The following is a 44,887-nucleotide window of genomic DNA, read 5'->3' as shown; positions in this document are numbered from 1 at the left end:
TCGGGAATGATCTTGGTCGGATCGAGCACGTCATAGGGCAGGGCGTCGGCGAAGGCTTGATCGAAGGCCTGCACGCCAAGTTCCCACTCGGGGAAGTCGCCGCGATCGATGGCTTCGAAGAGGTCGCGGCGCTGGAAGTCGGGATCGGCGCCGGCCAGCTTCACCGCCTCGTCCCACAGGGTCGAGGCCACGCCCTGTCTGGGCTTCCAGTGGAACTTGACGAAGGTCGCCTTGCCCTTGTTGTCGACCAGTCGGAAGGTATGGATCCCAAACCCTTCCATCGTGCGCAGCGAGCGCGGGATCGTCCGGTCGCTCATCGCCCACATGATCATGTGGGTGGCCTCGGGCATCAGGCTGATGAAGTCCCAGAAAGTGTCGTGGGCGCTGGCGGACTGCGGGTATCCGCGATCAGCCTCCATCTTCACCGAGTGGATCAGGTCCGGAAACTTGATTGCGTCCTGGATGAAGAACACCGGGATGTTGTTGCCGACGAGGTCCCAGTTGCCCTCCTGGGTATAGAACTTCACCGCAAAGCCGCGCACGTCGCGCGGCGTGTCGACGCTGCCGGCGCCGCCCGCGACGGTCGAGAAGCGCACGAACACCGGCGTCTTCTCGCCTGGGCGCTGGAAAAGGTCGGCCTTGCTGAGCCTGGCGGCCGCCTCGTAGGCCTCGAAATAGCCGTGGGCGGCCGAGCCGCGAGCGTGGACGATGCGCTCTGGAATGCGCTCGTGATCGAAGTGAAAGATCTTCTCGCGCAGCACGAAGTCTTCCAGCAGCACCGGACCGCGCGGACCCGCTTTCAGCTGGTTCTGGTTGTCGGAAATCCGCACGCCCTGGTTGGTGGTCAGGTGGCCGTCCGGCGTATGCGGGCCGCCGTCCGGAACGCGCTGATGGGTCTCGTCGCCGACGCCGCGCTCGGTGGTCATGCCCTTGGCCATGTCAGTCTCCTGGGATGGGATCGTGGGGCAATCCGAAAGCCCCAAGGCCGGTTCCGAGCGTGGCCGGACCTGGCTGATGATCGTGTGGGTGATGAAGCTGCGCAGAGCGGCCGGGCGTTGAGGACAGGCCATCCCAGAGGAGATCGCCGATGCCCGCCAAGTCCGCCGCCCAGCAGAAAGCCGCCGGAGCCGCCCTGTCCGCCAAGCGCGGCGACACGCCCAAGAGCAAGCTTAAGGGCGCGTCCAAGTCGATGCTGTCGATGAGCGAGAAGCAGCTGGAAGAGTTCGCGCATACCAAGCGCAAAGGCATGCCCGAGCATAAGCACTGACCAACGGCCCAACCGAGTGACGACTTGCTCCTGAAAGAGAGCAATCGCCGCCCGGTCGGCTTTCCTGGATCTAGTGGGAAGGCTGTTTGGAGAACTCCGCCATCAGCTCTTCCTTGCGCGCCGCCATGCGCTCGCCCATGGCTTCGAGGTCCTCGTCGCCCTTCTTGGCCTGGGCGAAGAAGCCGCCGGGCTGTTCCTCTTCCTTGACGTGGTGCTTGATGTACTCGCCCAGCACCTTGACCTTGGCGTCGTAGAACTCTTCGCCGGGCTTCATCGCCTCGATCTCGGCGATCAGCTTCTTGGCGCCGTCGTGCTCGACATAAGCCTCGTCGATCAGGTCGTCCTCCACCTCGCCGCGGCTTTCGGGATAGAGGATCTCCTCCTCGATCTGGGTGTGAACCTTCAGGGCCAGGGCGATCTTGTCGAACAGGGCCTGCTTGTCGCGATCACTCTCCAGCTGTTCGTACTCGTCGAACATGGCCTCCACCTCGCGGTGATCGGCCTTGAGCAGGCGAATGGCCAGAGGATCGCGCCGACCCGTGCGGCGGGTGCGGCGAGCCTTGGCGGATTTTCCCGATTTCGAGGCGGTTTTGGTGGCGGCTTTGGCAGTGGCCATGGCGACTCTCCCTGTGAGTTGATCGCCGCTTGAAGCCCGCGCCCTGGCTGCTGGTTCCTATGGCCATGCTAGTTGAGAGACGATTTCAGTCTCGCAGTGGCATAGAGCCATTATTCGCTAAAAATCAGTCAGTTATGGCATGTTGTTGGTCGGGTTTTCGACATAGGAACGGGTTCGATGCGCCCGCATTTGTGCTGAGCCGGAGCAACCGGCGAGCAGCCATTCAAGGGAGACGGCCATGGGCGAGAACGCCAACAACGATCAAAACCAGCAGGGCGACATCCGCCAGCCGCAACAACAACAGGACAACCCCCAGCAGGCCCAGCCGGATCAGCAGAACCAGCAGGGCGAGCGTCGTCCGGGCGAGCGCCAGAAAGGGCGCGACATCGAAGGCGAGGGCGATGGCCTCGCCAGCGGCGTCGACACCGGCGCGATCCAGCCGGGCAAGACCGGGCAAGGCGACGTGGAGCGCTAATCCAGGCGGAGGCCGGCCGCAATCTGTGGCAGATCGTGGCTGGCCGCCGATGTTCGAGATGTTCGGGTGTCAGATGGCATGCGTGTTCGAAGTGCGGCCTGGCTGAGTTCGAGCGTGAGCTGATCCGGTCGCGCACCAGCGAAGGGCGTGAACGGGCTAAGGCGCGCGGGGTCAAGCTTGGGCGGCACCACAGTCTGACCATCGCCCAGCGGACTTTCGTCGCCCAGCGGACTTTCGTCGCCCAGCGGACTTTCGTCGCCCAGCAGCGCGCCAACGGAGAAAGCGTGCGCCACCTAGCTCGCGTTCTGGGCGTCAGCAAGGCGACGATCGGCCGGATACCGCCAGCCGAAATTGATGCCGCGAAGCTCTAGAAGCTATTTGCTCAGCTTGCGGCTAACGCGAGCATGGTGAGCCTCAACCCGCTCGACCAGAGCATCCAGGAAGGCCTCGGCATCGGCGCCGACAAGTGCATTGCCGCTGCGACACTCGCGCTGCTGCTGCTCCAGGAGCAGGCCGAACGCCTGTTGCGCAGCAGAGAGCGGTTTGGTCGTGGAAGGATCGCGTTGCTGCGACATAGCTCCTCCTGCCGCCGGTTATCCCGACATACTAGTTCCAAACTTCGAATAACGCGCCGGTTGCACATGTGGACAGTGTGTTCAGCGATGCAGGCCGATAGCCGACGGATTTGTAGAGTGCGCCAGCCCGCTGGGCACCGACGTCAATGGCTGGGTAGTCAACGCCACTCGGCATGATCGTACAGCGCGGCCGCCGCTCTACGATATGTAGCGCGTGTTTGTGGAGCCAGATCGCCATGAAGGAAGTCGATCCAGATCGTGGCGGCGTAGCGCGGAATACCGAGGGCATCAGTCACGACCGGCCCAGTCAGGATTGCCGGTAGTTGTTGCGCGCCGAGCCGCTGAGAACGAATGAACTGCACTGACTCTTATCTCGTTGGTCGGAGCGAGATCAGTCAGTTCGAGCTTGGCCGTCAATGTCCGAATCTAGGAATGCTGAAAGCTTAGCGCGACGCGAGCCCCCGAACCGCTGCGCGTTGTGGGACCTCCGCGGCTCGGGGGATCGCTACTGGAGTACGGCGATGTGCAACACTTCCGAACATGCGCCTTCTTCCGATAATATTCCTTAGGCGATAAGGATTGATGCGAAACCGGAGATCGCCCGGTGTCCCTTGTCACTGACTCCAAATTCTGCGAGTCGCAGGTCGCTTGCCGCCGGTTGCTATAACGTTCCGGGTTTGCACGTTTTCTGACTCCAAATTCAGCGACCGAGCGGCCGCGAAAGCGGCGATGGAAGCCAGGATCAGCAAAGCCGCGGCGGACCTGGCGGTCGCCGCGCCTAGCCTCGCCTCAACGAAGGGCAAGACTTACGAGACCTGGGTCATGTTCGAGCTGGCCGCACGGCTCGCGGTCGATCACAAGGTCGAGGCCCGCAACAGCGCAGGGAAGCCGGCCACGAACCAGAAGCCCGTAGAGGCTTGTCGCGCGAAGTTTCGTAGATTCCAGGCTTAGCCAGCTTCTCGCCTAGCCATCGCGCCACCGGCGTCGAGACGGCGTTGCCGATCAGCGACCAGCGCAAAGAGGCCCGGCCCACCTCGGCAGCCGGCATTGTCCAATTTTCGTCGAAACCTTGAAGCCTTTCGGCGTCGCGGATGTCAGGCGTCACCACCTGTCCGTCGGGCAGCAGTATGGCCGGCGGTGAGGGAATGCCAATCGTCGAACCGTTCTTAAGCGTAGGAATGGCGTCCGGAGCCCATCCGAGTCCACGAATACCTTCGGTCCAGTAGAACCCATGGGCACGCATATCCAGTTCGGTGCCTGCCAGCACCGGCTCGGCTTCGTCGACCAGTACCACGTCGGCCGGATCGGCATCGGCACAGGTGGCCACGAACAGCACCCGGTTCCGCCGCTGCGGCAGGAAGGCGTGTGTGTTGACGACGCGATACGCCCAGCGATAGCCGCGAGCCTCGAACGCCTCAACCAAGGTTGTCATTGCCCGGCCTTGGTCGAGCTGGAGCATAAAGGAGACGTTCTCCAGCACGACCCATGGGACCTTGCGCGCGTCCAGAAGGCGGTAGATCTGATCGACTAGGCCCGAGCGCTTGCCACCGATTCCCGCCGTTCGTCCCGCCTGACTTAGGTCCTGACAAGGGAAGCCGCCGACTAGAAGATCGACCTCGTCTGGCAAGGCTTCGATCGACCGTACGTCTGTCTCGCATGGTACGCCGGGAAAGCGCGCGGCCAGCACGGCGCGAGCCGGCTCCCAGATCTCGCAGAACATCGCAGCCTCGTGACCCGCAGCCGAGAGCCCGACTTCGAGTCCGCCGATTCCGGCAAACAAACCCGCAACCTTCAAGCGTCTGGCTCCTCACACGGGGTCATCACGAATCTCCGGCCAGCATCGCTGAGATCGGCTTCATCGAGAAGCCTACCTGAGACCGTAGTTCTTATAACGTTCCCCGGAGCAAGCAAGTGCAGTTTCACTGCCGAACCCGGTGGCAACCCCGCGCCTCCGACGAAAATTCGGTGGATAGCCGGATCCGGACTTTACGCGCTTCTACGCGATCTTCGAGTAGCTTGAGGGCTTCGAACAGCAAAAAGTTAGTCGCGGATTTTGGATTCAGTTTCGGCGAGTTTGGAGTCAGTCGCGGGGTTTGGGGCCAGAGCCCGTGCTGTAGAAAGGATGCGGCTAATGGTCGGTTCGCTGACGCGGTAGAGCCTGGCCATTTCAGCCGCCGACTTACGTCCAGAGGTCACGTTCTCGACGACGTCCGCACGCTGCGCCGGGGTCAGTTTTGGGCGACGCCCACCGATACGGCCGGCGGCTCTCGCTTCGGCCAGGCCGGCGTTGGTGCGCTCGCGGATCATGGCGCGTTCGAACTCGGCGAAGCTGCCGACCATGTGCATCATCATGCGGCCCGCGGGGGTCGTGGTATCGATGCTTTCGGTCAGGGAGCGGAAGCCGGCGCTGGCGGCGTCGACCTTCTCCAGAATGTGCAAAAGGTCTTTCAGAGAACGGGATAGACGGTCGAGCTTCCACACCACGACGACGTCGCTGGTCCTTAGTTGATCGAGCATTCTATGCAGTTGGGGACGGTCCCATCGGCCGCCGCTGGCGGCCTCTTCGAACAGGCGCTCGCACCCTGCATCGGTCAGCGCGCGCTTCTGCGCGGCCGTTGATTGGTCGTCTCCCTTTGACACTCGCGCATAGCCGATGAGCATGGCGGTCCTTTCAAAAACCGGTTGCCTTTCAACTAAGTTATGAAAGAGGTTTTCGAAAGATGCTAGTTCCTGCCCTGGCTACTTGTGCGCCGCCCTTTCACAAACGGCCAATTGCGTTTTGATATTGTATATGGGAATATATTCCTAGGATCAAATCGGTGAAGCCGACATGAGCGGCCGCAACATATAGGAAAATATTCCCGCATATCCATCGCGACAATTGGAGAAGGCGACAGCCCGGTCAGGAAAATATTCCCATCCCTCGGCGTCTCACTGCTCGCGGAAGCTCCTGAACAGCCGCTGCTGCAGCGGCTCCAGCAGGTATTGCAGCGCCGTGCGCTTGCGTAGCGGCGCGACGACCTCGACCGGCAGCCCGGCTTTCAACGCAGGCGCTTCCCGGCCCGGCTGCCTCAGCGCGGCCAGTTCCTCCGGCGGCACCGCGACCTCGGCGCGGAAATAGCGCGCACCGGTCTTCTCGTCGGTGAAGCCGTCGGCCGACAGCTTGGTGACCGTGCCCTGCAGCAGCGGCAACTGGCGGTCGTGGAAAGCGGTGAACTTCACGTCGGCCCTCTGGCCCACATGGACGTCGTCGGCGTCGTTCGGCGCCACCCGGGCCTCGATGACCAGCGGCGCGCGCTGAGGCACGATCTCCATCAGGACGTCGCCGGGCGCCGCGACGCCGCCGACCGTGAACACCTTCAGGCCCACGACCTGGCCCGAGGCCGGCGCCCGGACCATGCCGCGCGACAGCTGATCGCGCGCGGCGGTCAACCTGGGCTTGAGGTCGTTGAGCTCGATCTCGGACTGGCGCAGGTCGGCGATCACCTCGTCCATGTGCTCGCGGTCGCCCTGCAAGGCCTGCATGCGGGTCTCGCCGATACCCTCGCGGGCGCTGGCGGCCTGGGCGCGATAGGCGCCGTCCGTGCCCACCAGATCGGCCGCGGCCCGTTCGAGCGCCCTCACCCGCGTCATCGGCGCATAGCCCTGGGCGGCCAGCTTGCGCATGCCTTCCAGCTCCTCGCCGATCAGCCGCTGCTGCTCGCGATTGGCGGCGAGCTGGCGGTTGTAGCCGTTGATCTGCTCGGAAAGCTGGCTGGCGCGCTCGCCCAGCACGCCGCGCCGCGAGGCAAGGGCCGCGCGCTGGGCGGCCAGCTGACGGCGCTCCAGGCCCATGGCCTCGTCGGCCAGCACCTGATCCTCGGTCGGCAGGCCCGCGAAGGCGACCGGCGTGATCGGCGCGGCCAGGCCGTCGCGCTCGGCGATCAACCTCGCCCGGCGCGCCTCGACCGCGAAGACGCGGGCGGCCAGAGCCCGCTCCTGGGCCCGGACCTCCTGGACGTTCAGTTCGAGCAGAACCTGCCCCTGCCTGACCTTGTCGCCTTCCTGCACGCGCAGGGCCGAGATCACCCCGCCCTCACGGTGCTGCACGGCCTGGCGGCTGCCGGAAACCACGACCACCCCCTGCGCGTAGGCGCCGGCGTCGAGCGGCGCGAAGGCCGCCCAGCCGAGGAAACCGACGAAGAACACGCCGGCGGCGGCCAGGCCGGCCCGAAGCTCCCAATTGGCGCCGTCGGCCGGCCCCTGCTCCTTGTAGGCCTCGACCGTCACCAGGGCGCCGGGCTTATGGATGGCGAGCGAAGCGGTCATGACGTCACCCCGAAACCCGAAGATCGGACGAGGCATTGGCCGGGCGCGGCAATCCCGCCACCCTCGCCTCCAGCGCCTGAAGCACCTCGCGACGCGGGCCGTAGAGATCCATCGCGCCGTCGCGCAGCACCAGGAGCTTGTCGGCCACGCCCAGTATGTTGAGGCGATGGGCGATCACCACCAGGGCCGCCCCCCTCGCCTTCTGGGCCGCGATCGCATGTTCCAGCGCCGTCTCGCCCTCGAAGTCGAGGTTGGAATTGGGCTCGTCGAAGACGAACACCTGCGGGCCGCCGTACAGCGCCCTGGCCAGGGCCAGGCGCTGGGCCTGGCCGGCCGACACCCCTGCCCCGCCTGGTCCCAACTGAGTGTCGTAGGCCTGCGGCAGGCGCAGGATCATCTCGTGCGCGCCGGCCGCCGTCGCCGCCGCCACCGCGCGCTCGTCGATCTCGCGCGGGTCGCTTTCGGTGATGCTGGCGAAGCGGGCGATGTTCTCCTTCACCGTGCCGGCGAACAGGCCGCAGTTCTGCGGCAGATAGCCCACGTGGGCGGCCAGGCGCTCGGACTGCCAGTCGGCCAGGTCCGCACCGTCGATGCGCACGCAGCCGAGATCTGGCGTGAGGGCCCCGACCAGCACCCTGGCCAGGGTGGTCTTGCCCGCGCCGCTGGGGCCGACGACGCCGATGATCTCGCCCGGATTGAGGTCGAAGGATATGCCGCGCAGGATCATGCCCGTGCCGTCGGGCGCGCGGACGCTGGCCTGCTCGGCGCGCAGCCGGCCCTTGGGCTCGGGCAGCAGCGTGCGGGTCGGCGTGGCCGGGGCGCGTTCGAAGAGATCGACCAGGGTGCGCAGGCCGTCGCGGGCCTGGATCACGCTCTTCCAGGCGCCGACGATCTGCTCGACGGGCGCCAGGCTGCGGCTGAGCAGGATGGAGGCGGCGATGACGCCGCCGGCCGAGATCTCGTGACGCACGGCCAGCCAGGCGCCGGTTCCCAGCGCCAGCGATTGCAGGGTCAGCCGCAGGAAGCGGATGAGGCCGGTATAGACCCCGCCGGTGAACTGGGCGTCGGCCTGCAGGCCAACGGCTTCGCGCCGGTCGAGCAGCTGGCGCACGATCAGCGGCTCGCGCATGCCCAGCGCCTTGACGAGCCCCCCTTGGCTGGCGATCGCCTCCTGCGTCGCATAGGCCTGGGCCGAGGCCTCGTTGAGGGCCTCCAGCTTGCCGCGGGTGGCCTGCTCGTTGAGGATGGCCAGGATCAGCAGCGCCCCCGCCCCGATCACCGAGATCACGCCCAGCAAGGGGTGCAGCACGAAGCAGAGCGCCAGGTAGATCGGGGTCCAGGGCGCATCGAGCATCGCCGTGGCGGCGGAGCCGGAGACGACGTTGCGGAAGGCGTCGAACTCGCGCATGGCCTGGCGCAACCGCGGTCCGGCGTCGGCGCCAAGGCCCCCTGTCAGCCGGGTCAGCACCTCGGGCGCCAGCAGGCGGTCGAGGCGCAGGCCGAGCCGCACCAGGATGCGCTGGCGAAGACTGTCGAGCACGGACAGGGTGGCCAGGGCGAAGACGACCGCCACCGTCAGAAACGCAAGCGACAGGAGCCCGCTGGTCGGCAGGACCCTGTCGTAGATCTGGAGCATGTAGAGGGTCGGCGCGAGGTAGAGGATGTTGACCAGGGCGCTGAAGCCGGCGGCGATCAGCAGATGCCGCCGGCAGGTCCTGAAGGCGTTGGCCAGCGGCTCGGGAAGGACGCGCCGTCCCGAGCCTCCCGCCCTATCCGCGCCGCCCCGGCCGCTCATGCGAGGACATCCTCGTGGTAGCGGGTCAGCATGGTCACGAACAGCTTGTCGTCTCCGTCGCCGGCGAAGGTGAAGCCGCTGATCGTGCCGTTGTTGTTGTAGTCGTCTAGGGCGGTGTGCAGTCCCGCGCCGGAGTTTTGCCAAGCCGCGCTGCTTTGCTTGATCGCCGCGCCGTTGAAGTCGGCGATCCCGTCATGATTGGCGTCGGCGTACTGCTGCAGCCAGTCGATCGCCTGGTTCATCTTGGCGGCGGGACTGTTCGGGTCGAGCGGATCGCCCGAGGCGTTGCCGGCCTCGAAGTTCAGCCAGGCGGCGATGACGTCGCGGCCCAGGACGTAGCGGGCGTCCTGCGAAGGCTTCTGCGAAGCGTCCAGCACCTTCAGCGCCAGGGCCAGCGACATCTGCAGAGTGTCCTCGCCGGCGTCGGTGATCCCGTTGCCGTTGTCGTCGCCCAGTAGGATGTAGCGCTCCTCCTTGTTGCTGTTGCCAGGGTCGGGACCGTCGACGATGCCGTTGTTGTAGGCCAGCAGCTCGCCGTCGGGGAAATCGGGACCGGACTTGGTCTCGTTGCCGACGGTGCCGTCCCAGAAGGTCAGGCCGTTTGGCGACAGCCAGAAGCCGGGAGTGCGGACGCCCACGCTGTCGATCAGGCCGTAGTAGTAGGCCAGGTCATGGTCGCTGGCCGTGCCGCCCGAATAGGTCCCCGACGCGGTGGCGTCGTTGACGTGCTGGCCGGCGGTCCAGGGCGCGGTGATCTGGAACTCGGTGCTGGCGCCGACCGCCAGATTCCCGAGCGCCCGGGCCGTGCCCGCCGCCGCGCCGTTCAGGTCGAACACCGAGTCCGTGACCGAGGCGTTGGTCAGGGTCACGTTGCCGGTGTTGGTGACCACGAACTTGAAGGCGATGCTGGCGCTGGAGGTGGCGATCGGCCCCAGCGGGCTGTCCGCGTCGTCCCAGGTCGCGCCGCCGTCGATCGAGACGTACTTCTCGATGTCGATGGTCGCCCTCTGCAGCACGGGCACGCTGGCGTCGTCGGTGTCCGGCCCGGTCTGGTTGGAGTCGGCCGTGGCCGTGTTCTCCAGCTGTCCGTCCCCGCCGCCGTTGGAGTCTAGCTCGCCTTGCGTGACGGTGTGCTGGGCCGTGTAGCCCCACACCTCGCCCACTTCGAGAAGGCCGTCGTTGTCGCCGCTGATGTCGGCGCCGCGGACCAGGGATCCGGCGTCGGCATAGGGGTCGGTGACGGTGACGCCGTCGAGCGTGGTGTTGCCGGTGTTGGTGACGCTGATCGTATAGCTGATCTGTTCACCGGCCGCGTCGGCCGTGCCTCCGGGGACGGTGGCGTCCTTGACGATGTTCAGGCTGGGCCGGCGATCGACAGGCACGCTGGCGTCGTCGGTGTCCGGTCCGGTCTGGTTGGAGTCGGCCGTGGCGGTGTTCTCCAGCTGTCCGTCGCCGCCGCCGTTGGAGTCGATCTCGCCTTGGGTCACGGTGTGCTTGGCGGTGTAGCCCCACACCTCGCCCACTTCGAGAAGGCCGTCGTTGTCGCCGCTGATGTCGGCGCCGCGGACCAGGGATCCAGCGTCGGCATAGGGATCGGTGACGGTGACGCCGTCCAGCGTGGTGTTGCCGGTGTTGGTGACGCTGATCGTGTAGCTGATCAGTTCGCCGGCCGCATCGGCCGTGCCTCCGGGGACCGTCGCATCCTTGACGATGTTCAGGCTGGGCCGGCGATCGACGGGCACGCTGGCGTCGTCGGTGTCGGGGCCGGTCTGATTGGAGTCGGCGGTGGCCGTGTTTTCCAGCGCGCCGTCGCCGCCGCCATTGGAGTCGATCTCTCCTTGCGTGACCGTGTGCTTGGCGGTGTAGCCCCAGGTTTCCCCGACTTCGAGCAGGCCGTCGTTGTCGCCCACGACGTCAGCGCCGCGCACGATGGATCCGGCGTCGGCGTAGGGGTCGGTCACCGTCACGCCGTCCAGGGTGGTGTTGCCGGTATTGGCGACAGTGATGACGTAGCTGATCTGTTCGCCGGCCGCGTCGGCCGTTCCTCCCGGCACCGTCGCATCCTTGGTGATGTTCAGGCTGGGCCGGGGGGCGACCGGGACGCTGGCGTCGTCGGTGTCGGGGCCGGTCTGGTTGGAGTCGGCCGTGGCCGTGTTCTCCAGCTGTCCGTCGCCGCCGCCGTTTGAGTCGAGTTCTGCCTGGGTGACGGTGTGCGTGGCCGTGTAGCCCCAGGTTTCACCGACCTCCAGCAGGCCGTCGTTGTCGCCCACCACGTCGGCGCCGCGAACGATAGAGCCCGCGTCGGCATAGGGGTCGGTCACCGTCACGCCGTCCAGCGTGGTGTTGCCGGTGTTGGCGACGGTGATGACGTAGCTGATCTGTTCACCAGCGGCGTCTGCCGTACCACCGGGGACGGTGGCGTCCTTGGTGATGTTCAGGCTGGGCCGGCGATCGACCGGGACGCTGGCGTCGTCGGTGTCCGGTCCGGTCTGGTTGGAGTCGGCGGTGGCCGTGTTTTCCAGCGCGCCGTCTCCGCCGCCGTTGGAGTCGATCTCGCCTTGGGTCACGGTGTGCTTGGCCGTGTAGCCCCAGGTTTCCCCGACCTCCAGCAGGCCGTCGTTGTCGCCCACGACGTCAGCGCCGCGCACGATAGAGCCGGCGTCGGCGTAGGGGTCGGTCACCGTCACGCCGTCGAGCGTGGTGTTGCCGGTGTTGGCCACGGTGATGGCGTAGCTGATCTGTTCACCAGCGGCGTCTGCCGTACCACCGGGGACGGTGGCGTCCTTGGTGATGTTGAGGCTGGGCCGGCGATCGACGGGCACGCTGGCGTCGTCGGTGTCGGGGCCGGTCTGGTTGGAGTCGGCCGTGGCGGTGTTCTCCAGGGCGCCGTCGCCGCCGCCATTGGAGTCGATCTCTCCTTGCGTCACCGTGTGCTTGGCGGTGTAGCTCCAGGTTTCGCCGACCTCCAGGAGGCCGTCATTGTCGCCCACCACGTCCGCGCCGCGCATGATCGAGCCGACGTCGGCATAGGGGTCGGTGACGGTGACGCCGTCGAGCATCACATTGCCGGTGTTGGCCACCGTGATCGTGTAGCTGATCTGTTCACCGGCCGCATCGGCCGTGCCGCCCGGGACGGTGGCGTCCTTGGTGATGTTCAGCGCTGGATTGCGGGTCAGGGTCACGCTTTCGGGGTCGGTGTCCGACGCCGTCAGGCCGCTGGCTGACACGCCCGTGGCCGTGCCGGTGTTGGTGTAGCCGCCGGCCTCGATCTCGGCCTGACTGAACACGTGCAACAGGCTGCCGGTGGCCGAGGCGCCGACAGCAAGATCGTCGGCCTGGCCGTCGCCGTCCTGGTCGGTCAGGCCGGCCAGAGCGATCGGGATGTCGTCGGCGGCGTTTCCGGGCGTGCCGTTGTCATCCACCAGGGTGACGTTCAGCAGCTTGATCGTGCCGGTGTTGGTGACCGTGAAATTGAAGAGCTGGGTGTCGCCGGCGTCATCGCCGTTGCCGTCACCATCGGTGCGCGTGCCGGCCGTCTTGACCACGTCGACCTGCGGCGGGATCGGCTGGTTGCCGATCTCGACGTTGTAGGTGGTGGCCTCGCTCAGGGTGACGGTCTCGAAGGCGCCCGTGGTCTGGGTCCAGCCTTCCTGCAGCACCTCGTCGACCTGCACCGTGCCCAGCGACAGCGGCAGGCCGCCGATCTGGAACGAGCCGTCGGCCTTGGTGACCGTCGAGCGTTCGCCGGAGTCGAGCACGCCGTTCTTGTTCTCGTCGACGAAGATCGTCCAGCCGCCGAGGCCGGCCTCGCCGGCGTCCTTGACCCCGTCGCCATCGGTGTCGAGGAACTTGACGCCGCTGATGATGGCGGCCTTTTCGGTGTTGAACTCCTCGAAGCCGTCGTCGGCGCCGTAGGTCGTGCCGGGCCGCCCGAACTCGGCGTACATGGTAATGTAGGCGGAGCTCAGGTCGGCGGCGCCGAACAGCGAGACCGGCACGTAGAAGACGTAGTCGTCATTGCCGCTGCCCGACGAGTGGGCGTCCATCAGCAGCGTCCTGTCGCCGCCGGCGTCGAGATCGAAGATCTTGGTGAAGTCGGCGTCCAGTTCCTGGGTGCCGGCGACATAGTCCGCGCCCGTAGCAGGGATCGAGGAGTAGTAGATCTTCATCGCGTTGAGCGCGGTGAGCGGGTTCTCGTTGGTCTCGTTGAGATCCAGCCGGAACTCCAGGTACTGCACGCCGTCGATCACCCGGATGGGGATCTGGTTGAAGGTCAGGCTGCTGGTCTTGGCCGCGTTGGTGTTCAGTACGCCGTTGGCGTCGGTGTTGAAGCCGTTTTCGTTGCCGTCATTGTCGCCTATGGCGAGGAACGGGTCGTAGTTGCCGGTGCCCGAACCGATCGCGTCGCCGCGCGTGATGATCACGCCGTTTACGGTCGTCGAACTGCCTGGTGCGGTGATGTCTATGTCGGCCATGACTTGCTCCCGAGCGCTCCGCGCGCGTGCCGTGAGGGCTCGTCCGCGCGATCCAAAACGAAAGCCTCGATCACAACGTCGACGGGGGAGACGGATACCGGGTCCGGGGTCGGCGTCGGAGGCGTGCGCGCGGATCCGTGAAGTTCGTGGCCGGCTGTCGGGATGCGGTCATCCGCCCTTCCCGCCGCCGATCAAAGATTTTCATGGAGCGCGAGGCGCCTACGCGAAGCGAAACAGCGGCTAGCGATCTGCCTAGTTCAGCTTTGCGTCAATCACCCAGCCTTAGCAATGACAAGTCGTCATGCAGAATGCATTATGGTGAATGCTCCAATCGCGGCCTTAATTGATCGCGAAGAAACTAGTCATCAGTATGCACTATACTTTCGCAAGGGTGGCAAGTTCTGAAAACTCGCCGCGATCAGAAGCGGCCGCGCAAGGTGACCCTGACGATCCGGCCGATGGCGTCCTGGTCGTCGCGGCCGTAACCCGGCGCGGGGCGACCATCGCCGAGCCTGGCCTGGAGGCGGGCGTCCAGCAGGTTCTCGATTTCCAGCCCCAGCCGCAGTCCGGAGATACGTGACGCGGGCGCGCCTGGCTCGGCGGCCGCGGCGGGTTTGCCCGCCGGCGCGGCGAACGTGTAGCCCAGCTTGAGGTCGATCCTGGCGAGGTCGGAGACCAGAAGGTCGCTCGGACCATCGGCGCCGGTGTCACGACGGGTGCGATAGCCCTGCCGCCACCGCGCGCTGGCGTTCAGCGTCCATTTGTCGCGGCGGGCGTCGAGGATGGCGGAGAACTCGTTGCGCGGTGAACCGCCGCCGTCGCCCGCAAGGTGATCCATGACGGGATAGCCCGCGCGAATGACGGTGACCTTCTTCAGTTGCAGCGTGTGGTTCAGCGACGCCCTGAGACTGGTGGCGGTCGGCGACGGCGCCTTGCCGCCGAACGGAAGATTGAAGGTCAGGCCCGACGCCAGGGTGTCCGATCGCGATGAGAGCAGGTTTATCGAGCGCTGGTCGATGCCGATCAGTCGCCCGTCGGCGTCCCGCTGGAACCGTTCGGGAAAGGCCGCCTCTAGCGCTGGGGTCACGGCCGGCAGGCCGCCGATGCCATCGCGGCTGTCGGAGGTGCGGTAGTTGATGTTCCCCGCCAGGCGCCAGGGCGTGACCGGACCGGCTGTGAGGCTAACGGCGATCCGCTCGGTGGTCTGCCCCTCCAGGGCGGGATTGCCGCCATAGAGCGGCAGGACCTCGACGGATTGGCCGGTGGCGAAATCGAACACCACGATCGGCTCGCCGTAGAAAGGCGCGTCGAACAGCTGCTGGTCGGACGGCGCGTCGTAGAACCGCGCCCAGGAGCCGTTCAGCCTCACGAGCTTGGTCGGCGACCACGACAGGGCGCTGGTCACGCCTCCTCCCCCGCCTGACCCGGTCTGGCGGCGCAGGTTGCCGCTGAGGTTCAGGGAGGCGCTGCCCAGATTGACGGGGCCAGCCTCCTCGCCCGCCTGCGGGGCGCGCAGCAGCGGGATCGACAATCCGCCGCGCATGTCGGCGCTGTCGACCGTCCGCTCGGTGGTCGTTCCCGCGAAGGTGGAGGCGGAGCTGATGCGCGAGACGCGGCCGCTGAGGTCCATCGTCAACCGGCCGGCGGGCAGGGTCAGAAGGGGGCGGTCGGCTGAGAGATTGAGGGAGATCGCGCGGTTGTCCGACTTGAGATCGGTCAGTCCCTCCTGGCTGCCCCGGGAGAGCTGTCCGTCCAGGCCGGCCCGCACCGACCAGCCCTTGACCTCGCCATTGGCCCCGGCGCTCATGTTGAGCCCGCGCTGCTGGCTCCGCAGGCGGGCCAACGCGTCATCGCGGCGCGAGACCGAGTCGTCGCGCTGGGCCCGGGCGCTGGCGCTGAAGGCGCCCTGCCACTCTCCCAGCCGGCGGTTGACCGACATGTTGGCCGTCACCGATGTGCTCTCGGGCTTGAGCGTGGCGCCCCGGGCCTCGGGATGGTCGCGCAGATAGTCGGGGCGCTCGTCGGCGCGCAGCGAGGTGTTTCGGGTAAGGCGGCCGCCCAACTGGCTGGTGTTCTCGTTGGCGATCGCGGACCGGCGGGCGTCGAGCATCAGCGTCGAGCGGTCCCCGGCCGTCGGACGGGCCAGCGCCGCCTGGCCGTCGCGGCTCTGGAAGTTGCGCTTGAGGACGATGTTGACCACCCGGCGGCCCGGATCGGCGCCATAGAGCCCCGCGGCCTGCTCCGGCAACAGCTCCACCCGCGACAGGGCGTCGGGCGGAAAGGTCATGTAGTCGCCGGCGTTCTGCACCCGGCGACCGTTGACGATCACCACGGGCGGGTCGGTCATGCCGTAGGCTGAGCTAATGCGGTCCAGCGCTTCGCCGATGTCGTAGGCGCCCAGCGCCTCGATCTCGTCGGGAGTCAGTTCTGTTTCGGGAGGCGTCCTGGCCGCCCCGCGGCGGGCCAGCACCTCGACCCCGGACAGCCGCACCGCCGCGTCTTCGCCCTCCTCGACCGCAGGGCTTGCCGCGGCGGCGGCCTGCGGAACGTCGGCAGGCAGGGCGGACATGAGAAGCAGCCAGTACATCGAGCACATCCAGCCGCATCACAGCCGCGAGTTGCAAGGCCTCTTATGCACTTTGTTGTAAATAAAAGCGGGGCCGTATTGTGGCCTCACGTGATCCGGCGCTTCTCCAGCTTCCGCGCCAGGGTCCGGCGATGCATGCCCAGCCGCCGGGCGGTCTCGGAGATGTTGAAGTCGGTCTCGACCAGGGTCTGGTGGATCCGCTCCCATTCCAGGTTCTTGATCGAGGTGGCGCGCTCGCCGATCACCGCGCCGGCGTCGCCCTCGCGCTTGTCGAAGGCCGCCTCGATGTCGTCGGTGTTCGAGGGCTTGGCCAGGTAGTGGCAGGCGCCCAGCTTGATGGCTTCGACCGCCGTGGCGATGCTGGCGAAGCCGGTCAGCACCACGATTAGCATCTCCGGGTCGCGCGCGATCAGCGCCTGGACGCAGGCCAGGCCCGACTCGCCGGCCAGCTTCAGGTCGACCACGGCGTAGCGGGGCGTGAACGTCTCCAGCGCCACCAGCGCCTCCTCCAGCCCATGCACGTGCACGACCTGGTAGCCCCGGCGCTCGAACGACTTCTTCAGCGTGGCGGCGAACTTCTCGTCGTCCTCGACGATGATCAGCTTGCGTTCAGCGGGCATGACGCCTCCCGATCTGCAGCGACGCCAGGGGCAGGCTGAGGACCACGCGCGCGCCGCCCTCGGGACGGTTGGCCGCGACCACCTCCCCGCCCAGCTTGCGCAGCACGTTGACCACCAGGAAGAGCCCCAGGCCGCCCCCTGCCCTGCCCTTGGTCGAATTGTAGGGCGTGCCGAGGTTCTCCAGGGTCTCGACCGTGAAGCCCGGCCCCTGGTCCTCGACCGTGATGACGATCCAGCCGTCGGCGACGTGCGCGCTCATCCGCACCGCGTGGGGCGAGGCGTCGCGCGCGTTGTCGAGCACGTTGTGTATCACCTGCTTGAGCGTGGACTCCGCGACGATCGGCGTGACGCCGGAAAGATCGGGCGCATAGGTCAGCACCTCGCCGTCGCGGGTGGCGCGCCAATCGTCGACCACCTCGTCGAGGAAAGCCCGCAGGGTGCTGGCGCGGACCTCGCCGCTACGGGCCTCGCCGGCCGACAGCAGGACGCCGGTGACGATGTCCTTGCAGCGCTTGACCTCGCCGCGCATGTCCTCGAGTTCCTGGGCCAGCTCGGGGTGCTTGGCGAACACCTTCATGCGCCGCCAGTCGCCCAGGATCACGTCCAGCGTCGCCAGCGGCGTGCCCAGTTCGTGCGCGGCGCCTGAGGCCAGCAGGCCCATTCGCACGATATGGGTCTCCTCGGCCGCGCGCTGGCGCAGTTCGGCCAGATGCGCGTCGTGGCGGCGCAGGTTGCTGTTGATACGCGAGACGAAGGTCACCAGCAGCACCGCGTCCAGGACGACGCCCATCATCATGCCCATGATGAACAGGCCGAAGAACGCCTGGTCGCTGAGGCCGGTGGCGATCACCGGGCGGTTGGCGGCCACCAGCAGCAGGAAGCAGAAGCTGGTCAGGAACACGATCGCCCAGGTCGCCCAGACCTCGAGCAGCACCACGCCGAGGATGACGTGCAGCAGGTACAGGGTCGTGAACGGATTGGTCGCGCCGCCGCTGAAATAGAGCTGGGCCGTCAGGGCCAGGGAGTCGAGCGCCAGGGCCAGGAAGAGGTCATAGGGGCCGATCGGCTTGGCGCTCTTCAGGCGCAGCAGGCTGAAGAGGTTCAGCACCACCAGCGCCGCCAGCACCAGCATCATCGCCGCCAGCGGCAGGCGGAAGCCCAGGCTGAAATGCACCGCCAGGATCGTGACCACCTGGCCGACGACGGCGATCCAGCGCAGGTGGATCAGCTGCAGCATGTTCTGGCGGGCGATGGCGTCGGCCGGGCCCGCCGCGTTGTCTGCGGCCCGCGCTCCCGAAAGCCAGCCCGACATGCCGGCGATCAGGATCCGGGCGGTCGGCGTCATGGGGTCTCTTTAACCCGGTTCCTGCGCGCGTCGAGCAGAACATAGACGGCCGCCCCGCCCGTCAGCAGCGCCAGGCCGAACCAGGTGAGCATGTAGACGAGGTGGCTGTTGGGGAACTTCACCACCGTCAGGCCGCCGATCGGCCAGCCGCCGGAATTGGGCGCGGCGTCGGCGTCGACGAAATAGGGCGCGAGGTGCGAAAGCCCCCTCGCCTGCCCGATCGCCGCGACGTCGCGAGAGTACCAGCGGTTCTCGGCCGGCGCGTTGCTGCGCAGGAAGCCGCCGCGTGGTTCGGTCAGGCGCAGCAGGCCGACGACGCTCACCGGCCCCTGGACCTGGGCGGCGAGACGCGAGCCCGGCGCGCGGCGCGCGGCCGAGACGAAGCCGCGATTGATCAGGACGTCGAAGCCCTGGTCGGTGTGGAGGGGGGTCATGACCCAGAAGCCGGGGCCTTCGGTCGTCACGGCCTGGACCAGGGTCTCGCGGTCGTGGGCGAAGCGCCCGGTCAGGCGCAGGCGGCGATAGCCGTCGCTGGCCTGGGAGATCCCCGCCCAGCGGCCTGGACCAGGCGGCGGGGCGGGCTCTGCATGAATGCGCTGCTCGACCCGAGCGATCAGGTCGAGCTTCCAGGCCCTGCGCTGGACCTGCCAGCCGCCGAGCGCCAGGAAGATCGCCGTGAAGGCCAGGCAGAGCCCGACCAGGGCGATCGTCCGGGCGGCTCGGCCGCCGGACTTCGTCACGGAACTTCCCGCATGTCGTGCGGCATCGGCGCCATCATGTGGGTGTCGAGATTGTGCATCACCCACAGTGAACCGGCCAGCGTGATGACCACCACGATCAGGGTGAACACCAGGGCCAGCATGGTCCAGCCGCCTTCCGAACGCGAGTTCATGTGCAGGAAGTAGATCATGTGGACGATGACCTGGATGGCGGCCAGGCCCATGACCGCCACGGCGGTCATCTGGTGGCTCGGCAGCACGTCGGCCATGACCAGCCAGAACGGGATGGCGGTGAGGATCACCGCCAGCACGAAGCCGATCACGTAGTCCTTCAGCGTACCGTGGGCGCCGCCTTCGTCGTGGCCGTGCCCATGGTCGTCATGCGCGTGGTGCGCGTCGTGGCTGGCCGCGCTCATTTCAGGACTCCGAGCAGGTAGACGAACGAGAAGACGCCGATCCAGATGACGTCGAGGAAGTGCCAGAACATCGACAGGCACATCAGGCGGCGCTTCATCTCGACGCCGAGGCCGCGCTTGGCGACCTGGACCATCAGAGTGACGAGCCAGATGGTGCCGAAGGTCACGTGCAGGCCGTGGGTGCCGACAAGCACGAAGAACGACGACAGGAACGCGCTGCGCTGCGGGCCGGTGCCCTCATGGATGAGGTGGTTGAACTCGTACAGTTCCAGCGACAGGAAGCCGAGACCGAGCAGACCGGTCACGGCCAGCCAGGCCAGGGTCGGTTTCACCTTCTTGGCCTGGGCCGAGATCATGGCGAAGCCGTAGGTGATCGACGAGAACAGCAGCAGCGCGGTGTTGACCGCCACGATGGGCAGATCGAACAGATCCGCCCCCGAGGGGCCGGCCGCATAGTTGCGGCCGAGCACGGCGTAGCAGGCGAAGAGGACCGCGAAGATCAGGCAGTCGCTCATCAGGTAGATCCAGAACCCCAGCAGGGTCCCGTTCTCCGGATGGTGGTCCTCGGTGAGGTAGAAGCGGTCCTTGTCCGCTTCGGTCAGGGCTTGGGCGTGGGCCATGGGTTACGCGAGGCTCCGCAGGGCTTCGGTGCGGGCGTCCTCGACACGGACGACCTCCTCGGCCGGAATGTAGTAGTCACGCTTGAAGTTGAAGGTGTGGATGATCGCCGAGGCCACGAGGGCCACGAACGAGATCACCGCCAGCCACCAGATCTGCCAGATCATCGCGAAGCCGACGACCACCGAGATTCCGGCCAGGACGACGCCCGCGCCGGTGTTCTTCGGCATGTGGATCGGGATGAACCCGGTCGTCGGACGCACGTAGCCGCGCTGCTTCATGTCGTGCCAGGCGTCGATCTCGTGAACGACGGGCGTGAACGCGAAGTTGTAGGCCGGCGGCGGCGACGAGGTCGACCATTCCAGCGTACGGCCGCCCCAGGGGTCGCCCGTCTTGTCGGCGTACTGCTCGCGCTTCATGAAGCCGACGACCATCTGCATGATGAACGAGATGATGCCGAACAGGATCAGCACGGCGCCGAAGGCCGAGATCACGAACCAGATCTGCAGGCTGTGATCCTCGAAGTGGCTGACGCGGCGGGTCACGCCCATCAGGCCCAGCACGTAGAGCGGCATGAAGGCGAAGAAGAAGCCGATCTGCCAGAACCAGAACGACATCTTGCCCCAGAACGGATCCAGCTTGAAGCCGAAGGCTTTCGGGAACCAGTACACGATGCCGGCGAACATGCCGAACACCACGCCGCCGATGATGACGTTGTGGAAGTGGGCGATCAGGAACAGCGAGTTGTGCAGGACGAAGTCGGCGGGCGGGACGGCCAGCAGCACGCCGGTCATGCCGCCGATGACGAAGGTGACCATGAAGCCGACGGTCCACAGCATCGGCACTTCGAAGCGGATGCGGCCGCGGTACATCGTGAACAGCCAGTTGAAGATCTTCGCCCCGGTCGGGATCGAGATGATCATCGTCGTGATCCCGAAGAACGAGTTCACGCTGGCGCCCGAGCCCATGGTGAAGAAGTGGTGCAGCCACACGAGGTACGACAGGATCGTGATGACGACCGTGGCGTAGACCATCGAACTGTAACCGAACAGGCGCTTGCTGGCGAAGGTCGAAACAACTTCCGAGAACACGCCGAAGGCCGGCAGCACCAGGATGTAGACCTCAGGGTGACCCCAGATCCAGATGAGGTTCACGTACATCATCGGGTTGCCGCCGAAGTCGTTCGTGAAGAAGTTGGTGCCGAGGTAGCGGTCCGAGGACAGCAGGGCCAGGACGGCGGTCAGGATCGGGAAGCTGGCGACGATCAGGACGTTGCTGCACAGCGAGGTCCAGGTGAACACCGGCATCTTCATCAGGCTCATGCCCGGAGCGCGCATCTTCACGATCGTGACGATCAGGTTGATGCCCGACAGGGTGGTGCCGACGCCCGCGATCTGCAGTGACCAGATGTAGTAGTCTACCCCTACGTCTGGACTGTACGCCAATCCCGAAAGCGGCGGATAGGCCAGCCAGCCGGTGCGGGCGAACTCGCCGACGAACAGCGACAGCATCACCGTGATCGCGCCGCCGACCGTCATCCAGAAGCTGAAGTTGTTCAGGAACGGGAAGGCCACGTCGCGGGCGCCGATCTGCAGCGGCACGACGAGGTTCATCAGGCCGGTGATCAGCGGCATCGCCACGAAGAAGATCATGATCACGCCGTGGGCGGTGAAGACCTGGTCGTAGTGGTGCGGCGGCAGGTAGCCGGCCGCGTCGCCGAAGGCGATGGCCTGCTGGGCGCGCATCATCAGGGCGTCGGCGAAGCCGCGCAGCAGCATGATGATGGCCAGGATGATGTACATCACCCCGATCTTCTTGTGGTCGACGCTGGTCAGCCACTCACGCCACAGGTAGCCCCAGACCTTGAAATAGGTCAGGGCGGCCAGGACGGTGATCCCCCCCAGGGCGACCATGGCGAATGTGCCGATCAGGATCGGTTCGTGAAGGGGGATGGCGTCCCATGTGAGACGGCCGAAGATCGTTTTTACGAGGTCCGGGGACATGAATGATCTCTAGGCTTGATCAGCGCGCTTCGGCGGGCGCGGACTTGGGGGCGCAGAGCGCGGCGATGAACGAGCGGATGCCGCCCTCCCCGCGCCGGGTCCGCTTGTCGTATTCGAGCGTGGTGACGTTGTAGACGCCTTCCATGCCCAGGCCGCCCGACTTGTCGATGGCCATCATGTCGTGCTGGCACATCTTGCCCGGCTCGACGCAGCGGTTGACCGCCTTGTCGAACAGGCCGGCCTCGACCGAGGCGAAGCGCTGGGGCGGAACCTTCTCGCTGGGCTTCTCGAGCACCAGGTAGCGGGTTCCGTCGAGGCGGTCGTTGCTCTTGCGGACCTCTTCGGCCCACTTCTGGAATTCCGCGTTGCTCATGCCGTGGAACTTGAAGCGCATGTGCGAGAAGCCCTCGCCGCTGTAGTTGGCCGAGAAGCCGTCATAGACGCCGGGCTTGTTGATCACGGCGTGCAGCTTGGTGCGCATGCCGGGCATGGCGTAGATCTGGCCGGCCAGGGCGGGCACGTAGAACGAGTTCATCACCGACGAGGCGGTCAGGTCGAAGTCGATCGGGGTGTCGATCGGCGCGGCCAGTTCGTTGACCGTGGCGATGCCCAGTTCCGGGTAGATGAACATCCACTTCCAGTCGAGGGCGACGACCTGAACCTTCAGCGGCTTGACGCCTTCGGCCGAACGGCCCGGCGCGAGGCGGTCTAGCGGACGGTACGGATCCAGCAGGTGGGTGCTGGTCCAGGTCACCGCGCCCAGGATCATGATGATCACCAGCGGGGCGGCCCAGATCACGATCTCGAGCTTGGTCGAGTGGTGCCAGTCGGGATCGTACTTGGCCGTCTTGTTCGACTGCCGGTACTTCCAGGCGAAGAACAGGGTGAGGAAGATCACCGGCACGATGATGATCAGCATCAGCACGGTGGACAGGATGATCAGGTCGCGCTGCTGCGCGGCGATATCACCCGACGGATTCATCACCACCCAGTCGCAGCCGCTCAGCAGGAGCAGCACGGGCAACAGGGCGAGCTTCTTGAAGGAACTCGGTGTCATGAGGGACCTGGACTACGGACGTTGGCGGCGCCGTTAAGCCAGTCCGCCAGTGCGTGACATTGGACCATTTGTCCTAGGGGAGCCCTTAGCACACGAAGCCGTGTTCTCCGAGCGGAGCCGAAGAGGCCTCAAGACGTTTGCCAGAAAGGGTCAGTTGGTCCCATGCTCGGACTCAAGACCGTCGGAAAGGCGGCTTGAAAAGAGTTTGGGACGAAAACAACAGGAACAAGGCGCGTAGCTGCATGAACCAGGATTTCGCAATTCCGACGTCATCGGGCCTAGAGCGCGACGCACGGCGATTGCATACCGATCACAAGGGTGTCCGCCCCGGCGAGATCGCCATCGGTGTGATCATCGGGCGGACCTCGGAATTCTTCGACTTTTTCGTCTACGCCATCGCCTCTGTGCTGGTGTTCCCGCAGCTCTTCTTCCCCTTCGTCGACCGATTGACCGGGGTGCTCTGTTCCTTCGCCATCTTCTCGCTGGCCTTCGTGGCGCGGCCGATCGGCTCGGCGATCTTCGGGGCCATCGACCGCAACTACGGTCGCGGCGTGAAGCTGACCATCGCCCTCTTCCTGCTCGGCGGCTCGACCGCGGCCATCAGTTTCCTGCCCGGCTACGCCGTGGCCGGTCCGCTGGCCATCTGGGCGCTGGCCGCCTTCCGCATCGGCCAGGGCCTGGCGCTGGCCGGCGCCTGGGACGGCATGGCCTCGCTTCTGGCGCTGAACGCGCCTGAAAAGAAGCGCGGCTGGTACGCCATGATCCCGCAGCTGGGCGCGCCCTTCGGTTTCATGCTGGCCAGCGGCCTCTTCGCCTACTTCGTCGCCAGCCTGGGCTCGGCCGACTTCCTCGACTGGGGCTGGCGCTATCCGTTCTTCGCGGCCTTCGCCATCAACGTCGTGGCCCTGTTCGCCCGCCTGCGCATCGTCGCCACCGAGGAGTTCGGCAAGCTGTTCGAGAAGGGCCAGCTCAGCCCCGTTCCGATCACCAGCCTGCTGAAGGCCCAGGGCGGCAACGTGCTGATCGGCGCCTTCGCGCCGCTGGCCACCTTCGCCATGTTCCACCTCGTCACCGTCTTCCCGCTGTCGTGGGTCAGCCTGCATGACGATGGCGGCGAGGCGCTGAACTTCCTGCGCATCGAACTGGCCGGCGCCCTGGTGGGCGTGGTGGGCATCATGGTCTCGGGCTGGATCGCCGACCGCATCAGCCGCCAGAACCAGCTGGCCCTGTCGGCGGTGCTGATCGGGATCTTCAGCCTGGCCGCGCCGTGGCTGCTCGACGCCGGCAGCCTGGGCCAGACGGTCTACGTCGTGGCCGGCTTCGCGATCCTGGGCCTGTCGTTCGGCCAAGCTTCCGGCGCCGTCAGCTCGGGCTTCCTGCGCCACTACCGCTACACCGGCTCGGCCGTGGTTTCCGACCTGTCCTGGCTGGTCGGCGCCGGCTTCGCGCCCCTGGCCGCCCTGGCCCTGGCCAGCTTCTGGGGCCTGCCCGCCATCGGCCTCTATCTGGCGTCGGGCGCGGTGGCGACCCTGATCGCCCTCAGCCTCGACCGCCGTCGCCGCCTGCGCGCCAAGACGAGCGCCTGACCGACAAGGTCACCCGCGTCGCCTCAGGCGACGCGGGTCCAGACCTGGGTCTTGCAGAGGAAGTTGCCCAGCACGCAGCCCTTGGCCCGCAGCTTGCCGGCGTCCAGCACCAGCACCCGGCCCGAGAACGTCATGTTGACGTCCGGCGCGAAGACCTTGCCGCGCCACTCGCCCTTGTCGCCGGGCGTGAAGTCCCTCAACAGTTGCCGCCCCAGCAGCTCGCCGCCGGAGCCCTTGCGCGCGTCGGTGCGCGCCTCGTCGTTGGCCCAGACCACGTAGCCGCAGACCTCCGGCCCGCACGGCTTGATCTCCACGTGGACGCTGTCCTTGGGATTGCGCCAGACACCGTAGATGCCGTCCGTCGCGGGCGGCGCCTGGGCGCCGGCCGGGGCGGACATGACCGCCAGCACCAGCCCCGCCAGGCCGAGCCGCGCGGTCGCGGTCCAGGTTCGGTGCTTCGTCGACGCCATGACCAATCCCCATCCGAAGGGCTCCCTGCCCGCTTCGTCCGCGGACGGTCTGTCGGACGCGCCTCGACGTCAAGCGCCAAGCCTGCGGCGGACCTGATCCATCATCAGGGAGGGGTGATCGTCAGCGAGGGGCTGGTCGCGAGCGCGCCGTGCACCAGGCAGCCGCCATAGGCGCCCGAGATCATCACGGGCGTGATGGTCGCCGCGCCCACGCCAGGCGGGCCGTTCGTCCACGACGCGCCGAAGATCGAGCCCGAGCAGTGGCCCAGGAAATAGCCCATGCCGATGCCCAGCAGGTTCACCGTCGAGGCAGACCCGGGCTGCAGCGTCCATGGAAAGTCATTGGGGTGGAAGATCACGCCGCATTTGCCGCTGGTGGGGCCGCTGCCCGGCGCGAAAGAGCCGCCGGTGATCGTGGCCGAGGTTCCGTCCGCCGACACCACGCCGTAGAGCGTGGTCGCGCAGTTGACGGTCTCGACGTCGCTGGCCGACAGATAGCCGCTCATCGTGAAGCTGGAACCCGCCGGCGAGAAGGTCTGGGCGAAGGCGGGCGTGGCCATGGCCAGGGCCGTGGCGGCTGCGATGGATGCACGCTTCAACATGGAAGGCCTCCCAGGAGGCGATCGCCTTGGGACCGCCCGGGCGGCGGCCGTCGGCGCGGCCTCGAAGAGCGCTGAAAAAAGGAAGGCCGGGAGCCCCGAGGGGCCCCCGGCCAAGACGAGGGGAAAGGATATGGATCCAGCCCCGGCCCTTTTACGAGACCGTCAGCGAGGGGCTGCTGGTCAGGGTGCCGGTGATCGAGCAGGTGCCCGGCGAACCCGGGATGGTGGCGCCCGAGAAGGTCACGCCGCCGCTCCAGTTGGTGGTGATCGAACCCGCGCAGTTGCCCAGGATCGAATTGGCGCCGATGCCGCTGATGGTGATCGACGAACCGCCGTTGAGCGTGACGCTCCACGGGAAGCTGCTCGGCGTCACCAGCCAGCCGCACTGCCAGTCGCCGGCGGCGAAAGAACCGCCCGTGATCGAGGCGCTGCTGCCGTCGGAGGCGGTCGTGCCGGTCAGGGTCACGGCGCACTCGACGGTGGTCGATTGGCTCATGGTCAGGTCGCCGCTGAGGGTGAAGCCCGTGCCGGTCGGGGTGATCGTGGCGGCCGAGGCGGAGCCAGCGGCGGCGAAGCCGGCGGCGGCCAGAACGGCGGCGGCGAGAACAGAAGCGCTCTTCAACATGACGTCTCCTCCTACGTTTATTTTCTTCAACCTCTCATTGGAGGTCGAGCTACATGCAACTATCAATCGTGTAAGGAGTCAAACCAAAAAATACATAAAATTCAAACACTTGAACAACATAGACGCGATCTCGCGACGCGTCCCGGAAGGAGCGCCGAAAAGGTCGCCGCCCCGGTTTCCCGAGGCGGCGAGTCACCGAGATCGCGCGCTAGAAGCGCTTGGAGACACTGACCGCGACGAGGCGCGGATCCAGCGTGAAGACGTTGGTGGTCAGGCCCGTGTCGTCGCTGTTCGTGAAGGCGTCGGTGATCGGCGTCTTGTCGAACAGGTTCTTGACGTAGGCCTGGATGACGAGGCCGTCAGCCGGACGCTCCAGCGTCGCCGAGATGTTGACGTTGTCCCACGACTTCAGGCGGTCGTAGGTGGTGTTGTAGACCCGGGCGTAGCTTGAGCCCTGGTAGTAGTAGTCGCCGCGCAGGGTCAGCGCCCAGTCGTCGCGATGGAAGGTGTATTGGGCGCCGACATTGGCGGTCCAGTTGGGCGCGTTGGGCAGCTCGTTGCCACTCAGGTCGGCCTCGAAGCCGCGGCCACCGTTGGGCGCCTCGGTCAGCGGATTGTAGGTGAAGCCAAAGAAATTGGGCAGATAGAGCGGCAGCTGCGAGGGGAACTGCGGGTTGAAGGAGCCCGTGCGCAGCGAACCGCCGCACAAGGCCTGCAAGCCCAGCATCGTCTGTTCCTGAGGCTTGTTGGCGGAGAGAATTCTCTGCACGTGCCTGGTCGGGGCGATGCAGTTCGACGGCACCTGCAGCCACGGCCTCAGGACGGTCCACTCGTCATTGCCCTGGGTGCGGTCCATCACGTCGATGGACTTCTCACCCTTGCCGATCTTGGTGTTGAGGTAGCCCAGATTGGCGTCGAGGCGGAACTCGCGGGTCGGCTTGAACACCGCCTCGAATTCCAGGCCCCAGGTGCGGGAGTCGAAGTTCTCGTTCAGCGAGATCCGGTCGACGATCTGCGAGACCTGGTAGTCGGTATAGTCGTAGTAGAACGCCGTGGCGTTCAGGCGCAGCTTGCCGCCCGCCAGGGTGTTCTTGGCCCCGATCTCGAAGGCGTTGACGTATTCAGGCGCGAAGGTCTCGGCCAGCGGCTGGTACTGAAGGACCGCCGGGTTGATATCGACCCGCGGCGGGTTGGCGCCGCCGCCCTTGTAGCCGCGCGAGTACGAGGCGTAGACCATGGTCTCGTCGGTGAAGCTGACGGTCGGCTTCCAGTCGACCACCAGGCGACCGGTCAGGGCGTCCCACTGCTGGTCGATGTCCGGCAGGGCCGGATAGCCGCGGCTGACATAGCCGCCCGACGACGGACCCGGGTTGCCGCGGTCGGCGCCCAGCAGCAGCTGGCTCGGATAGGGCGTGCTGACCTTGCGGTCGTCGGTATAGCGCAGGCCCGCGGTCACCCGCCAGGTGGGCGACAGGTCGTAATAGGCCTCGCCGAACACGCCCCACGAGCGAGTGTGGATCTGGTTCTTGCTGCGGAAGTAGTTGTGGCCGTCGCCCGCCAGCTGGTCCAGCGGCGTCGGGTCGACGTAGATGCATTCCTTGGTGGTCTGGGGCGTGCAGAGCTGCGTGCGCCGCCCCATGTTCGTCACACCGGGCACGACCAGGTCGTTGTAGTAATACTCGGCCAGGAACGTGAACAGGTTGTTGAAGACGAAGTAGTCGTCGTTCGACTTGAAGTCGATGTAGTTGGCGCCGAGGCTGAAGTTGAACCTGCCTTCATAGCTCGACTGCAGGCGAAGCTCCTGCGTCCACTGGCGGTTGTCGGAGCGCGACAGGTCGGCCGAGACCATCCGGTTGGACCGCCCCAGTTGCGGGTCGGTGTAGTAGCCGCCCGGCGTCGGCGTGTTCGGATTGATGATCGGCTGGTTCAGCGTGTTGAACAGGCCGTCCGAGTTGCTGAAGATCGGGTTCGAGACGAAACGGTTGTAGTCCTGCGACGAATAGTAGTCGTCCTTGGCGTAGGCCGTCTGCGAGATGAGCTTCAGGTTGTCGCTCAGGTCGAATTCCATGTTGAACTGGAAGACGTCGTTCTTCACCCGGAAGATGGGATCGTAGCTGGTGGCGATCTCGCGCAGATCGCGCGACTGGGTCAGGCCGGCATAGGGATCAGTGCCCAGCGGCACGGCGTTGACGGTCTGGCCGGCGGCGTTGCGGCCATAGGACAGCGAAGCCAGGAAGACGTGGGCGAAGGCCCCGCCGTTGGGCACGCCGTAGGCGGCGTCGTCATAGAGCGATCCGGGCAGGCAGCCCTGGCTCAGGCGGTTGCGGACCAGTTGCGAGGTGATGGCTACGCTGCCGACCTGGGTGGGGCCCGGATCGTTGGTGCACAGCTGCTTGCCGGTGCGCGAGCGCTGGTCGTCCTCCTCGAAATGCTCCCAGATGAGGTTGGTGCGGAAGCGGCTGGTCGGCTCCCAGGCCGCCGACAGGCGGGTCGACCAAAGGTCGCGGTTGTTGACCTTGGTGTCGTTGAAGCTGTTGTAGTCGAAGCCGTCGCGCTGGGTGGCCGAGCCGGCCAGGCGCAGGGCGAAGGTCTCGCCCACCGGCACGTTGATCACCGCCTGCATGCGGCGGGTGTCGTAGTTGCCGACCTCGCCCTTGATGAAGCCCTCGAAATCCCGGCCCGGCAGGTTCGGGATCATGTTGACGACGCCGCCGGTGGCGTTGCGGCCATAGAGCGTGCCCTGCGGCCCGCGCAGCACTTCCACGCGCTGCACGTCCAGGTACTCCTGCTCGAACAGGCGGTTGCGGATCAGCGGCGTGGAGTTGAAGCTGACGGCCACGGCGGGGTCGCTGCTGGCCGAGATCGCCTTGGTCCCGACCCCGCGGATCGAGAAGTTGTACATGCTGAAGTTGGCCTTCGAGAACGACACGTTGGGCACGGCCCGCATCAGTTCCGAACCGCCCTCGATCTTCAGCTCGTTCAGGCTCTCCGACGACAGCGCCGACACGGCGATCGGCACGTCCTGGATCGATTCCGAACGCTTCTGGGCCGTGACGATGATGTCCTCGACTTGCGTCACTTCCTGCGCGAAGGCCTGGCCCGCCCCGGCGGCGAGCGCGAAAATCGACGCAGTGACAGCCAGACGCGCGCGAGCGCGGGCTGATGAAGCCATGCCCTATCCTCCCCTACCTCGACCCAGCTCTCCGTCCAGGCCGATGAACGTTTCCCCCGCCCCAAATCAATCTCCGACGGCATTGGCGGCTCGGCCGACGGTTGGGTTGTACGATCTACCTATTCACTCGCATGTCAATACATTACTTACACCGATGTTCAGTTCCCTGACGTAAGCTCCGCACGGCTACCTAGGGGCTCTCCGTGACGTCGAATTAATATTTACATTGCTGTAAAAACGACCAATGTCCGCGCATCACGGGAGGGCAAGGAATGGACGCTGACGTCATCGTCGTCGGGGGCGGGCTGGCCGGTCTGGTGGCCGCCAACGAACTCACTCGGGCGGGCAAGCGGGTGGCGCTGCTCGACCAGGAGAACGCCGCCAACCTGGGGGGCCAGGCGTTCTGGTCGTTCGGCGGCCTGTTCCTGGTGAACTCGCCCGAACAGCGACGCCTGGGCATCCGCGACAGCCTCGACCTGGCCTGGCGCGACTGGCTCGGCAGCGCCGACTGGGACCGGCTGGACGGCTCTCTCCCTGAAGACGAATGGGCGATCCGCTGGGGTCGCGCCTATGTCGAGTTCGCCGCCGGCGGCAAGCGTGACTGGCTGCGACAGCACGGGATCACGCTGACCCCCATGGTCGGCTGGGCCGAGCGCGGCGCCGGCCAGGCCCTGGGCCACGGCAACTCCGTTCCCCGCTTCCACGTCGCCTGGGGCACCGGCACCGGGGTCTCCGAACCGTTCGCCGATCGCGCGCGCCAGGCCGCCGGCCGGGGGCTGCTGACCTTCCATCACCGTCATCGCGTCGACGCCCTGGTCGTGGAAGGCGGCCGGGTGACCGGCGTCTCGGGCAGCGTGCTGGCGGCGGACGACGCGCCGCGCGGAGCGCCGTCCAGCCGCAAGGTCGTTGGCGACTTCACCCTGAAGGCCGGCGCGGTCGTCCTAGCCACCGGCGGCATCGGCGGAAACCACGACCTGGTCCGCCGCTACTGGCCCGAGCGCCTGGGCGCGCCGCCCAGGAGCATGATCACCGGCGTGCCGGCCTATGTGGACGGCCGCATGCTCGACATCGCCGCCGACGCCGGCGCGCGCCTCGTGAACCGCGACCGCATGTGGCATTACGTCGAGGGCGTCCAGAACTGGAACCCGATCTGGCCAAAGCATGCGATCCGGATCCTGCCGGGCCCTTCGTCGATGTGGTTCGACGCCCTGGGACGGCGCCTGCCCTTCCCCGCCCTGCCCGGCTACGACACCATCGCCACGCTGCGCTACCTGCGCACGACGCCGGACCTGGTCGAGCACGACCACTCCTGGTTCATCGTCAGCCAGAAGATCCTGGAGAAGGAGTTCGCCCTCTCCGGCTCGGAGCAGAACGGCGACATCACCAACCGCCGCCGCCTTTCGCTGCTGAAGTCGCGCCTGGGCAAGGGCGCGCCGCCGGAGGTCGACGCCTTCAAGCGCAACGGCGCCGACTTCGTGGTCTCGGCCAACCTCGAGGACCTTGTCGGCAAGATGAACGCCCTGACCGCCGCGCCCCTGCTCGATCCGGCCCTGATCCGCCGCCAGATCGAGGATCGCGACGCCCAGATGAGCAACCCCTTCGCCAAGGACCTGCAGGTGATGGGCATCCACAACAGCCGCCGGTCCCTCGGCGACCGGCTGGCCCGCACGGCGACGCCGCACCGGATCCTCGATCCGGCCGCCGGACCGCTGATCGGGGTCAAGCTGCACGTCCTGACCCGCAAGTCGCTGGGCGGGCTGCAGACCGATCTCGCGGGCCGGGTGCTGACGCCCGACGGCCAGGTGCTGGAGGGGCTCTACGCGGCCGGCGAGGCCTCGGGCTTCGGCGGCGGCGGGCTGCACGGCTACAACGCCCTGGAGGGCACGTTCCTGGGCGGCTGCATCTTCTCGGGCCTGGCCGCCGGCCGCGCCCTTGTCGGGGCGGTCTGAGCCATGGGCGCCGACGCCCTCGCCTCGCCGCTGACCACGGTGGCCCTGCCGGCCGCCCTGGGCCTGATCATGTTCGGCCTGGGCCTCAGCCTGACGCCAGCCGACTTCGCCCGCGTAGGTCGCCGGCCGCGCGCCGCCGTCATCGCCCTGGCCTGCCAGCTGCTGGTGCTGCCCGTGATGGGTTTCGGCCTCGCCCTGCTGTTCCGCCTGCCGCCGGAAACGGCCGTCGGGCTGATGCTGCTGGCGGCTTCGCCGGGGGGCACGGCGGCCAATCTCTACAGCCACCTGTTTCGCGGCGACGTGGCGCTGAACATCAGCCTGACGGCGATCAACTCTATCCTGGCCGTTCTGACCCTGCCGATCGTCGTCAACCTGTCGGTCGCCTGGTTCCAGCCCGGCGAGCTCAGCGTCGGCCTGCGCTTTTCCAAGACGGTTGAGGTGTTCATGGTGGTGCTGGGGCCCGTGGCGCTGGGCATGCTGGTTCGCCGCCTGCGCCCGAGCTTCGCCGACGCCATGGACCGGCCAGTGCGGGTGGTGTCGGTGGCGTTCCTGACCCTGCTGATCGGCGCGGCCGTCGCCGCCAACCTGGCGACTCTGAAGGACGAGGTCGTCGGTCTGGCCGGCGTGACCGTCGCCTTCTGCCTGCTCAGCCTGACGGTGGGCTTCGTGGTTCCACGCCTGCTGAGCGTGGCTCGCGACCAGGCGATCGCCAGCGCCTTCGAGGTGGGGCTGCACAACGCAGCCCTGGCCATCGTCGTCACCCAGTCGGTGCTCCAGCGGCCGGAGATGAGCCTGCCGGCCGCCGTCTACGGCGTGCTGATGTTCCCGCTGGCGGCGGTGTTCGGGGCGGTGCTGACGCGAACGGCGCCGCGCGAAGCGGCGCGGGCCGTTACCTAAGCTCCCGCCGCAGCACCTTGCCGACCGGCGTCTTGGGCAGCGGCTCGGCGCGGAACTCGACGATGCGCGGCACCTTGTAGGCCGTCAGGCGCTCGCGGCAGTGGGCGACCAGGGCCTCGGCGGTGAGGTCGCCCGAGCGGCGCACCACCACGATCTTGATCCGTTCGCCCTGCACCGGATCGGGCACGCCCACCGCGGCGACCTCCTCGACCAGCGGGTGGGCGGCGACAACGTCCTCGACCTCGCTGGGATAGACATTGAAGCCCGAGACCAGGATCATCTCCTTCAGGCGATCCAGCAACTTCACGCGGCCGTCGGCCTGCATGACGCCGATGTCGCCCGTGGCCAGCCAGCCGTCGGCAGACAGCACCTTGGCCGTCTCGTCGGGATGGCCCCAGTAGCCCTTCATCACCTGCGGACCGCGCACGCAAAGCTCGCCCGGCTCGTCGACGCCGCACCAGGCGCCGTCGTCGCGGCGCATGCGCACCTCGGTCGACGGCACCGGCAGGCCCACCGTCCCGTCGAAGCCCATGGTCTCGGGATTGTCGATGTCGACATAGCCGATGCAGACCACGGGCGAGCACTCGGTCAGGCCGTAGCCCTCGATCACTGGCGCGCCGGTGACGTCCTGCCATTCCTCGGCCACGGCGCGCTGGGTGGCCATGCCGCCGGCGATGGTCAGGCGCAGGTCCGAGAAGTCCCGGTTCCGGAAAGCCTCGTTGTTCAGCAGGCTGGTGAAGAGCGTGTTGAGGCCGGTGAGCCCGGTGAAGCGCTCGTTGCGCAGCACCCACTCCACCCGCTTGGCGTCGCGCGGGTTGGCGATCAGGATGTTGCGGCCGCCCACGCCGACGAACATCAGGAGGTTCGCGGTCAGCGAGAACACATGATAGAGCGGCAGCATCGTCACGTTGCCGACGGCCTGGTCCTGCGGGATCTGGGTCATGATCCAGGCCCGGCCCTGCAGCACGTTGGCGATGATGTTGCGGTGGGTCAGCATGGCCGCCTTGGCCACGCCGGTCGTGCCCCCGGTATATTGCAGGAAGGCCAGGTCCCCGGGTCGGATCTCCACCAGCGCCAGCTTCAGCCGCCTCGCCCTTCGCATCATCGCCGGCCAGCGCAGCGCGCCAGGCAGACGCCATTTCGGGACCAGCTTCTCGACATGGCGCATCATGGCGTTGACCGCCGCGCCCTTGGCCGGCCCCATCATGTCGCCCATGGCCGTGACGACCACATGGCGGATCGCCGTGCCCTCAAGGGCCTGCTCCAGCGTGTGGGCGAACATCTCCATGGCCACGATGGCCACCGCGCCGCTGTCGTCCAGCTGGTGATGCAGTTCGCGCGGCGTGTAGAGCGGGTTGACGTTGACCACCACGGCGCCGGCCATCAGCGTCCCGAACAGCGCCACCGGATACTGCAGGCAGTTGGGCATCATCAGCGCCACGCGCTCGCCCTGCCGCACGCCGACCGACTGGAGCCAGGCGGCGAAGGCTTTCGCCTCGCTGAGCGCCCGGCCGTAGCTGACGCCCGTGCCCAGGCTGACGAAGCCCGTGCGGTCGGCGTAGCGACCCGCGTCGGCCTCGAACAGCTCGCCGACCGAGCGCCACAGGGCCAGCTCGTCGTCGATCGTTGCCGGCACGTCGGCGCGATAGCTCCGCGTCCAGAAGCGCTCGGCCCACAGGCGGTCGGCGTCGGCGGCGAGGGTCTGAGCGTCGGTCATTTCTCAAGCACCGCCACCACGCCCTGGCCGCCGGCGGCGCAGATCGAGATCAGGCCCCGGCCGCTCCCCTTGCGGTCCAGCATGGTCGCCAGGTGCGCCAGGATCCGCCCGCCCGTCGCCGCGAACGGATGCCCGGCGGCCAGCGAACTGCCGTGCACGTTCAGCTTCTCACGATCGATGGCGCCGGGCGCGCGATCGAGGCCCAGGCGCGTGCGGGCGTAGTCGTCGTCCTCCCAGGCCTTCAGCGTGCACAGCACCTGGGCGGCGAAGGCCTCGTGGACCTCGTAGTAGTCGAAGTCCTGCAAGGACAGGCCCAGCTTGCCCAGCATGCGCGGCACGGCGTAGGCCGGGGCCATCAGGAGGCCCTCGTCGCCCTTGACGAAGTCCACCGCCGCCGTCTCGCCGGCCCGCAGATAGGCGAGCACCGGCAGCCCCCGCGCCTTGGCCCACTCTTCGCTGGCCAGCAGCACCGTCGAGGCGCCGTCGGTCAGGGGCGTGGAGTTGGCGGCCGTCAGCGTGCCGTGCTCGCGGTCGAACACCGGCTTCATCTTAGCCAGCTTGGCCGGGTCGATGTCGGGCCGCAGGTTGTTGTCGCGCTTCAGTCCCCGGAACGGCGTGACGAGGTCGTCGAACAGCCCGTCGGCATAGGCCTTGGCCATCCGCTGATGGCTGCGCACGGCCAGGGCGTCCTGTTCGGCGCGCGGGATATTCCAGTGCTTGGCCATCACCTCGCAGCTTTCGCCCATCGAAAGGCCCGTGCGCGGCTCGGCGTTGCGCGGCGGCTCGGGCTTGAACGGCGCGGCCAGGCCCGCGCCCAGCAACGCCTTGACCTTGCCGCCGTTGGACTTCTCGCGGTTGGCTGCCAGCAGCGCCTTGCGGAAGCCCTCGTTCAGCGCGATCGGCGCGTCGGAGGTGGTGTCAACGCCGCCCGCCACGCCCACGTCGATCTGGCCCAGCGCGATCTTGTTGGCCACCAGGATCGCCGCCTCCAGCCCGGTGCCGCAGGCCTGGACGACATCGTAGGTCGGCGTGTCGTGGCCGATCGTCGTCGACAGCAGGGCCTCCCGCGTCAGGGCGATGTCCCGCGAGTGCTTGAGCACCGCGCCGGCCGCCACCTCGCCCAGCCGCAGGCCGTGCAGGTTGAAGCGATCGGCCAGGCCCTGCAGGGCGGCGGTCAGCATCTCCTGGTTGGAGGCTTCGGCATAAGCGGTGTTGGAGCGCGCGAAGGGAATGCGGCTGCCGCCGAGGATGGCGACGCGCCGGGGCGCGGGCAGGGTCAGCATGAAGGATCCTGTGTCTTGAGGCCCAGGCGGCCGCGCAGATGAGTGCGCGCGCCCTGGGCGTCCTTGATCTCGAAAGTGCGCTGCGGCCCCTCGGGGCTCGCGAGCAGCTGGATTTCACCGGGCAGGAACACCGGCGCGCGGAAGGCGACCTCGACCTCGCCGGCCTGCACCGGCCGTCCCTGGGTCAGCGCCGCCACGGCCCGGGCCTTGACCCACATGCCGTGGGCGATGGCGCGCTTGAAGCCGAACAGTTTCGCGCCCAGCGCCGAGGTGTGGATCGGGTTGGCGTCGCCCGACACCCTGGCGTAGCGCCGGCCGAGGTCCGCCGGCAGCGGCCAGGTCTCGACCGGCGTCTCGGCCGCCCCGCCCTCGACGAGCGGCGCGGGCTCGCCCTGCCCCGCCTTGCCCAGGCGCAGGTAGACGCTGGTTCCCTCCCAGACGACCTGGCCGTCGCGGCGGGCGGTCGTCTCCAGCGAGAAGGCCTGGCCCTTGTCGTGGGCCAGCAGGCGCCCCGTCCGCACCGCGATCGCCAGCCGGTCGCCAGCCGCGAGCGGCGCGTGCTGCCGGATCTGGTTGGACAGGTGCACCAGCCCCATCACCGGATAGGGAAAATCCGCCGCCAGCATCAGCCGCATCTGCAACGGAAAGGCCAATATGTGTGGGAATGTCAGCGGGACTCCGGCGTCCGGCCCGAAGCCGCAGGCCTGGGCGTAGGCGTCGATCGCCTCGCGCCGCAGCCACACACCGCCCGCCTCCAGCGTCGCATCGGGAAACGCCCCGCCCCGGCGCAGCAGGCCCCGCAGGGCCCCGCCCGCGAGGGCCAGGGTCGAGACCGGCTCGGCCATGTCGGTCATGATCAGGCCCCGAGCAGGCTCTGGCCGCAGACGCGGACCACCTGGCCGTTGACGCCGCCGCTGGCGGGATGGGCCAGCCACGCGATGGTCTCGGCCACGTCGACCGGGCTGCCGCCCTGCCCCATGCTGTTCATCCGCCGCCCGGCCTCGCGGATGGCGAAGGGGATGGCGGCGGTCATGCGGGTCTCGATGAAGCCCGGGGCCACGGCGTTGATCGTCACCCCATCGCCCAGGCCGTCACGGGCCAGGCGCCGCACGGCCCCGATCCAGCCGGCCTTGGACAGGGCGTAGTTGGTCTGGCCCATGTTGCCGGCAACGCCGCTCAGCGACGACACCGCCACGATCCGGCCATTGCGGCGGATCGCGCCGGCCTCCAGCAGGGTGCGGGTCAGGGCCAGCGGCGCGCCGAGATTGACGGCCATGACGCTGTCCCACTCGCGAGCGTCCATCCGCGCCAGGGTGCGGTCGCGGGTGATGCCGGCGTTGTGCACCACGACGTCGAAGCCGCCGGCGGCCCGCGCCGCGGTCACCAGGGCCTTTCCGGCCTCTGGCGCGGTGATGTCGAGGGCGAGCGGCCGCACGCCCAGCTCGCCGGCCAGCTTCTCGAGGTCCCCGCGCGCGGCGGGCACGTCCAGCGCCGTGACCTGCGCGCCCTCGGCCGCGAACAGCCGCACGATCGCCTCGCCGATGCCGCGGGAGGCGCCGGTGACCAGCACGTGCCGGCCAGCATGGCCCAGGCGCGCATCGCCGGCCACGCCGGGCGCGGCCACCCGCACCACCTGGCCCGACACATAGGCCGAGCGCGGCGACAGCAGGAAGTCCAGCGTGCTGGCCGCCCCGTCCTCGTCGCCCGGTGCGATATGGAGAAGCTGCACCCCGATGCCGCGCCGGGCCTCCTTGGCCAGCGAGCGGACGAAGCCCTCCAGCCCTCGCTGGATCGCCTCGGCCTCGGCGGTGGCGGTCATCTCGGGCGGAACGCCGATCACCACGATCCGGCCATGCTCGGCCACCGAGCGCACCGCCTGGTGGAAGAAGCCGTACAGCGCCCTGGCCGAGGCGACGTCCACGCAGTCCGAGGCGTCGAACACCAGCCCCCCGTAGCGCTCGTCGGCCGACCAGCGCCGGCGCAGCGGCGCGCCGGAGACGGCCGCGACCCGCTCCAGGACCGGCCCCATCCGGCCGCCGCCGGCCGATTCCAGCAGCAGCGGTTGCAAGGCGACGGCTCCGGCTTCGGCGCGCCGTTGCAGCGGCGCGGGCTTGGGCAGGCCGAGCGCCCCGACCATCCAGCCGCCCAGGCCGCTGTTGGCGAATTCCAGATAGCGGTCGGTCATTGGGCCACCTTCTCGCGCTTGGCGGCGCGCTTGCCGCCCCGGCGCGCCAGGCCCTCGGCCAGGCCGAAGTCCTGCGGGAAGTCGTCGACCTGGATGGCCATGTCGGCCAGAACCGCGAAGCGGGCGAAGAGATCGCGCTCCTCGCGGGAGATCAGGCCCTTGGCCTCGACCTCGCCGGCCCAGGCGTCGAGCAGGGTCAGGTTCTGCGGCGCGCGGGCGATGCGCCCCGAGGCGATTTCCGGCTTGAGGCGACGCTCGACGGCTTCCACCTGCGGGTGGAGGTCGAAGGCGACGGCGGTGGCGGCGATCGGATCGACCTCGATGCGCGGCGTCCACGAACCGGCCAGCAGGCGATCGCGGGCCGGACCGTGGCGCTGGATCAGGCCGGCCACGTCGGCGGCGACGCGGTCGTTCGGACCGGCCCGGCCAAGGCCGGCGCCAACCAGGCCAAGCACGAAGGCGACGAGGCGGCTGGGATGGTTGGCCAGCAGGCTCCGCCAGGCCTCGCCTGTGCGGGCCAGGGCGTCCTGCGCGGCCCAGTGGACCAGCGGCAGGTCTTCCGCCGGACGGCCCTCGTCCTCGAAGCGCTTGAGCGCGCTCGACAGGATAAGGAGTTGCGAGAGCATGTCGCCCAGGCGCCCCGTCAGCGCCCCCTTGCGCTTGAGCGCGCCGCCGACGGTGGCCATAGACAGGTCCGAGGCCAGGGCCAGCAGGGTCGAGAAGCGGGTGGCGGCGCGGTAGTAGCGGCCCAGCTGGGGCGCCGCCCCGGCCGGCTTGCCGATCAGCAGCCCGCCGGTCGCGGCGAACGCCGCCGCCCGGGCGAGATTTCGGAACAGGAAGCCGACATAGCCGAACAGGGCCGCGTCGAAGTCCTTCAGGTTCTGCGTCTGCGCCGTGCGCATCAACGTCAGCACGTATGGATGGCAGCGGATCGCGCCCTGGCCGTAGATGATCAGGGTGCGGGTCATGATGTTGGCGCCCTCGACCGTGATGGCGATCGGGATCTGCTGGTAGGCGCGGGCCAGGAAGTTGCCCGGCCCCATGCAGACGCCCTTGCCGCCGACCACGTCCATGGCGTCGTTGACGACGATGCGGGCGCGCTCGGTCACGTGATACTTGGCGATTGCCGACACGACCGACGGCTTCTCGCCCTGGTCGAGGGCCGCGGCCGCCAGGCGGCGCAAGGCATCGGAGGCGTAGAGGTGGCCGGCCATGCGGGCCAGCGGCTCCTGCACGCCCTCGAAGGCGCCGATCGGCATGTTGAACTGCCGGCGGATGGCGACATAGGCGCCGACCATGCCGACGGCCAGCTTGGACATGCCCACGTTGGACGACGGCAGCGAGATCGCCCGCCCGGCCGCCAGGCACTCCATCAGCATCCGCCAGCCGTTGCCCACCTGGGCCTGGCCGCCGATGACCATCTCCATCGGCACGAAGACGTCGTCGCCGGTGATCGGGCCGTTCTGGAAGACGGCGTTCAGCGGCCAGTGGCGACGGCCGATGTTGACGCCCGGATGGTCGCGCGGCAGCAGCACGCAGGTGATGCCGGGCTCGGCGCCCTGGCCCAGCAGGCCGTCGGGATCGACGGCGCGGAAGGCCAGGCCGATGACCGTCGCGATCGGCGCCAGGGTGATGTAGCGCTTACGCCAGCTGACCCGGAAACCCAGCGTCTCGCGGCCGTTCCACAGGCCCCGGCAGACCACGCCGGTGTCGGTGATCGAGGCCGCGTCCGAGCCGGCATAGGGGTTGGTCAAGGCGAAGCACGGGATCTCGTCGCCCCGCGCCAGGCGCGGCAGGTAGTGGTCCTTCTGGGCGTCGGTGCCGTAGTGCAGCAGCAGTTCCGCCGGCCCCAGCGAGTTGGGCACCATCACCGACACGGCGGCGGCCGAGCAGCGGGTCGACAGCTTCTGCACCACCTGGCTATGGGCGTAGGCCGAGAAACCCAGGCCGCCGTAGCGCTTGGGAATGATCATGCCCAGGAAGCCCTTGTCGCGGGCGTATTCCCAGGCCGCCGGCGGCAGGTCCTGCCAGACCGAGGTGCTCTCCCAGTCGTTGGACAGGTCGCACAGGTGCTCGGCCTCGATGTCGAGGAAGCGCTGCTCCTCGGCCGACAGCGCCGGCGCGGGCGTGGCCAGCAGGCGTTTCCAGTCGGGCTTGCCGGCGAACAGCTCGGCGTCCCACCAGACGTTGCCGGCCTCGACGGCGGCCTGCTCGGTGGGGCTCATACGCGGCATGATGTTCGCGAAGGCCTTCATGGCCGGGGTCGACAGCACGGCGGCGCGCAGCGGGCGGAAGGTCGTCAGCACGGCGATCGGCGCGGCGACGGCGGCCAGCACCAGCGTGGCGGTCGAGCCGATCACGCCGGCCGCAAAGCCGGCGCCTATCCATAAGGCCGTGGCGAGCGCCCATAGGGCGGCCCTGGCCTGCACGAAGGTCAGCACGAAGGCGATGAGCGCAGCGGCGCCAATCCAGATCAGCATGGTCGCAATCCCCCGACCGGCGGGGCGGCCCCCGTCGGCTCCAAGAAGTCGGCTGGTGTCAAAGTCGAATACGCGGAACGCGGGGGCGGCCCGGCGGCCGCCCCAGTTACTCAAATTGAGCGGTGCTCAGCGCACGCGTTTCCAGGTCTGGGTGCGGCACAGCAGCGGGGCGATACAGCCCTTCACCGCCAGGGTGTCGTCGTCCAGCAGGGTCAGCGTGCCGGTCGAGGCGCCCTGTCCCGTCTCCGGGTCATAGAGCGGCCCGCCGGACCAGGAACGCGGTCCGCCGGAGAAGTTGGCCAGCACCGTCAGGTCCTTCAGCTTGCGGCTGCGCAGCTCGGCGTTGCGGTTGCGCACGTCCCGTTGCTCGGGATCGGCGCGCAGCGGGGCTGCGTCCTTCAGGCGGCCGCAGAAGCTTTCGCCGCAGCGCTCGATGGCGACAACGCCGTTTTCGGCCGAGGTGCGCCAGCGTCCGGCGAGGCCGGCGTCCTGGGCCAGGGCCGGCGCGGCGATCGCGCAGGCCGCCAAGGCCAGGGGTGCGAACAGGCGGCTCATCCCGGCCCTCCCAGATAGGCGTTGCGCATGTCCGGCGGCACCCGCTCGTAGAGCGTCGGGCGCCGGATTCGAAGGCGCGCGCGCGCCGCTTCCAGCGGCTCGGCCATCAAGGCCACGTAGTCCTCGCCCGGCAGCCAGGCGGCCTTGCCGCCGTTGCGCCAGGCCTGAAGCACCGCGCGTCCGCACGGTTGGCCGGTGCGCGCCCGCATGAACTGCACCGCGGCCCCGGCGGCGATCAGGCCGAAGCCGGTGCTGCGGGTCTGGGGCAGCGAGAACGCCACCACGCAGGCCTCGCCCAGGGCGTCGGTCTGGTAGCCGGTCAGCACGTGCCAGATGTCGTGCACGTCGCGGATGCGGCGGGCGTACCAGGCGCGCGGGTGCGCCGCCTCGATCTCGGTGTCGGCGACCTTGGCGCTCTCTTCGGCCAGGCCGTAGGCCGACAGGTTGCGGCTGTCGACGAAGGCCCGGTAGCCCGCGCCCACCGTCCCGTCGGCGAAGCCGTCCAGCCATTGCCGGTCCTGGAGGCGGTCGGACAGCTCGACCTGCTCATAGGCCTGGATCCCGCCTTCGGGCGTATCCATCAGCCGCTGGTAACCCCACTCGATCGAACGGCCCGCCAGGGCGTTCATGATCTCGAACACCTGCCGGGTGTCCTCCTTGTCGGCCACCAGCCTCCCGAAAGCGCGCATGGCGCGGACGGGTTGGATGCGGCGAGGCGCCGCATGGGAAGGCTGGCGATTCTGGCCGTGAACTGGGCGCAGTACGGGCGCTATGGGCGCAGCTTGCACTTGCGGTTCCCCTTGTTGAAGCCTAAGGAAAAAGCCTTATCTACATGAATGTCATTTACATCGATGTCAATTGAGAAAAGCGCAACCCGCCGTCGACGCCGCGTGCCCGAAGAAGCACGCCGCGAAGCGATCGCCTCCGCGCGCGCCCTGCTGCTGAAGGGCGGACCCGATGCCGTGACATTGTCGGCCGTGGCCGGCGAGATCGGCGTGACCCACGCCAACCTGATCCACCACTTCGGTTCGGCCGCCGGGCTGCAGTCGGCGCTGATGGGCTCGATGGTCTCCGACCTGACCCAGGCCCTGGACGAAGCCATCGCCCGGCTGAAGACCGATGACGGCGCGCCCCTTGAGCTGGTCAACGCCGTTTTCGACGCATTTGACACCGGTGGCGCGGGCCGCCTGGCCGCCTGGATCACCTTGTCGGGCGACCTGTCGCACCTCGAGCCCGTCCGCGCGGCGGTCCAGAACCTGGTCGAGGCCATCGCCGACAAGATGGGCGCCCAGGACGCCCAGGCCCGCGAGGGCGACGGCGCGGCGGTGCTGTTCATCGCGCTCAGCGCCTTCGGCGAGGCGCTGATCGGCCCGCCGCTGCGCGACATGCTGAACCTGCCGGACGGCGCGGGCCGCCGCGTGGTGGCCAGCCTTCTGCCTCGCTTCCTCATCCCCAAGGCCCCGCAAGGCGCCGCTTCGGCTACGTAAGTCGACCTGGCCTCTTGCGAACGGTTCGCGCAGCGGCGACATTACGGCTGATTTTGGGAAACAAGGGGCGTCGGTGACCTCTGCCTTGGGCGCATGGACGGGACGATGGGTGGCGGCCGTGGCCGCCATGCTCGTCGCCGTGTTCGTCGTCCAGGGTCCGATGACCGGCCTCGACCGCGCCCTGCACGGCCCGCCCAGCGCCCTGGCCGCCCTCGACGAGGATCACGACCACGTCTACCAGGGCCGCCTGACCTCGATCGACGTTCACTTCGACGCCTCGATCATCGCCGCCGACGGCCTGGGCGATGATCCGGTCGCGCCGCATCACCACCATCACCACCACGACACCCCCTCGGTGTTCGGCTCGGTCGAAGACCTGCCGCGCCCGGCCGCCCGTCATGTCGACGGCGGCCTCTGGGCGCTGGCCCAACAGCGGCTGACCGGCATCGGCGGCCCGCAGCAGGAACGCCCGCCCAAGGAAACCCTCGCACAGCTCGCCTGAAGCCGCGCGGCCGCCGCGCCGCGCTCTTTCGACCTGTTTCGAGGACATTTCATGCATTCCGCCATCCAAGGCCGCCGCGCGCGGTCCTGGCTGCTCGCCACGGCGCTCGCCCTGGCGACGCCCCTGGCCGCGCAGGCCAATCCCCTGACCCTGGCTCAGGCGCTCGAACGCGCCGCCGCCGCCGATCCGTCGCGCCCCGCCCTCGCCGCCCGGCTGTCGGCCGCCGAAGCCGGCGTGCGCCAGGCCGGCGTCAGGCCCAACCCCGTCGTCGGCGTCGACGTCGAGGACCTGGCCGGTTCGGGCCCCTACTCACTGGTCGATCGCGCCCAGGCCACGCTCTATTACGAGCAGACCCGCGAGCGCGGCGGCAAGCGCGCCGCTCGCGTGGCCCTGGCCAGGGGCGACATCGCCCTTTCCCGCCTGCGCGACGACGCCCGCATGCTCGACCTGCTGCACGAGGCCGACCTGGCCTGGGTCGAGGCGGTGTTCGGAGAGGCCGAGACCGCCCTGGCCGCCGACCGCCTGGCCCTGGCCGAGCGCGCCCGCGGCGAGGTCTCGCGCCGGGTGAAGGCCGCCCGCGACCCGCTGTTCGCCGGCGCCCGCGCCGACGCCCTGGTCGCCGAGGCCCGCATCGCCCTGGCCCAGGCCCGCACCCGCGCCGCCGACGCCCGCCGCGCCCTGGCCGCCTACTGGGGCGGCGGCGAGATCGAGATCGACGCCGCCGCGCTGGAGGACCTGTCGGTCGCCGGCCGGGTCGCCGGTCCGGCCTCGCCCGTGGACCTGGCCCTGCTTGACGCCCAGCGTGATCTCGCTTCGGCCCGTGTCCGCGTCGAGGAGAGCAAGGCCGTGCAGGATCCGACCTGGCGCGCCGGCCTGCGCTACCTCAACGACGACGGGGCCGTGGCCGCCGTGGTCGGCGGCTCGATCCCGCTCGGCCGCCATGACACCAACCGCGGCGCCATCGACCAGGCTCGGGCCGAGCGCCAGGCCGCCGACCTGGATCTGGCCGGCGCGCGCAGCGTTCTGGAGCGACGCATCGCCGCCGCCCAGGCCTCCCTGGCCCAGAAGGCGGCCGAAGCCCGCCGCATCCAGGACGAGGTCGTGCCGGCCAACGCCCGCACGGTCGACCTCGTCCGCGACGGCTTCAACCGGGGCGGCTTCTCCTATCTCGACGTGCTGGAGGTCCAGAAGGCCCTGATCGAGGCCCGCAGCCGCCGCCTCGCGGTGCTGAAGGCCTTCCAGGTCGACCGCGCCCAGCTCGACCGCCTGACCGGCGCCCACGCGCGCCTGATCCCTGCTTCCGTTTCGGAGTCCGCCCGATGAGCCGCCGCTATATGCGCGCTTCCGCGCCCCTGGCCCTGGCGCTCGCCGGCGCCCTGACCCTGTCGGCCTGCGGCGACGCCCCGGCCAAGTCCGAGAACCACGCCGAAGCCGCCCAGACCCGCGGCCCCCACGGCGGCCGCATGCTCCGTGACGGCGACGTCTCGATCGAGATCACCATCTTCGAGGACGGGGTCGAGCCGGAGTTCCGCGTCTACGCCTACCGCAAGGACAGGCCGCTGGCGCCCAGCGAGGTCCAACTCACCGTGACCCTCACCCGTCTCTACGGCGAGGTGAACCGCTTTTCCTTCAAGCCCGAGGGCGACTACCTGCGCGGCCAGGGCGTGGTGACAGAGCCGCATTCGTTCGACGTGGCCGTCGCGGCCGTCGTCGGCGGCAAGACCAGCAGCTGGCGCTACGAATCCTACGAGGGCCGCACGACCATCTCCGCGCAGGCCGCCAAGGCCGGCGGCGTACGCACCGAAGTGGCCGGGCCCGCCCCGATCGCAGAGCTGGTCGACATGGCCGGCCGGGTCGAGATCACGCCGGAGGGCAAGGGCGAGGTCCGCGCCTGGTATCCGGGCCGGATCATGAGCCTTGCCGGCCAGCTGGGCCAAACCGTCCGCAAGGGCCAGGTCCTGGCGCGCGTGGAGTCCAGCGAGAGCCTGCAGACCTACTCGATCCCGGCCCCGATCGGCGGGGTTATCATCGAGAAGAACCTCAATGTCGGCGACGTGGCCATGGAGCGGCCGATCTTCGTGATCGCCGACCCCACCAAGCTGCACGCCGAGTTCTTCGTCTATCCGCGCGACGCCGAGAAGGTGCGCGTCGGCCAGCCGGTGCAGGTGCGCAGCCTGTCGGGCGACACGAAGCTCCAGGCCGAGGTCGAGGCGGTGCTGCCGACGGCCGACCTGGTCAGCCAGACCCTGCTGGCCCACGTCCACCTGCCCGGCGGCGCCGATAGCGCCTTCCGTCCCGGCATGGGCGTCGAGGGCTCGTTCCAGGTCGGCGCCCAGACCGCGCCGCTGGCCGTGCGCACCAAGGCCATCCAGCGCTTCCGCGATTTCCAGGTCGTCTTCGTCAAGGTCAAGGACGCCTACGAGGTGCGGATGCTGCAGATCGGCCGCCAGACGCCCGAATGGACCGAGGTGCTCTCGGGCCTCAAGCCCGGCGCCGAATAC

At 68.2% G+C, this 44,887-nt stretch carries 36 protein-coding genes (1 of these 36 only partly in view); 9 read left to right on the top strand and 27 right to left on the bottom strand.

Annotated elements, in window-relative coordinates:
* Positions 1-938, bottom strand: a 938-nt coding sequence (locus V6S85_RS23090; RefSeq protein WP_334350401.1) for a catalase, incomplete at its 3' end; no start/stop codon positions are given.
* Between the two features lie 149 nt (positions 939-1,087).
* Between V6S85_RS23090 and V6S85_RS23085 the strand changes: the two genes are divergently transcribed.
* Positions 1,088-1,267 (top strand): DUF3008 family protein, encoded by a 180-nt coding sequence (locus V6S85_RS23085; protein ID WP_116564298.1) that lies wholly within the window; start codon positions 1,088-1,090, stop codon positions 1,265-1,267.
* Between the two features lie 70 nt (positions 1,268-1,337).
* Here V6S85_RS23085 and V6S85_RS23080 read toward each other — a convergent pair whose 3' ends face one another.
* Positions 1,338-1,883: a hemerythrin domain-containing protein gene (locus V6S85_RS23080; protein WP_116564300.1), complete on the bottom strand. Its 546-nt coding sequence runs from the start codon at positions 1,881-1,883 to the stop codon at positions 1,338-1,340.
* 238 nt (positions 1,884-2,121) lie between these two features.
* Between V6S85_RS23080 and V6S85_RS23075 the strand changes: the two genes are divergently transcribed.
* Entirely contained in the window at positions 2,122-2,358 is a 237-nt protein-coding gene (locus tag V6S85_RS23075) for a hypothetical protein (RefSeq protein ID WP_207780676.1), read from the top strand.
* Between the two features lie 374 nt (positions 2,359-2,732).
* On the opposite strand, the gene V6S85_RS23070 is transcribed toward V6S85_RS23075, so the two are convergent.
* The 14 genes from V6S85_RS23070 to cyoA form a co-directional block, all read right to left on the bottom strand.
* Positions 2,733-2,933, bottom strand: coding sequence for a hypothetical protein (locus V6S85_RS23070; RefSeq protein WP_116564301.1), 201 nt, complete (start codon positions 2,931-2,933; stop codon positions 2,733-2,735).
* An 820-nt stretch (positions 2,934-3,753) separates the two neighbouring features.
* Positions 3,754-4,728 carry a DNA cytosine methyltransferase gene (locus V6S85_RS23065; RefSeq protein WP_334350400.1) on the bottom strand — a complete coding sequence of 325 codons (975 nt, stop codon included), beginning with the start codon at positions 4,726-4,728 and terminating at the stop codon, positions 3,754-3,756.
* 245 nt (positions 4,729-4,973) lie between these two features.
* Complete coding sequence (locus V6S85_RS23060; protein ID WP_334350398.1) at positions 4,974-5,594, bottom strand: recombinase family protein; 621 nt, start codon at positions 5,592-5,594, stop codon at positions 4,974-4,976.
* A gap of 270 nt (positions 5,595-5,864) precedes the next feature.
* On the bottom strand, positions 5,865-7,241 hold the full coding sequence (locus V6S85_RS23055) for an HlyD family type I secretion periplasmic adaptor subunit (protein ID WP_334350397.1): 1,377 nt from the start codon (positions 7,239-7,241) through the stop codon (positions 5,865-5,867).
* Positions 7,242-7,245: 4 nt separating this feature from the next.
* Positions 7,246-9,036, bottom strand: a complete 1,791-nt coding sequence (locus V6S85_RS23050; RefSeq protein ID WP_334350396.1) for a type I secretion system permease/ATPase — start codon at positions 9,034-9,036, stop codon at positions 7,246-7,248.
* Complete coding sequence (locus tag V6S85_RS23045) at positions 9,033-13,511, bottom strand: beta strand repeat-containing protein (protein ID WP_334350395.1); 4,479 nt, start codon at positions 13,509-13,511, stop codon at positions 9,033-9,035. Before V6S85_RS23045 ends, V6S85_RS23050 begins: the two co-directional genes overlap by 4 nt.
* A 418-nt stretch (positions 13,512-13,929) precedes the next feature.
* Positions 13,930-16,080, bottom strand: a complete 2,151-nt coding sequence (locus tag V6S85_RS23040) for a TonB-dependent receptor (protein WP_334350393.1) — start codon at positions 16,078-16,080, stop codon at positions 13,930-13,932.
* A gap of 104 nt (positions 16,081-16,184) precedes the next feature.
* Positions 16,185-16,718, bottom strand: a complete 534-nt coding sequence (locus tag V6S85_RS23035) for a response regulator transcription factor (RefSeq protein WP_116564309.1) — start codon at positions 16,716-16,718, stop codon at positions 16,185-16,187.
* Positions 16,708-18,063, bottom strand: a complete 1,356-nt coding sequence (locus V6S85_RS23030; protein ID WP_116564311.1) for an ATP-binding protein — start codon at positions 18,061-18,063, stop codon at positions 16,708-16,710. Before V6S85_RS23030 ends, V6S85_RS23035 begins: the two co-directional genes overlap by 11 nt.
* Positions 18,060-18,803 carry an SURF1 family protein gene (locus V6S85_RS23025; protein WP_334350392.1) on the bottom strand — a complete coding sequence of 248 codons (744 nt, stop codon included), beginning with the start codon at positions 18,801-18,803 and terminating at the stop codon, positions 18,060-18,062. The genes V6S85_RS23030 and V6S85_RS23025 overlap by 4 nt, the downstream gene beginning before the upstream one ends.
* Complete coding sequence (gene cyoD, locus V6S85_RS23020) at positions 18,800-19,198, bottom strand: cytochrome o ubiquinol oxidase subunit IV (RefSeq protein WP_116564316.1); 399 nt, start codon at positions 19,196-19,198, stop codon at positions 18,800-18,802. The genes V6S85_RS23025 and cyoD overlap by 4 nt, the downstream gene beginning before the upstream one ends.
* Positions 19,195-19,818, bottom strand: coding sequence for a cytochrome o ubiquinol oxidase subunit III (gene cyoC / locus V6S85_RS23015; protein WP_334350391.1), 624 nt, complete (start codon positions 19,816-19,818; stop codon positions 19,195-19,197). The genes cyoD and cyoC overlap by 4 nt, the downstream gene beginning before the upstream one ends.
* Positions 19,819-19,821: 3 nt before the next feature.
* Positions 19,822-21,819, bottom strand: a complete 1,998-nt coding sequence (gene cyoB, locus V6S85_RS23010) for a cytochrome o ubiquinol oxidase subunit I (RefSeq protein ID WP_116564318.1) — start codon at positions 21,817-21,819, stop codon at positions 19,822-19,824.
* Positions 21,820-21,838: 19 nt separating this feature from the next.
* Positions 21,839-22,876 (bottom strand): ubiquinol oxidase subunit II, encoded by a 1,038-nt coding sequence (cyoA, locus tag V6S85_RS23005; protein ID WP_116564320.1) that lies wholly within the window; start codon positions 22,874-22,876, stop codon positions 21,839-21,841.
* Positions 22,877-23,118: 242 nt separating this feature from the next.
* On the opposite strand from cyoA, the gene V6S85_RS23000 reads away from it, so the two are divergent.
* Positions 23,119-24,462, top strand: a complete 1,344-nt coding sequence (locus V6S85_RS23000; protein WP_334350390.1) for an MFS transporter — start codon at positions 23,119-23,121, stop codon at positions 24,460-24,462.
* Positions 24,463-24,485: 23 nt separating this feature from the next.
* Here V6S85_RS23000 and V6S85_RS22995 read toward each other — a convergent pair whose 3' ends face one another.
* The 4 genes from V6S85_RS22995 to V6S85_RS22980 all read right to left on the bottom strand — a co-directional run bounded on the left by V6S85_RS22995 (position 24,486) and on the right by V6S85_RS22980 (position 29,331).
* Positions 24,486-24,932, bottom strand: coding sequence for a DUF2147 domain-containing protein (locus V6S85_RS22995; protein WP_334350389.1), 447 nt, complete (start codon positions 24,930-24,932; stop codon positions 24,486-24,488).
* Between the two features lie 104 nt (positions 24,933-25,036).
* Positions 25,037-25,534 carry a protein activator of alkane oxidation PraB gene (locus tag V6S85_RS22990; RefSeq protein WP_116564326.1) on the bottom strand — a complete coding sequence of 166 codons (498 nt, stop codon included), beginning with the start codon at positions 25,532-25,534 and terminating at the stop codon, positions 25,037-25,039.
* A 151-nt stretch (positions 25,535-25,685) separates the two neighbouring features.
* Positions 25,686-26,159 carry a protein activator of alkane oxidation PraB gene (locus tag V6S85_RS22985; protein ID WP_116564328.1) on the bottom strand — a complete coding sequence of 158 codons (474 nt, stop codon included), beginning with the start codon at positions 26,157-26,159 and terminating at the stop codon, positions 25,686-25,688.
* A gap of 208 nt (positions 26,160-26,367) precedes the next feature.
* Complete coding sequence (locus V6S85_RS22980; RefSeq protein ID WP_116564330.1) at positions 26,368-29,331, bottom strand: TonB-dependent receptor; 2,964 nt, start codon at positions 29,329-29,331, stop codon at positions 26,368-26,370.
* A gap of 272 nt (positions 29,332-29,603) precedes the next feature.
* Here V6S85_RS22980 and V6S85_RS22975 point away from each other — a divergent pair, with 272 nt between their 5' ends.
* On the top strand, positions 29,604-31,280 hold the full coding sequence (locus tag V6S85_RS22975) for an FAD-binding dehydrogenase (protein WP_334350387.1): 1,677 nt from the start codon (positions 29,604-29,606) through the stop codon (positions 31,278-31,280).
* 3 nt (positions 31,281-31,283) lie between these two features.
* The gene (locus tag V6S85_RS22970; protein ID WP_334350386.1) at positions 31,284-32,177 is read left to right on the top strand and encodes a bile acid:sodium symporter family protein; all 894 of its coding nucleotides are present in this window, start codon (positions 31,284-31,286) and stop codon (positions 32,175-32,177) included.
* Here the strand turns inward: V6S85_RS22970 and V6S85_RS22965 are convergent.
* The 7 genes from V6S85_RS22965 to V6S85_RS22935 all read right to left on the bottom strand — a co-directional run bounded on the left by V6S85_RS22965 (position 32,170) and on the right by V6S85_RS22935 (position 41,065).
* Positions 32,170-33,894 (bottom strand): AMP-binding protein, encoded by a 1,725-nt coding sequence (locus V6S85_RS22965; RefSeq protein ID WP_334350385.1) that lies wholly within the window; start codon positions 33,892-33,894, stop codon positions 32,170-32,172. The genes V6S85_RS22970 and V6S85_RS22965 overlap by 8 nt on opposite strands.
* Positions 33,891-35,177: an acetyl-CoA C-acetyltransferase gene (locus tag V6S85_RS22960; protein ID WP_334350384.1), complete on the bottom strand. Its 1,287-nt coding sequence runs from the start codon at positions 35,175-35,177 to the stop codon at positions 33,891-33,893. The genes V6S85_RS22965 and V6S85_RS22960 overlap by 4 nt, the downstream gene beginning before the upstream one ends.
* Positions 35,171-36,031 carry a MaoC/PaaZ C-terminal domain-containing protein gene (locus V6S85_RS22955; RefSeq protein ID WP_334350383.1) on the bottom strand — a complete coding sequence of 287 codons (861 nt, stop codon included), beginning with the start codon at positions 36,029-36,031 and terminating at the stop codon, positions 35,171-35,173. Before V6S85_RS22955 ends, V6S85_RS22960 begins: the two co-directional genes overlap by 7 nt.
* Positions 36,032-36,033: 2 nt before the next feature.
* Entirely contained in the window at positions 36,034-37,362 is a 1,329-nt protein-coding gene (locus tag V6S85_RS22950; RefSeq protein ID WP_334350382.1) for a 3-oxoacyl-ACP reductase, read from the bottom strand.
* Positions 37,359-39,842, bottom strand: coding sequence for an acyl-CoA dehydrogenase (locus V6S85_RS22945; RefSeq protein WP_334350381.1), 2,484 nt, complete (start codon positions 39,840-39,842; stop codon positions 37,359-37,361). The genes V6S85_RS22950 and V6S85_RS22945 overlap by 4 nt, the downstream gene beginning before the upstream one ends.
* Before the next feature lie 126 nt (positions 39,843-39,968).
* Positions 39,969-40,397 carry a DUF2147 domain-containing protein gene (locus V6S85_RS22940; protein ID WP_116564345.1) on the bottom strand — a complete coding sequence of 143 codons (429 nt, stop codon included), beginning with the start codon at positions 40,395-40,397 and terminating at the stop codon, positions 39,969-39,971.
* Positions 40,394-41,065: a Coq4 family protein gene (locus V6S85_RS22935; RefSeq protein WP_334350380.1), complete on the bottom strand. Its 672-nt coding sequence runs from the start codon at positions 41,063-41,065 to the stop codon at positions 40,394-40,396. Before V6S85_RS22935 ends, V6S85_RS22940 begins: the two co-directional genes overlap by 4 nt.
* A 222-nt stretch (positions 41,066-41,287) precedes the next feature.
* Between V6S85_RS22935 and V6S85_RS22930 the strand changes: the two genes are divergently transcribed.
* The 4 genes from V6S85_RS22930 to V6S85_RS22915 form a co-directional block, all read left to right on the top strand.
* Complete coding sequence (locus V6S85_RS22930; RefSeq protein ID WP_442885729.1) at positions 41,288-41,884, top strand: TetR/AcrR family transcriptional regulator; 597 nt, start codon at positions 41,288-41,290, stop codon at positions 41,882-41,884.
* 73 nt (positions 41,885-41,957) lie between these two features.
* Positions 41,958-42,386 (top strand): hypothetical protein, encoded by a 429-nt coding sequence (locus tag V6S85_RS22925; RefSeq protein ID WP_334350378.1) that lies wholly within the window; start codon positions 41,958-41,960, stop codon positions 42,384-42,386.
* 51 nt (positions 42,387-42,437) lie between these two features.
* Complete coding sequence (locus tag V6S85_RS22920) at positions 42,438-43,709, top strand: TolC family protein (protein WP_334350377.1); 1,272 nt, start codon at positions 42,438-42,440, stop codon at positions 43,707-43,709.
* Positions 43,706-44,887: the 5' portion of an efflux RND transporter periplasmic adaptor subunit gene (locus V6S85_RS22915; RefSeq protein ID WP_334350376.1), read on the top strand. It continues 66 nt past the right edge of the window; 1,182 of the gene's 1,248 nt are visible here — the first part of the coding sequence; it begins with the start codon at positions 43,706-43,708; the stop codon falls past the right edge of the window. Before V6S85_RS22920 ends, V6S85_RS22915 begins: the two co-directional genes overlap by 4 nt.

This window comes from Caulobacter sp. CCNWLW153, from assembly GCF_036889365.1.
GTDB classification, from domain to species: Bacteria; Pseudomonadota; Alphaproteobacteria; order Caulobacterales; family Caulobacteraceae; genus Caulobacter; species Caulobacter radicis.
Note: the sequence above shows the minus strand (reverse complement) of the source record. Positions and strands in the feature narration are given on the sequence as shown.

What these genes read in the sequence shown, in the direction of transcription:
- V6S85_RS23055 (WP_334350397.1), bottom strand. Translation starts at nt 7,241, where the DNA reads ATGACCGCTTCGCTCGCCATCCATAAGCCCGGCGCCCTGGTGACGGTC.
- V6S85_RS22920 (WP_334350377.1), top strand. Translation starts at nt 42,438, where the DNA reads ATGCATTCCGCCATCCAAGGCCGCCGCGCGCGGTCCTGGCTGCTCGCC.
- V6S85_RS23085 (WP_116564298.1), top strand. Translation starts at nt 1,088, where the DNA reads ATGCCCGCCAAGTCCGCCGCCCAGCAGAAAGCCGCCGGAGCCGCCCTG.
- cyoA (WP_116564320.1), bottom strand. Translation starts at nt 22,876, where the DNA reads ATGACACCGAGTTCCTTCAAGAAGCTCGCCCTGTTGCCCGTGCTGCTC.
- V6S85_RS23070 (WP_116564301.1), bottom strand. Translation starts at nt 2,933, where the DNA reads ATGTCGCAGCAACGCGATCCTTCCACGACCAAACCGCTCTCTGCTGCG.
- V6S85_RS22955 (WP_334350383.1), bottom strand. Translation starts at nt 36,031, where the DNA reads ATGACCGACATGGCCGAGCCGGTCTCGACCCTGGCCCTCGCGGGCGGG.
- V6S85_RS22970 (WP_334350386.1), top strand. Translation starts at nt 31,284, where the DNA reads ATGGGCGCCGACGCCCTCGCCTCGCCGCTGACCACGGTGGCCCTGCCG.
- V6S85_RS23045 (WP_334350395.1), bottom strand. Translation starts at nt 13,511, where the DNA reads ATGGCCGACATAGACATCACCGCACCAGGCAGTTCGACGACCGTAAAC.
- V6S85_RS22945 (WP_334350381.1), bottom strand. Translation starts at nt 39,842, where the DNA reads ATGCTGATCTGGATTGGCGCCGCTGCGCTCATCGCCTTCGTGCTGACC.
- cyoC (WP_334350391.1), bottom strand. Translation starts at nt 19,818, where the DNA reads ATGGCCCACGCCCAAGCCCTGACCGAAGCGGACAAGGACCGCTTCTAC.
- V6S85_RS23030 (WP_116564311.1), bottom strand. Translation starts at nt 18,063, where the DNA reads ATGACGCCGACCGCCCGGATCCTGATCGCCGGCATGTCGGGCTGGCTT.
- V6S85_RS23035 (WP_116564309.1), bottom strand. Translation starts at nt 16,718, where the DNA reads ATGCCCGCTGAACGCAAGCTGATCATCGTCGAGGACGACGAGAAGTTC.
- cyoB (WP_116564318.1), bottom strand. Translation starts at nt 21,819, where the DNA reads ATGTCCCCGGACCTCGTAAAAACGATCTTCGGCCGTCTCACATGGGAC.
- V6S85_RS22980 (WP_116564330.1), bottom strand. Translation starts at nt 29,331, where the DNA reads ATGGCTTCATCAGCCCGCGCTCGCGCGCGTCTGGCTGTCACTGCGTCG.
- V6S85_RS22975 (WP_334350387.1), top strand. Translation starts at nt 29,604, where the DNA reads ATGGACGCTGACGTCATCGTCGTCGGGGGCGGGCTGGCCGGTCTGGTG.
- V6S85_RS23075 (WP_207780676.1), top strand. Translation starts at nt 2,122, where the DNA reads ATGGGCGAGAACGCCAACAACGATCAAAACCAGCAGGGCGACATCCGC.
- V6S85_RS22950 (WP_334350382.1), bottom strand. Translation starts at nt 37,362, where the DNA reads ATGACCGACCGCTATCTGGAATTCGCCAACAGCGGCCTGGGCGGCTGG.
- V6S85_RS23050 (WP_334350396.1), bottom strand. Translation starts at nt 9,036, where the DNA reads ATGAGCGGCCGGGGCGGCGCGGATAGGGCGGGAGGCTCGGGACGGCGC.
- V6S85_RS22990 (WP_116564326.1), bottom strand. Translation starts at nt 25,534, where the DNA reads ATGTTGAAGCGTGCATCCATCGCAGCCGCCACGGCCCTGGCCATGGCC.
- V6S85_RS22965 (WP_334350385.1), bottom strand. Translation starts at nt 33,894, where the DNA reads ATGACCGACGCTCAGACCCTCGCCGCCGACGCCGACCGCCTGTGGGCC.
- V6S85_RS23040 (WP_334350393.1), bottom strand. Translation starts at nt 16,080, where the DNA reads ATGTCCGCCCTGCCTGCCGACGTTCCGCAGGCCGCCGCCGCGGCAAGC.
- V6S85_RS22960 (WP_334350384.1), bottom strand. Translation starts at nt 35,177, where the DNA reads ATGCTGACCCTGCCCGCGCCCCGGCGCGTCGCCATCCTCGGCGGCAGC.
- cyoD (WP_116564316.1), bottom strand. Translation starts at nt 19,198, where the DNA reads ATGAGCGCGGCCAGCCACGACGCGCACCACGCGCATGACGACCATGGG.
- V6S85_RS23060 (WP_334350398.1), bottom strand. Translation starts at nt 5,594, where the DNA reads ATGCTCATCGGCTATGCGCGAGTGTCAAAGGGAGACGACCAATCAACG.
- V6S85_RS22995 (WP_334350389.1), bottom strand. Translation starts at nt 24,932, where the DNA reads ATGGCGTCGACGAAGCACCGAACCTGGACCGCGACCGCGCGGCTCGGC.
- V6S85_RS23080 (WP_116564300.1), bottom strand. Translation starts at nt 1,883, where the DNA reads ATGGCCACTGCCAAAGCCGCCACCAAAACCGCCTCGAAATCGGGAAAA.
- V6S85_RS23000 (WP_334350390.1), top strand. Translation starts at nt 23,119, where the DNA reads ATGAACCAGGATTTCGCAATTCCGACGTCATCGGGCCTAGAGCGCGAC.
- V6S85_RS22940 (WP_116564345.1), bottom strand. Translation starts at nt 40,397, where the DNA reads ATGAGCCGCCTGTTCGCACCCCTGGCCTTGGCGGCCTGCGCGATCGCC.
- V6S85_RS22985 (WP_116564328.1), bottom strand. Translation starts at nt 26,159, where the DNA reads ATGTTGAAGAGCGCTTCTGTTCTCGCCGCCGCCGTTCTGGCCGCCGCC.